The following is a 57671-nucleotide window of genomic DNA, read 5'->3' as shown; positions in this document are numbered from 1 at the left end:
AGACGTTGAGCGCAAGCTCGTCGGTGTGCAGTGGCATCCCGAGGTGCACCACACGGAATCCGGGCAGACGGTGCTCGAACACTTCCTCTTTGATGTTGCCGGATGCCGTCCTGACTGGAATGCCAGTTCGATCGTCGGCGACCAAATTGCGCAGATTCGTGGTCAAGTTGGTGACCGTCGCGTTATTTGTGGACTGTCGGGTGGCGTCGATTCCGCTGTCGCCGCGGCTTTAGTGCAGCGTGCTGTGGGTGACCAGCTCACTTGCGTTTTCGTTGATCACGGGCTGTTGCGTAAGGGTGAGGCTGAGCAGGTCAAGAATGACTTCGTCGCCGCCACGGGTGCTGACTTGGTGGTAGCTGATGAGTCCCAGCGCTTTCTAGAAGCCCTCGCCGGGGTCACCGACCCTGAGACTAAGCGCAAGATTATTGGACGCGAGTTCATTCGGACCTTTGAGGATGTTGCCAAGCGCCTCAACGCTGACCAGCCGATCGACTTCTTGGTACAGGGAACTTTGTATCCCGACGTCGTCGAGTCTGGTGGTGGCGAGGGCGCTGCCAATATCAAGAGTCACCACAACGTTGGTGGGCTTCCCGACGATCTCCAGTTTAGTCTCGTCGAGCCGCTGCGAACCTTGTTTAAGGATGAGGTGCGGGCCGTCGGCCTCGAACTTGGCCTTCCCGAGGACATCGTCTGGCGTCAACCTTTCCCTGGCCCAGGGCTGGCCATCCGCATCATTGGTGAAGTCACCGCAGAGCGTCTGGAGGTGTTACGCACCGCCGATGCCATCACACGCGAGGAGATGGGAGCCGCAGGCTTGGACCGCAAGGTGTGGCAGTGTCCGGTCGTTCTCCTCAGCGACGTCCACTCGGTGGGCGTGCAGGGTGATGGGCGTACTTATGGTTCGCCCATTGTGCTGCGCCCGGTCACTAGTGAGGACGCCATGACTGCGGATTGGGCGCGTATTCCATATGACACGCTGGAAAAGATCTCGACTCGCATTACGAATGCCTGCCCGCAGATCAACCGGGTGGTACTTGATATCACGTCGAAGCCGCCGGCCACCATTGAGTGGGAGTGAGTCTCGGCTCACTGTGAACATGGCATGGCCCGCACCTTTCTTGGTGCGGGCCATGCGTTGTCTAAGGCCAACGCGGGCTGTTGAGCCTTGTTGCTGTCAAGGGTGCGAGGTCGGGCTGAAGTTCGGTGGGATGCCCGTAGCTACCTTGCCCTATCCGCGCGGCTTCGCCGGCATTAACGCGTATCGGTGTTGACCGTCAGTCTTTGTAGGGGTCGAAGGGGGTGTTGGAGGTGGAACTTGGCGTGCCTTCAGTCTTGCGCGGAGACCGGGTCTGGTTGGCCAAGTCCGCCATCATGCTCGATCCGCTGTGCTCGTCGGGGATGATGGCCCATAGGACGAGGTAGATGAGCGGCCCGGAACCTGCCATAAGGATGAGGAGAGCCGCGACGACGCGGACGATGGTGGGGTCGAGACGGAGGGAATTGGCGATACCCTGGCAGACGCCGCCGATGATGCGGCCCTCCCGGGGGCGTGTGAGCTTGGACATGTTCATTCCTCTTGGAGGGGGTGCGTGATCGTGATCACGCCGATCTTGCAGATAGTGGGTTTTCACCGATGATGCCACGGCAAGGCTGTTCCCCAACCCTGAGATGCCGATCGTCGCTTATGTCCGGCATCCCGTGCAGTCCTCGACGATGGCACCTGCCGGGCGCTCTGCGCGATACACAGCGAGGCCCCGCCATTGTGACGCGGCCTCGCAGCGGGTTAGATCAATCGATCACTGGGTCTTCTTTTTGGTGATGATGCCCCAAATCCACAGGACGATAAGGGCACCAACGATCGAAATGAGCCAGGTCCAAGGGCTCCAGAAATGACCGAGAGGCTTGTTGAAGATAACGGAACCGAGCCAGCCGCCGAGGATCGCGCCGACGACGCCGAGAATCAGGGTGACGAGAAAGCCGCCGCCCTGCTTGCCCGGCATGATGGCCTTAGCGATGGCGCCTGCGATGAGGCCGAGGACAATCCATGCAATAAATCCCATGATTCTAGTATCCATTGTGGAGAGCAGTGCGTCCAGCAACGCCCCCTGAAACTGATGAAAAATTCGGTACAAATGGTCACGTGTGACTGTTGTCAACCGCACTCTGGCTAGGGTTTATGTATTTTCATTACGCTTCAGACGGAATTTCAGAAAAATGGCCGCCAAAGTGACAGTAGAGCTTCAGTGAGTTTTGCTACGTGAGAGCGTGACTGCCATTCGTCTAAGGTCAGTTCCACACAGTTGGCCATGTCGATCTCGAAAATCTCGGCCATTCGTTGGGCGACGGTGGAGTCAGTGATAGCGACGTTAACCTCGTAGTTGCCTTGGAGGGACAACCGATCGAGGTTCGCCGTGCCAATTGTCGACCAAATGCCGTCAATAGTGCAGGTCTTCGCGTGAACCATAGCCCCCTGATAAAGGAACAGGCGCACGCCTCGGTGGAGGAGACGGTCGTAGTAGCCCCGGCTTAGCCAGTCGGCGATGACATGGTTCGACTCAGCCGGAATGACGATCCTGACGTCAACCCCGCGAGATGCAGCTTGGTGGAGGGCTGCGACAACGTCGTCATCAGGGATGAGGTAGCCCTGGGTCATCCAGATCCGCTCACTCGCGCGATCGATAGCCTCCAGGTACATGTTTCGGATGGGATAGACCGCCATCCGAGGGGAGTTGCGGTGCACAGCGAAGGGGGTATCCCAATAGCGGACGCCGGGAGCGGGCAGTACGGGCTGGTTGCGCCGGGAGATCAGGGCCCCTTTGGGGCGCTGATTCCACATGTCGACAAAGACGCTTTCGAGCTCCCCGACGGCAGGCCCGGTAATACGAGCGTGAGTGTCGCGCCAGCGGTCGGCGTAGAGGGCGCCGATGTTGTACCCGCCGATGTAAGCAATCTTGGAATCGACGATGAGGAGCTTGCGGTGGTCTCGGCCTAAATTGCGCAGCGTCGGTATCCATGAGGGAGTCAGCAGAGGTTGGGCGCGGGCCTGCACACCCTCGAGCTGCCGGAAGAATCGCGGGCCCACGACGAGGTTGGCGAAAGTGTCCCACATTGCATAGACCGCGACTCCGCGGGCGGCGGCTTCGACGAGTGCTTGCCGGAAGCGCCGCCCGATCTCGTCGTTCTTCCAGATGAAGGTCTCAAGGTAGACGGTGTGCTGAGCTGACTCGATGTCAGCGATCATCGCTGCGTAAAGATCGCGTCCGAAGGTGAAAATCTCAACCTGATGATCGGACACTTTAAGGGGTTCCACCGGTGCAGTAGGGAAACGGTATGGGCGGCGTCCTCGTCGCTTGATGCCGTTGAACGTCACTAACCCTGCGATTGTGGCTATCTGAGCGGCAACCATCCCACCTGCCACCCAGTGCAGGGCGCGGCGAACAGTGAGATTCTGGCGAGGAGCCTGGGTCATACGCTCAGATTATCCCGTGCACTGGCTGCGAGGCAGTCGTTGTGGGGGCCAGAATTGATATGCGCTGTCAATAGTGACTCAAATTATTCGCTGAGTGCGGAACTTATCGCCACAATGCTCACCGCCGTAGCGCCCGGTGGGCTAACCAATTTCCTATGAACTGCGCCACCTGTACGACGATGATGATCGTCACCACTGCGACCGCTGTTACCGCCCAGTTGTAGCGCTGATAACCGTAAGTGATGGCGAATTGGCCAAGGCCGCCGCCACCTAAGGCGCCGGCAATAGCCGTCATATCGACAATCGCAATGAGGATGTAGGTGTAACCGAGAATCAGCGGCCCCAGCGCCTCACGGGCTACGACGTCAAAAAGGATTCGCCACGGCGCAGCCCCCATAGCGCGGGCAGCCTCAATGACTCCGGGATCGACGGTGATGAGATTTTGCTCAACGATCCGGGAAATAGCGAAAGTCGCTGCGATGCACAGCGGGAAGGTGGCCGCCCGCACACCGATAGTCGTGCCGACCACTTTGACGGTGAGGGGAGCGATCGCCGTCATGAAGATGATGAACGGAATCGGGCGGATGATGTTGACGATGACGTTAAGGGTGGTGTGAACGATCTTGTTGGCTAGCAGGCCACCACGACGGGTGGCATACAGCAAGATGCCTAGTACCAGGCCGCAGATTCCCCCAATGACGAGGGTGATGAGGGCCATGAAGAGGGTTTCCCAAATCGACTGAAGATAGATCGGGCGCAAGTAGTTGTTCATCGGTGGGCCTCCGGATCAGCTGCTGGGGTGATTGCGGTCACGGTTGGTGCTGCCGAGTTGGACACCTCGCTGAGGATTCGAGTCGCCTGCTCGACGGTTTCGGCAGGACCCGACAAGGCCACCGTGTAATTGCCTAGCGAGCCGCCGTGTACCTCAATGACGCCACCGTGAACGATCTGGAAAGTCGCCCCGATGTGGCCAATGCGGGTTAACGCGTCACCGAAAGCCGCGCTGGCTACTGAACTGACGTCGACGAGTCGAGCGTCGGGGTTCTCTGACTGCAGCCGCGCTTGTTCCTCCCCATTCGGGTGCTGTCCGATGATTGTCGATAGGAAGCGTTGGGTGGTCTCTGACTGCGGGTGAGCGAAGACCTGCCGGGCGCTGCCAGACTCGACGAGATGGCCTGCTTGTAGCACTGAGACCTGCTGGGCAATCGAGCGGACGACCTCCATCTCGTGGGTGATGACGACAACGGTCACCCCAAGCTCCGCATTGACCCGCTTGAGCAGGGACAAGACATCGGCCGTGGTTTCCGGATCGAGGGCCGAGGTGGACTCGTCAGCTAACAGGATCGACGGTCTGGTTGCTAGGGCCCGGGCGATACCGACCCGCTGCTTCTGCCCGCCCGAAAGCTGGTTCGGGTAATCCCAGGCTTTGCTCGTTAACCCGACGAAGCTCAGCAACTCGGTGATGCGTTGCTTCTCGTCCGCCTTTTTCCAGCGAGCTAGTTTGAGCGGATAGGCAACGTTGTCGTAGATGGTCCTTGAACCGAACAGATTGAACTGCTGGAAGATCATCCCGATGTCTGCGCGCAGCGGGCGCATCGCCTTGTCCGAGAGCTGGGAGAAGTCGGTGCCGTCTACCAGGACGCGGCCACTTGTGGGGGTCTCTAACCCGTTGATGAGGCGGACCAGGGTGGATTTACCAGCCCCGGAGTGTCCGATAACGGCCGAGATGGAACCTCTTTTGATAGTCAGGCTCACATCGTCAAGGGCTCGTACCGTGCCGGAGCGGGTACCGAACTCTTTAGTCACGTGCTCGAAGACGATGTGGTCGGGACACTGCGGCGCTGAAGAAGGTGCGATGTCTGTTGCCATGTGAAAGGCCTCACTGGAAATCGGATGCGGATCAGGAATTCGACTTTTTGATGTTGGTAGTTAGGTCGCTGAGGATGTTGTCCAAATCGGCCTTGGGGCGGTCGGAGGCAATCTTGGCGGTCCCGCCAGACTGCTTGACGATGGCCTTTTTGACGTCGGGGTCGGACCACAGCTTGGCGACCTTCTGATAGGTCGGGTTGTTCTTGTCAGCGTCCTTGACCGCGATGATGTTGAGGTACGGATCGGCCGACTTTCCGGTGGCGTCATCGTGGTAGAGAACCTTGCTGCGGTCCAGCCCGGCGTCCGTGGCGAAGTTGTTATTGACGACGGCACCGTCGACGCCCTCGAGGGAGGCGGCAGTTTGGGCTGCATCGATCGCCTTAACCTTCACCTTGGACTGGTTGGCGAGGACATCGGCGGGGGTGGATAGCGCCGAACCGCTTCCCCGTAATTTCACCAGGCCAGCCTCCTGCAACACCAGCAGGGCACGCCCCTGATTGGCGGCATCATTAGGGATGGCGATAGTGGCTCCGGTCGGCAGCTGGGAGAGCCGCTGGTACTTCTTTGAGTAGATATTCAGCGGGACGACGTAGGTTGCAGCTAGCGCGGTGATGTTGTCGTTATTTTTGGCGTCGTAATCAGCCAGGAAGAGCAGGTGCTGGAAGGCGTTGAGATCGATCTGTCCCTGGGACAGCGCCACGTTAGGCTGGGTGTAGTCGTTGAAGCTGACAACTTCGATGTTGATGCCCTCGGCTGCGGCCTTCTTCTTGATGACGTTCCAGTAATCGTTGGCTGCTTCAGTCGTGCCGATCTTGACGGTCGTCTTGCCATCGGCTGCGAAGTCATGCCCAGTGTTCTTGGCTATCGCGAAGACAATGCCCGCGATAATCGCAAGCGTAACGATGATCGCCCCGATGATGAGGCCGGTGTGGTGTCCTCCGGGCTTGTCGGGAAGTGCCTCGGGGGTGGGGGCTGAGGATACAGGTGTACTCATGGTAGGTCTCCTGTGAAATGTCGCAGACAGGTGTGGCGAACGATCATCGATCGTGGGTGGGATCGTTCGGAGGTATGCCGGTATGCGTAGCGACGCAGTTATCGGCATAGATCGACCACTGGCTTAAACCAGTGGGAGAAAAGGGCGGAAGTCCTGCCGGTGGAGATTAACCCGCCGTCAGCAGGTGCCGAGCATTCGCAGGTAGCACGAGCGGCACATCATCATCGAGGCCGCACGAGGGTCGGCGTCGATGGTGTGGCTGAAGGCCGCAGTCATGGTGGTGCTCCTGGATTCGATGACGACCGTAATCGGGTCGAATTGCCCTCGAATCTAGGGCCTTCAAGGATGGCTGTCAATACGGGAGCAGCTGTCTTGCTCTGTGAGCGTGGCATGGGTTGTGCCACCTGTGCGCCGCCGAGGACGGTGGTGGGCCGGTAGGCTGTGAGTCGCCATGACGACACCGGATCTATTTTCGTTTTTCGAATCGGCTCATGAGAGACGCAGCCCCGTTGAACCAGGGGTTTTGCCGACCTATGCCCCCACGACGGCCGGGGCAGCTTCTTGTGCTGACTTGTTGGCCGACCTCAACGGGCCCCAGCGTGAGGCTGTGCTGCACTCCGGCTCGCCGGTCCTCGTTGTCGCTGGTGCAGGTTCGGGAAAGACGAGAGTTCTAACGCGGCGTATCGCTCATTTAGTTGGGGAGCGAGGCGTTCATCCTGGATCGATTTTGGCTATTACCTTCACCAATAAGGCGGCGGCCGAGATGAAGGCCCGCGTCGTTGACTTGGTAGGAAATCGCGCTAAACCGATGTGGGTATCAACCTTTCATTCTGCTGCGGTGAGAATGTTACGCGCCGACATTGATCGTCTGGACATTTCGCGCAATTTTTCGATCTATGACGATGCTGATGCCAAAAGGCTCATTACTCTAGTTACCCGCGACAAAAATTTGGATCCTAAGAAATTTCAGCCGCGCGCTATCATGAACTGGATTTCAAATCAAAAAAACGAGCTCATTGCGCCAGATCAGGCGGTGGCGACTGCTCGTAGCGGAAATGATCGCACAAATGCCGAAGTCTATGGTGAGTATCAGCGTAGGCTTCGAGCTGCTAATGCGTTAGATTTCGATGACCTTATTATGTGTACCGTCACCATGTTAAGGCGGTTCCCTGAGGTTCGCGAGCAGTATCGACGCCGATTTCGGCACGTCCTCGTTGATGAGTATCAGGATACTAACACCGCCCAGTATCAGTTCATTCGTGAGCTGTGTGGAGATGATGCACCTGGAGCGACTGACGGCGCTCCGAGCGTCGATTCGCCAGAGCTTATGGTGGTTGGTGATTCAGATCAGTCGATCTACGCATTTCGGGGCGCGACAATCCGCAACATTATTGACTTTGAGAAGGATTTTCCGGGAGCTAGGACGATCCTGCTGGAGCAGAATTATCGCTCGACTCAGACGATTCTTACCGCCGCAAATAACCTCATTAAGGTGAACCCAAATCGTCTTGACAAGAACCTGTGGACCGACCAAGGTGATGGCGATAATATCGTCGGATATGTCGCCGATACCGACCATGATGAGGCTGCCTGGGTAGCCCGACGTATCGACGAGCTCGTCGATGAGGGGCGTACCAGCTACGGGCAGGTGGCCGTCTTTTATCGCACCAACGCCCAGTCGAGGGCCTTTGAGGATGTCTTCATTCGCACCGGCCTGCCCTACCGCGTCGTTGGCGGTGTGAAATTCTACGAGCGCAAAGAAGTTCGGGATGCCGTCAGTTACCTGCGCGCGATCGCTAACCCCTCTGATGACGTTTCCCTGCGACGTATCCTCAATACTCCCCGCCGTGGCATCGGGGCGCGGGCCGAGGCAGCTGTCGACATGTTTGCCACGGCGCGCCGGATTAGCTTCTGGGAAGCCCTGAAACGGATCGACGAGATTGATGGTCTAGCAACCAGATCGGTCAATCAGATTCGAGCGTTCGTCAGCCTCATGGACGACCACATCGCCATGGTGGAGCAGGGAAAACGAGCTGACGAGATCGCCAGTTCGATCCTCAAGGAATCCGGCTACATCGACGAACTGGAGAACTCCAAAGACCCGCAGGATGAGACGAGGCTAGAAAACCTCGTCGAGCTTGTTTCGGTGTCTCAGGAGTTTGTCGCTAGAGTCCATGCCGTCGATATTGACGAGGCCGAGCAAGGTGACGTCGAAGACCTCGAGTTGTCTGGTGACGACTCTTTATCGGCGTTCCTGGAACAGATCGCCTTGGTGGCCGATTCCGATCAGGTGCCAGCCGACTCCGATGGAGTTGTCACTCTCATGACCTTGCATACCGCAAAAGGTCTGGAGTTCGACACGGTCTTCATTACTGGGTTTGAGGATGGCGTCTTCCCTCACATGAGGTCCCTCGCTGACGCCACCGAACTGTCCGAGGAGAGGCGACTTGCCTATGTCGGTATCACTCGCGCTCGCAAACGGTTGTTTTTGTCGCGGGCTGCTGTGCGCACGATGTGGGGCCAACCTCAGTACAACCCGCCGAGCCGATTTATCGACGAGATCCCCAAGCGCCTTATTGACTGGGAGAGAATCGGTCAGGCCTCGGTGGGATGGTCAACTTCAGCCAGTGGCCGCTCGCAATCAGCACGCGGATCTCTTCGTGACGACACTGCGGCCTTCGGCTCTGGGCGAGGGCCATCAAGCGCGCCCAAAGGACGCACCCTCTCGCTGTCAGTAGGGGACAAAGTGCTTCACTCGACTTTCGGGTTGGGAACCGTTAAGGCCACGTCTGGCCAGGGCGACAACGCTAAGGCTGATGTCGACTTCGGTTCGGCAGGGCTCAAGCGGTTGGCGTTGAGGTTCGCCCCGCTGGAGAAGCTGTGACGGCTTTGTTAGACCCTGCTGGAGGCGAGATCGCTCGACGTCGTGAGATCGGGTGGGCATCGGAGCGTTGGGGTTGTTAGTCTGTTCTCGGTGGGCAAACGACCAGCTGCGTCCGCTTCGCTGTGAACGTTCTTGTGCTGTGAAGTCGGGACAGCTATCGTCGCCCAGTTTCTGGCCCGTTAACGGCCGGTTGACTCGCAGAGTGGAGAGATTGTGGACCTGTACGAATACCAAGCCCGCGACTTGTTCGAGAAGCACGGGGTACCTGTGCTTCGAGGCATCGTCGCGGAGACACCAGAGCAGGCGTCCGAGGCTGCAGCGAAGCTCGGTACCCCCGTGGTCGCCGTCAAGGCGCAGGTCAAGGTGGGTGGCCGTGGCAAGGCCGGCGGTGTGAAGATCGCCAAGTCCCCTCAGGAGGCGGCCGAGCACGCCAAGGCCATCCTGGGTATGGACATCAAGGGTCACACCGTTCGCAAGGTGATGATTGCTGAAGGTGCTGACATTGCCGAGGAGTACTACTTCTCGATCCTGCTCGACCGTGGGGAGCGTCGCTATCTGGCGATGTGCTCGCGCGAGGGCGGCATGGACATCGAGACCCTCGCTAAGGAGCGCCCTGAAGCCCTTGCCAAAGTGCCGGTTGATCCGATTGACGGTATCGACGACGCCAAGGCCCGCGAGATCCTCAGCGAGGCCGGGTTCCCCGAGTCTGAGCAGGAGGCCATCGTCGCGGCCGTTGTCAAGCTGTGGGAGACCTACCGTGATGAGGACGCCACCCTCGTTGAGGTCAACCCGATGATCAAGACCGGTGACGGACGCATCCTTGCAATCGACGGCAAAATGACCGTCGACAACAACGCGTCTTTCCGTCAGCCCGACCACGCCGCCTTGGTGGATCGCGCCACCACCGATCCGCTCGAGTTGCGTGCGGGTGAGCTCGGTCTCAACTACGTCAAGCTCGACGGTAACGTCGGCGTTATCGGAAACGGTGCCGGCCTGGTCATGAGCACCCTGGACTGCGTCGCCTACGCCGGTGAGGAATTTCCGGGATCTCCGGCTCCCGCCAACTTCCTCGACATCGGTGGCGGTGCCTCAGCAGAGATTATGGCCAATGGCCTTGATCTCATCATGAGTGACGAGCAGGTGCGTTCCGTGTTCGTCAACGTCTTCGGTGGTATCACTGCCTGTGACCAGGTGGCGCTTGGTATTAAGGGTGCTCTCGAGAAATTGGGCGAGAAAGCCACTAAGCCGCTCGTAGTCCGTCTGGACGGAAACTCTGTGGCCGAAGGCCGCAAGATTCTTGAGGAACTCAACCACCCGCTCGTGACCATGGTCTCGACCATGGACGAGGCCGCCAGCAAGGCCGCCGAGCTCGCATCCAAGGAGGCCTGAGACATGGCGATCATTCTCGACCAGAACTCCAAGATCATCGTCCAGGGCATGACCGGCTCGGAGGGCATGAAGCACACCCAGCGCATGCTCGACTCCGGTGCCGCAGTTGTCGGTGGCGTCAACCCGCGCAAGGCCGGTACGACCGTTGACTTTAATGGTGGCGCTACCGTCCCGGTCTACGGCAGCGTCAAGGAGGCCGTCGAGGCCACCGGCGCGAATGTGTCCGTCATTTTCGTGCCGGCGAAGTTCACCAAGTCGGCGGTTATGGAGGCCGTTGAGGCCGAGATGCCGTTGGTGGTCTGCATCACCGAGGGCGTACCGGTCAAGGACACTGCGGAGTTCTTTACCGCCGCCCAGCGTTCCGGCAAGACCCGCATCATCGGCCCGAACTGTCCGGGAATCATCAGCCCTGGAAAGTCCAACGCCGGCATCGTCCCGGCCGACATCACTGGTCCCGGTCACGTGGGCCTGGTATCGAAGTCGGGCACCCTGACCTACCAGCTCATGTACGAAGTGCGTGACCTAGGTATCTCGACGGCGATCGGCATCGGTGGTGACCCGATCATCGGTACCACCCACATCGATGCTCTGCAGGCCTTCCAGGACGACCCGGAGACCGACATCATCGTCATGATTGGTGAGATCGGTGGTGACGCTGAGGAGCGTGCCGCCAAGTACATCTCCGAGCACATCACTAAGCCAGTTGTTGCGTACGTAGCTGGATTCACTGCTCCTGAGGGCAAGACGATGGGCCATGCCGGTGCCATCGTGTCTGGGTCCTCGGGTACCGCGGCCGCCAAGAAAGAGGCCCTTGAGGCCGTTGGGGTTCGCGTCGGCAAGACCCCGACCGAGACCGCTCGGCTGGCGCACGAGGCAATGGACTCCCTCAAGAAGTGACGCCCTGATCGTCTGAATGCACGGAGCCCGGTCCCAGGTGGGGCCGGGTTCCTGCGTTGCGAGGCCGCTGCTGTGGTAGCCGAAATAGTTGTTGGTGGAAGGTAGGGTTCCCTATGACTTCCTTTCCCGAACCGAACAGGATCCCCACATGGTCAGATCAGGCTCGACATCGACCTCGGCTCGGTTCGTCATCGAGTCCTCTGAGGACGACGAGTCCCGAGAACCGCGTGTGCCCTGGCCGTGGCCAGTCGTCGTCCTAGTGGCTGCGGCAGCAGCAATCCTGGTGCAATGGCTCGGTTTTGCCGCAGTTATCGTTCCGGAATGGCTTGCCAGTAACGGACGCTCATTCCCCAGCATCTTGGCAGCAGCGTCGAGTCTGTGGCTGAGCGGGCATGGGGTGCCCGTTGACATCATTGGGGTGCACATTGGCCTCATACCGCTTGGTCTCACCTGCATGAGCCTGCTACTCGGTGAAGAAGCTTGTCGGTACGGTGTGAGCGTTCTATGGCACCGGCACGATAAAAGACCGGCACGTCGACATGTCGGTGAGGCGATAGCCCTCCACACCACAGTTGAACTGCTAGCGGCGGCCATGATGGCGGCTGACGCAGCGACCACCCATTGGCTGGCCGCGATGGTTGGGGCATTGCTCATGGGACTGTGTTCAGGGTTCGTCGGGGCGTGTCGTGGTGCTCGCATCAATCCGTTCAGCCGGTTACCACGCTGGGCCCGAGGATTGCCGAGCGCCATCGGGTCAACTGTCGCTATATGTCTGGCTGGCGGATCAGGGGCGCTTGCCGTGTCGCTGGTGGTACATGCAGATCGGGTTATTCATCTGCACCAGCAGTTGGGTGCCACCGGCTGGGGCGGGCTGTGCCTCATCCTCGTGCAGTTGGCATGGTTGCCGACCGTGGCGCTGTGGGGCACTGCCTGGACGATGGGCCCAGGCTTCGCTTTCGGCACCGGAACCTTCGTATCCCCGCTGGGAACCCACGTCGGTATTGTCCCGGCTCTTCCGGTGCTTGGTGCCTTACCGTCTAACGGTCCGGTGAGCCTGGCGGCCTGTACATGGTTTGCGGTACCGATCGTCGCTGCGATTGTTGGTGGGATCCTTGCTATGAGGTCCCTACCGGAAGCCGGATTCGAGATCGGGTGCGGGCTCGGCGCTTTGTCTGGCCTGCTATCGGGGCTAGTGCTCGGCGTCTTGGGATTACTGAGTAGCGGAAGTCTGGGAGACGGGCGGCTGAGTGAGGTTGGCACGATCATGCCGGCTACCGTCGGGTGTGCCGTCGGCATCTTGACTTTGGTGACAATGCTGTGTGGTTTCGTTATCGGCCTAACGCGACGTTTGAGGTCCGAAGAGTCACGTCAGGAACGTGCGGAGCGTCGTCAGAAGCGCAAGAAGAACCACGCCGTCAAGGCCGAGGAAAAGGCTCGCAACCGGGCTGCCAAGAAGCAAACTAAAGCTGAGCAGAAGGCTGACAAGAAGGCGACCGTCGGGCGGGAAAATGAAGTCCGTCGGGGTAAATCTGCTACCGGGAAGCTGGTCGACGATGAGGCTGGCGGTCACGATGTCTACGATGCCATTCAAGATGACCAGGATGTCTCTGACAACGAGGACACCATTCACCGACCTTGAGCCATATATGGCAGTAATGAATCCGCCCCCTGGGTTTAAAAGCAGATGAAACGGATCCCTGACGTGTCTGGGGTGCCGTAGAAAAGGCAGTGCTCAGAGTTGCGGGTGGAGCGATGCTGTACGTCATGGCGAACGGGTGCATACTTAGCTGCAAGCACACGTGCTCCGGGGTCGGTGAAAGTCCGAACCGGCGGTGATAGTCCGCGACCCGAGCCGTCCTCGTGGCGGTGAGGTTGAACCGGTGAAATTCCGGTACCGACGGTTAAAGTCCGGATGGGAGGTAGCACGGCAAGTGGTTGGCGTTGTCGTCAACCACTGTGTGTCGTCCTTGCGCACCCCCGGAGCCGCAACGGCCCGGGAGGATGTATGGATCAGCGGTGGGACGACGCTATGACGCTCGCCTTGGATATGGCGGCGAACTCACCATGCCCAGATCCGAACCCGCGTGTCGGCTGCGTCCTTCTTGCCGAGGGCCGGGTGATAGGCCAAGGATGGCACCGCGGAGCGGGAACCCCGCACGCTGAGGTGGAAGCCCTGCGCCAAGCTGGTGACGAAGCCAGGGGGGCCACCGCTGTGGTCACCCTGGAGCCGTGCAACCACATCGGTCGCACAGGTCCGTGTAGCCATGCCCTGCGAGACGCCGGGATCGCGCGAGTCGTCATCGCCCAATCGGATCCCAACCCGGTGGCATCCGGGGGAGAACAGTGGCTGCGTTCCCACGGTGTTGAGGTGGTTACCGGGGTTCGTTGCGAGGAAGCCACAGCCCTCAATGCCGACTGGACCTTCAGCCAGATCCATCGCCGTCCCCGGGTGTGCTGGAAGTACGCTGCGAGCCTCGACGGACGCAGCGCTGCCCCTGACGGAACCAGTCAGTGGATCACCGGGGAAGAGGCCCGCCACCAGGTACAACTCGGGCGGGCTCGGTGCGGGGCGATTGTTGTCGGCACCGGAACCGCTTTGGCAGACGACCCGCGACTCACTGTCCGCCTTCCGGGAGTGACCCGCCAGCCGCTACGAGTCGTCGTGGGGTTACGAGGTCTTCCTGCCGATTGTCATCTGAGCGACAATTCGGCCCCAACCCTGCACATTGCCAGCCATGATCCTGCCGAGGTGCTCGACCTGTTATGGCACCGCGGTGTTCACCGCGTCTGGCTGGAGGGCGGACCACGACTGGCCGGGGCCTTCCTCGCGGCCGACTTGGTCGACGAGGTCATCGCCCACATGGCACCAATGATGTTGGGGGGCGGCCGGGCAGCCGTCGTCGACCCCACCGTCACCACCTTGTCCCAGGCGCACCACTTCGTCATCGACGACGTGACCCAGGCGGGCCCTGACATCCAGATCCACGCACACCATGAGTGAGGAGACCATGTTCACCGGAATCATCGAGGAAATCGGCGAGGTTCTCGCCATCGAGAAGGGACGGGACTCCGCTCGACTCACCATCCGCGGACCGCTGGTCTGCTCGGACGCTCGGCGGGGGTCGTCCATCGCCGTCAACGGCACCTGCCTGACGATCACCGACCTTAACGAGGTCTCCTTCGGCTGTGACGTCATGGCCGAGACTCTTAACCGAACCGCACTGGGGCGTCTAGCTCCAGGCAGCAGGGTCAACTTGGAGCGCCCGGTGTCAGTAGGGGATCGACTCGGCGGGCACATCGTCCAGGGGCACGTCGACGGGCTCGCCAAACTCGTCTCCCGCACTCCCGGAGACCACTGGGAGACATACCGATTCAGCTCCCCAGCCGCCTTATCGCGCTATATCGCCGAGAAGGGATCGATTGCGATCAACGGCACATCATTGACGATTAGCGCGGTAACCCCGGAGTGGTTTGAGGTAAGCCTCATTCCGGCGACCCTCACCGGAACCGTGTTGGGAGCGCTGTCGCCCGCAGATGAAGTCAACGTCGAGGTCGACGTCATCGCAAAGTACCTAGCGGCCCTGACGAACAAGGAGAGGTCATGCTGAACACCATCGAGGAGGCCCTGGCCGAGCTGCGTGCCGGAAAACCGGTGCTCGTCACCGACGATGCCGACCGGGAGAACGAAGGGGACGCCATCCTGGCCGCAGAACTCGCTGATCCGCGCTGGGTCGGCTGGATGGTGCGCCACACCTCCGGCTACTTGTGTGCACCCATGACCGAGGAAAGGGCCGACCAGCTCGGTCTGCCTCTCATGTGGCCGACCAGCCAGGACCCACTGCGTACCCGTTACACCGTTGCCGTCGACGCGGCTTGCGGCATCACGACCGGCATTGATGCCGCCCAGCGTGCTCGCACCGCCCGGGTGCTTGCTGATGCCACCTCCACGCCGACTGACCTTGTTCGGCCTGGCCACGTGCTGCCTCTGCGGGCCCGGGCCGGGGGAGTGTTGGAGAGGCGTGGCCACACCGAGGCTGCCGTCGACCTGGCGCGGTTGGCGGGGCTAGAACCGGTCGGTCTCATCGGTGAGCTCGTCGGAGATGACGGCATGTGCCTGCGTGCTGACGCCATTGCTGATCTGGCTTGTGCTGAGGGGCTGGCGTTCATCACGATCGATCAACTCGCCCAGTGGCGGCGGGTCCATGACACGGTCCTGGCCGCCCCGCCCCGGCGAGTGATGGCGCTGGCCAGCGCCCAATTACCGACCCGTTACGGTCACTTTACGATAGCTGGCTACCGGGACAACCTCACCGGGGCCGAGCATGTGCTGCTGGTAGGCGAGAAGGGAATCGACGCTGACGACGGTGGCCCGGCCTGGGTGAGGGTGCACTCGGAATGCCTCACTGGGGATGCCCTGGGCTCATTGCGCTGCGACTGTGGCGATCAGTTGGCGGCCGCCCAACGTCACGTCTGCCGTCATGGTGGGGCAATCATCCTGCTGCGTGGCCATGAGGGACGCGCTACTGGCCTGCTCAACAAGATTGCGGCCTACAGCGTCCAGGATGGCGGTCTGGACACCGTCGACGCCCAAACCCACCTCGGTTTGCCCGTTGATGCCCGCGAGTACGGGGCAGCCGTCGCAATTCTGGCCGATGTCGGCGTCACTAACGTCCGGCTACTTACGAACAACCCGGCCAAAGCTGAGGCCCTACGCGACGGGGGACTTGAGGTGACGATGTCCCCTCTGGAGACGTCGACTCGCCCTGAGGACGAGCGATACCTTCGCACGAAACGCGATCGGATGGGGCATGTGCTGGCGCTTGGCACCGGCCCCTTCGAGGCACTTACGCAGCCTGTGGCAGGTACTCCCGCCACACCCGCCGTCAGCATCAAAGGAGACCGCCCATGAGTTCACGCACCACCCTCGGCTCCGCCGTACCCGACCTCAGCGGCCTCAATGGCAGCGGTCTCAGGGTTGGCGTCGTCGCATCCCAGTGGCACGACGCCGTCATGACCGGGCTACTCGACGGTGCCTTGCGCGGACTGCGTGATTCCGGAGTGAGCGACCCCGTCGTCGTCCGGGTGCCAGGATCATTCGAGCTGCCGGTGGCCTGCGCCTCCTTAGCCGATCACTTTGACGCTCTCGTCGCCCTCGGAGTGGTCATCCGGGGAGGAACCCCGCACTTCGACTATGTCTGTGACGCCGCCACCCGTGGCATCACAGACGTCGCGGTGCGCACCAAGACCCCGATCGGTTTCGGCCTCCTCACCTGTGACGATGATGCCCAAGCCCTCGACCGTGCCGGACTCGAGGGATCCCACGAGGATAAGGGCTATGAGGCTGCCCAAGCGGCTATCGCTACCTTCACTGCGGTGTCCACTGTCCTTGCGTCTGGCTCATCGTAGACCCAGAGGGCCTAGGGTGGGGTCGTGACTTTTCGTGTCGTCGTCCTCGTCTCAGGCACCGGAACCCTGCTGCAGTCCCTCATCGACAACCTGCCCGAGCAGGTGAGCATCGTTGCCGTCGGCTCGGACCAGCCCGACGCTGTAGCTCTACAGCGGGCCCAGGCGGTCGGCATCCCGACCTTCGCCGAGCCGCTACCGCGCAGCGATGCGCAGACCACTATGCGCGCGGCCTGGGATGCTCGTCTGGCTGACGACGTCGCCCGTTTTGCCCCTGACTTAGTCGTGTGCGCCGGGTTTATGAAGTTGCTTGGACAGACCTTCCTGGACCGGTTCGGCGGACGCACCATCAACTCTCATCCAGCCCTGCTGCCGTCTTTCCCTGGAATTCACGGTCCCCGCGATGCTTTGGAATACGGGGTCAAAATTACCGGGGCTACCGTTTTTATGGTTGACGCCGGGGTCGACACCGGCCGAATCCTCGCCCAGCGGGCTGTACCCGTCCTGACCGATGACACTGTCGAGTCCCTTCACGAACGTATCAAGGTGGAGGAACGCGAGATGCTCGTCACGGTTGTCACAGAACTTGCCGGGGCCCGTCCCGGCATGGAAGAACTCGGCACCCAATCGTCCCGGAAGGATCCCCAGTGAGCGAACGTCAACCCATCCGTCGCGCCCTCGTCTCTGTCTACGACAAGTCCGGTCTTGACCGGTTGGCCAAGGCCCTTATCGACGCTCAGGTCGAGGTGATCTCGACTGGGTCAACCGCCAAAGAGCTGGCCTCTCACGGGGTGACGGTGACCGAGGTTAGTGAGATTACGGGATTCCCGGAGTGCCTCGACGGACGCGTCAAGACTCTGCACCCGAAGGTGCACGCCGGGCTCCTCGCCGACCGTCGCCTGGAGTCCCATCGTGACCAGCTGGCTGCTTTAGAGGTGAAGCCCTTCGACCTCGTCGTGTGCAATCTGTACCCCTTCTCTGAGACCGTGGCACGTGGGGGAGATTTCGACGAATGCATCGAGAAGATCGATATCGGTGGCCCCTCGATGGTTCGAGCAGCTGCTAAGAACCACGCCAGCGTCGCTGTCCTGACGAACCCGGACCAGTACGATGATCTTGCCCGGGCGCTGTCCGAAGGTGGATACACCATTGAGGAGCGTCGCGTTCTGGCTGCTCGCGCTTTCGCTCACACAGCTGCCTATGACGTGGCGGTGGCCGCCTGGTTCGCTGACCGCGATGGTGTCTCCGTTGAGGGAGTGCCGAGCTTTGTCGGCATGACCGGTGAGCTCATCCACCCGCTGCGCTATGGCGAGAACTCCCACCAAGCCGCCGCCGTTTACCAGAGCCCCGGGGAGCCAGGTCTGGCCGGCGCGCGTCAGCTCCACGGCAAGGCCATGAGCTACAACAACTATGTCGATACCAACTCGGCCCGTCGCGCCGCTTTCGACTTTGCCGAGCCGTGCGTCGCGGTCATCAAGCACTCCAATCCGTGTGGCATCGCTACCGGCTCCGACATCGCCGAAGCCCATCGCAAGGCTCACGCCTGTGACTCTCTGAGCGCCTTCGGCGGTGTCATCGCCACCAACCGACCTGTCAGCGTCAAGATGGCCGAACAAGTCGCCGAGATTTTCACCGAGGTTGTTGTCGCTCCCGGTTACGAGGACGGGGCCGTCGAGATCTTGTCTGGCAAGAAGAACATCCGGCTGCTGGAGGCCCCGGCGCCGAAGGCTGCTCGCTGGGAGCTGCGCCAGATTGACGGTGGCTTGCTGGCCATGGAAGCCGATGTCTTTCAGGCCGAGGGCGATGACCCGACCTGCTGGACTCTGGCCGCCGGTGATCCGGTTGACGACGTCACCTTGGCCGATCTCCTCTTCGCGTGGAAGGCATGCCGTTCGGTGAAGTCCAACGCCATCCTGCTGGCCCACGACGGCGCCTCGGTTGGCGTCGGTATGGGCCAGGTCAATCGCGTCGATTCCTGCCGTCTTGCGGTGGAGCGGGCTGGGGACCGAGCTGCCGGGTCGGTAGCTGCTTCCGATGCCTTCTTCCCCTTCGCCGACGGCCCCCAGGTACTTCTTGACGCCAACGTCAAAGCGATCGTTGAGCCGGGCGGATCGATCCGCGATGACGAGACCATTGAGGCTTGCCGCAAGGCCGGGGTTGCCCTTTATCTCACCGGAACGAGGCACTTTTTCCACTGATTGCAAGTTTTCCCAGGGAAGATCCTCGTAACGCATCAGAGGGCCCGAACCATGAGGTTCGGGCCCTCTGATCGTTCTGTAAGAGGCGTCAGTCAAGCTCGGCGATGTAGTCCCACAAGGCGACGACATGCTTGCCGTCAGGTGCCCATCGAACCATGCCTTCGCCCGCAGAAGCGACGGTGTGGATCTTGAAGGTCACTTTCTGGTCTTTGCTGATCTTGGCCGGCATCGGGGATTCTTTGACTGGCTGAACCCAGTGGTATTTACCGGCCTCGTCCTGGACGTTGAACTGTCTGACTGACAGCGGGACCGTTCCGGTGGCGTCGCTGACGGTGACGGTCCAGGTGAGATCGGCAGCCTCGGCACCCACCTTCGTCCCCGCAGGGGTGGTCGGGCCGTGAACAATCATCGTCACGCTATTGCCCCGGTCGAGATCGACCCGCACTGCAACACCTTGGTACGACAAGGCGGGACGCTGAACGCTTGCGGTGGCTTTGCTCCCGGTGGTCGGACTGGGGACCCACGACGGCAGTGGCTGGGATGCCAGCTGCTGGGCCGGGGGACGGGAATCGGACGGTGCCGGGGTCATGTGGTCGGAGGAGGAACAGCCTGCGAGCAGGCCTGTTGCAGTACACAATCCGAGCACGGCAACCTGGCGACTGACCTCACGGATGCTGGTGCGGTGCCCTCGTCGGGGCGTGGTGCGACGACTCATGTTCTTCCCGTTCAGTGGTGGCGGTGCCAGGCCCGTGTGTCCAGGGCGGCACCGATGACTGTCAGGCCGGTTTCCCTCGAGGCATGGCTGTCGGATGTCGGGTCAGCTGTGCCCTCGGTCCCGGTGTGGGGCAGATTGGGCTTGCCCGACCGTGAGGGGTGTGTGGCCGGGCCGTGGGATGGGGCGAAGGATGGGTGGCTACTCGGGGCACCCTCGGTGGTGCTGGCACTCGGGTGGGGTTCGTCGTCTGTAGACAGGTTGGTGAAGACGTCCTTCCCGAAGGTTCCCAGTCCGGCCTGGGCGGCGAAGCCGAGGTGGCCGGCCCCATCGAGACCGGTGGATACGGTGCCAGCTTCAAGCTGACGAGTGTCCTTGCCCTTGGAAACAGAGAAGATGTCTTCCATCGTCCGCAGCCAGGAAAAGTGGTTGTAGTGGGTGGAGCTGACGGTTCCGGGCTTGATGTAGGGGGAGATGAGGATCGATCCAGTGATGCCGCCTCCGGGGGTGGCGTCGTGTGCGTCGAAAGTCGACGTCGGAGTTTCCCCTTCAGCCAGGTGACCTGGGACGCCGGTGGCCGAGAGTTTGACCGACGACACCACACCGGTTGTGGTCAAGGGGGTGTCATTCTTATCGACCAGGGTGAACATGCCCTTCGTGACGGGGTCCGAGGCTGATGCGACCATGTTCGGTCCGAGGTTAGTCACGTTACCGACGTGGGCCCCCTCGGGAATACCGTTGCCGGTGACCCGGCGTCCGATATCGGCGACGGTGACGGCAGCTTGGATCGTCGAGCTGCCGGCGGTGGCGGAGGCTTTGAGGGTTGACTCCTGTGAATACCCCGAGTTTGCCCCGGTGTTCTTCGCACCATGGACACAGTTGGACTTGTCGGCGTTGACGAGCTTGGTGTCCTGCTCACACGATGGGGGCCGGGTGATAAAACCGTTTCCTCCCGGTCCGGGGAAGAGCTGGTTGCCATGCTCGTCGGTGGCCAGGGTGGAGTTCGGGCCGGTGGGTTCCCAGTCGACGTTCCTGCCACTGATGTTCTGCCCGGCGAGGTCGGCCTTGAGGTAGTTCCTGGCCGTCGTTGTGGTGCCGGGGAAGGTGCCGGGGGCGTACTTCTGGTAGCCGGGGGCGAGGTCCTTCACCGTTTGGGGAGAGTAGTTGTACAGCTCGTGTCTGCGGGCAGCCTTGGCGACGTCGGTATTGTCGGTCGCGTTATTGAACGACATGTCGGAGAACGGTGGGTTGGCCTCGTCGAAGGTGACGTCGATGAGACCGCCGTCCTTGAAGGCGGCTGATTTCTCGATGAGCGGGATGTAGTAGCGCAGCCACAGGTCGGCGGCGTAGAGGCCACCAGTGTGGTTCTTCGGTGGGGTTGTCAGGGGCTTGGAGTAGTCGGGGTTACCGTTAGCGTCAAACACGCCTGACAAGTTGTTGCCCTTACACGTGGCGTCGTGGGCGTCGGAGCAGTTGTTCGGGGTGATCCAGTTGAAGGCTGGCACCTGGTCGGCGGGCTTGGATAGGTCGCTGATCAGACCGCGGGAGTGATCGTCAAGATTGACGATGTGCTTGCTGTCGGAGGGGGTACCGCCGTCAATCGGATGGGTCAGTGCGTCCTTGCCGGTGCCGTCATTGCCGATGATGGAGTGAAACCATACGAAGGGGAAGTGCTTGGCGACGTATTGGTCGTCAGCTTGGGCGCCGGTGTACGAGGTGATCCCTCTGGCCTCGTCCTGCGCGCTGGTCTTCATGACTTTGGGGTTCTTGTCGGGGGTGTTGGCGAGGGTGCCTGGCGACCCGGCGAGACCATCCTCACGGCCCGGGTGGTTGTGCAGGTCCTGGGCGTATCCCTTCCACGTCACCCCTGCGGCATCGAACTGGTTGAACAGGGTGGGAATGTTCTTGGGATAGGTGCAGCCATTTTTTCCGGCTGGAGCATTCGGCCCGGCGAGGGACATCGCCTGACCATAATTGTCATTGCGCCCGAATTCCTTGCCGGTGTGAGTACGGATAATTGAGGAATTGGATCCGAAGTTCGAATTGACGTCCCCGCAGTCCTCTTGCAAGTCCATCTGCGGTGCCTGGCCCGAAACGAGGGTGATGTAGTTGTCCTGGGAATAATGGCCGGTGCCGTAGTAGTGATTAAGGAGAGCACCCTGACGGGGGAGTTCCTTCCACAGGTAGGAATTTTGGTTGAGCCCGGTGAAGCTCTCGTCGTAGGACTTGTTCTCCAAGATGATAAGCCACACGTGCTTGATTTTGCCGGTGGCAGGATTCGTTGTTGTGATGGCGGTGTGAGCGGGAGCGTTCCCGGCCCTCACCGGAACTCCCTCGGCGGGCAGGGCAAGCCCTGGGGCAGGGGTTGACAACCCAAATGCAAGGAGGCCGGCGGCGACGGTGCTTCCGATAGCCTTCGTGAATCGTCTGTGGATGCGCATGACGACAGGTCTATACCCGGCAAAGAGAGATTTGTGGGGTTTTGATGAAATGGTGTTAACCGGGACTGATGTCGAGACGCCGGTCGAGGTGTCCACCGTACTGGTGAGGTGTCGACGTGTTGCAGGCATGACACCGGTCTACCGGCGGTAGTCGGAGGCTCGGAGAGTAGCTGGTTAACCGCACGAGAATTGCTGGTGAACGTGTGACGATGATGACGATGATGGCGCTCGGGAGGCAGGCCCTTGCCGTGACCGCCAGATGGCTTCGTGATGGGGGCTGTAACGGTCAAGGAGATCGGTCGAGCAGCCTAGTGGTGCCCTGGTTTTCCTGCCAGACGATGATCACCCCATGGCAGTTAGAGGGATACCGGGTGCACAGACTGCCGGTCGACCACCAGTTCCAACTCGACGCGGACGCTCTTGGCGACGCCTTGGCGGCCTGCCGGCGTCACGGTGAACACCCAGCGGTGTTGACCTGCGAGACATTCGGAATCCAGCCGAGCTTGAAGCTCATTGAGGTGTTAAAGCAGGCCCGTCATGACGGCGTGCCGGTCGTCGTTGATCGCACCCATTCTTTTCTCGGACCGTCCCTCACCCCTGCTGACATCGAGGTGGTCAGTACTCGCAAGCTACTTCCCGTGACCGAGGTGGCATGGGTGCAAGCCGACGCGGACCTTTCCCAGCTCGTTGGGAGGCGAGACGCTAAGGATGAGCTTCTTACGACGGCCCGCCGTCGATTTTTGAAGCACCGGAGTCTCGACACCTTCGAACAAACTGAAGACCTGGCCGACGACTGCTGGGCTCCAGTTGTTCCTGACGACGATGCTCGTGCTGACATTGAAAGGTTCAACTTCGCTGAGTTCGCTTGCCAGGTGGAGCAGACCCGCGATGCCGTGCTGAGCGGATTAGAGGCGATCACGGTCGTCAACCCGGCAGCCTCCAGTGCGATGGTGCTTCGACACCCGGCTGCCGATGAGCTGGCAGATCGGCTGCGTAAGATCGGCGTAGTTGGGCCATTGCACTGGGATCGGCCGCAGCATATAGACGTCGATTGGCCCGAGGACCTCGTCAGTCTGCCTCCGGTGATGGATGAGACGACGATTGATCGGGTTATTGATGTCGTCACGACGGTGGTCGAGGCAACGCGCGTCTCGTGGAAAGATGGGGACCTGTCGAGGCCGTGACACAAGGAGGATCCATGACCGCCCAGAAACTCGATGGCAAGGCTACTGCCGCCGCGATCAAGTCCGAGCTGGCCGAACGCGTAGCAGTCCTGTGCGATAAGGGTGTTGTACCGGGACTCGGTACGGTGCTCGTCGGGGACGACCCGGCTTCGCACCAGTACGTCGCTGGCAAACATCGCGACTGCGCGCAAGTGGGTATCGAGTCCATTCGTGTTGACTTGCCTGCCGACGTCACCGAAGAGGACCTCGCCCGGGAGATCCGGGGCCTCAACGCCAACCCGCACTGCACCGGTTACATCGTCCAGCTACCGCTGCCACACCATATCGACACTAACTGGGCGCTTAATCTGATCGACCCTGATAAAGACGCCGACGGCTTGACGCCGGCATCACTGGGGCGTCTTGTCCTTAACGAGCCGGCCCCGCTGCCGTGCACCCCGCGTGGCATCGTCGAGTTGCTGACCCGCCATGGCATCAAGCTGCCGGGTGCCAACGTTTGCGTCGTCGGACGCGGTACCACGGTAGGGCGTCCGCTCGGGCTACTGCTGACTCGCCGTTCCGAGAACTGCACCGTCACCCTGTGTCACACCGGTACCCGTAACCTTGCCGAGCACACCCGTCAGGCCGACATCATCATCGGCGCTGCTGGGTCACCGGGACTCATTGATGCCAGCATGATCCGTTCAGGGGCGGTCCTTGTCGACGTCGGTGTGTCACGGTCTGCCGAGGGGAAGATCCAGGGCGACTTTGCTGCTGACGTGTGGGAGAAGGCCGCGTGGGTCTCGCCGAATCCTGGTGGCGTCGGCCCGATGACTCGCGCCATGCTGCTATCTAACGTCGTAGACCGGGCTGAACGCCTCGCTGCGGATCCTTCATGAGGCAACCGAGTCACGCCGCTGACGCGCCCGCCGGCACTTCCACCCGACATGCCCGACGCAGCGAGCGCTGCGCTGAATCTAGGGAGCATCTGGAATCTTGGTGGGCGCTGACGGTCTGCCTGCTTGGGGTTATCGCCTCGGCAATCGTCATGGGCACTGGGCACTGGCGTCGCGGCGCGATGGTGTTCGCGGCATCGGTGCTCATGGCAGGGATTTTGCGGGTAGTGCTGCCCGATCAATTCGCCGGACTGTTAGCGGTCCGGTCCCGGTGGATTGATTCGGTGCTCCTGCTAGGGCTGGGGCTGGTGATGGTTGTCGTCATCCTCACGAGGTGACGACAACCATCACCAGCTAGGGCTTAATGTGCGTCCAAGACGCAACGCCGCCGACGAGCAAAGCTGCGGGCCGATGTCAGCCCCTCACCGGTTGGCCCCGCGATAGTAAAGGTGGCGAATCCCTCTCCGTTGATCCCGATGCCGGCGAAAGACGGCCCGTTCTTGACGAAGATCGTCGTCTGGATGCGTCGGGCCATGAGGTCCAACCGTGAAACATCCTGGGAGTGCATGATCGCGGTGTGGCGGTTACCGTGTTCCAGCTCGACGGCCAAGTCGATGGCAGTGAGGTAATCGGTGACGGGGACCACCGGTACCACTGGCATGAGCATCTCGACCTGCACGAATGGATCCGACGGGTCAGTAACCATCGTCACCAAGCGGGTGTTCTGGTTAGGCTTAATCCCTGCAGCTCGCAGGATTTTCTGGGCGTCCTGACCAACCCATGCGGTATTCGGCCGAGTGCCAGACGGGTCCAGCAGTAAGGCACGCAGTTTAGTGAGCTCCTCGGGATCACTGACAACCTGTGCGCCATTGGCCGTCATGGCTGTCATGAGCTGGGGCAGCACTTCGGCGACGACGATAACTTCCTTCTCAGCGGTGCACGGCAGGTTGTTATCGAAGCTAGCCCCCTGGACGATGTCGCTGGCGGCCTTGGCCACATCGGCGGTCTCATCGACGACCGCAGGCGGGTTGCCCGACCCGGCTCCAATCGCCTTCTTGCCGCTCGACAACACCATGCTGACGATCTGCGGACCGCCGGTCGCCACAAGCATCGTGATGTCGGGGTGATTGATGAGAGCCTTGGTGGTGGCCGGAGTCGGCTCGGTGATGACAGTGATGAGGTTATCGGGAGCTCCCGCCTCGATCATTGCGTGATTGAGAACGTCAACGAGCCAGGCGCTAAGACGACGAGCTCGCGGATGAGGGCTGAAGACGACGGTATTACCGGCGGCCAGCATTCCGATGGTGTTGCAGATGATCGTCTCAGTGGGATTCGTCGTCGGCGTGATGGCGCCAATGACTCCATAAGGGGAGTACTCGAGGGTGGTCAGGCCATCGTCACCTTGACGTGCCTCCATGACGAGGTCCTCAACACCGGGAGTGTGGGTTGCCGCATAGAAGTTCTTGAGAACTTTGTGGTGGGCATTGCCCATCCCGGTCTCCTCGACGGCAGCCGTGGCCATATATTCCAGACGCTCTTGCTGGCTGGCTGCTTCGCGCGCGGCGTTGACGAAGGTACGACGCTGTGCCAAGGAGCAGTCAGAGAAGGCGAGGAAGGCCTCCCGAGCGGCGGCTACTGCGGCGTCGACGTCAGAGAACACTCCGCAGAGGTGGGTACTGCTGGGAGGGGCTGCTGTGGTGGTCATGGCTGCTGGCTCCTTCGGGTGTGCAGTCCTGGGAGATCCGCCCCCTTGCGGTGGACATCAGGACATCTGATGCATTTGACGATAGGAATGGCGACAGTTGCTCGTCTAGAGCACAAGCCAGAACGGGCCCGAGGTGCAGGTGAGGCATGCCTGAGTGTGCACTAATGCGCATTTCTACGAGTGCCTTAATTGTGGGTTTTGCCACTGCTCGTCAAGAGCTCGAGTGGGGTTTTAAACCGCTTTATAGCAGGGTCAGAGCAATGTCGCCGGTGGGGGTAGGAGTCACGATGTGCTGCACATTCGTGCACATGTGTGGGGCATCTCTCTCGACGCTCGACTACCGACTAAAACCACCGAAGTTACGCGCCATGACGCGCAAAACGGGCCCGGAAACTGAAGTCCGGGCCCGTTCGTCAGGTTGATCAGATGAGGCCAAGTTCCTTGACGGCATCACGCTCGTCGGCGAGTTCCTTGGCGGAGGCGTCGATCTTGGCGCGCGAGAAATCGTCGATCTCGAGGCCCTGGACGATCTCGACCTTGCCATTGGTGATGGTTACCGGGAAGGAAGAGATGATGCCCTCGGGCACGCCGTAGGAGCCGTCGGACGGGATCGCCATGGACACCCAGTCGCCCTCGGGAGTGGAGCCCATCCAGTCGCGCATGCACTCGACGGTGGCGTTGGCAGCCGAAGCAGCCGAAGAGGCACCGCGGGCGTCGATGATGGCAGCACCGCGCTTGGCAACAGTCGGGATGAACTCGTTTTCGATCCAAGCCTTGTCTACCAGGCTGGTGGCCTTCTGGCCGGCGACCTCGGCGTGGAAGACATCGGGGTACTGGGTGGAGGAGTGGTTGCCCCAAATGGTCATGTGGCGGACGTCGTTGACAGTCTTGCCGATCTTGCGGGCAAGCTGCGTCTTGGCGCGATTGTGATCCAGGCGGGTCAGGGCGGCGAAGTGATCGTTCGGGATGTCGACCGCGTTAGTAGCGGCGATGAGGGCGTTGGTGTTGGCGGGGTTACCGGTGACAAGAACGCGGACATCGTCGGCGGCGACGTCGTTGAGGGCCTTGCCCTGAGCGGTGAAGATAGCACCGTTCTTGGTGAGCAGGTCGGAACGCTCCATGCCAGCCTTGCGGGGCATAGCCCCGACGAGGAAGGCGGCGTTAACTCCGTCGAAGACCTTCTTGGGATCGTCGCCGATCTCGATGTTCACGAGATTACCGAACGCGCAGTCGTCAAGCTCCATGACGACGCCCTCAAGGGCCTTGAGGGCTGGGGTGATCTCGAGAAGACGGAGCTCGATAGGAGTGTCTCCGAGTAGCGAACCGGAAGCAATACGGAACAACAGGCTGTAGCAAATCTGGCCAGCAGCTCCGGTGACGGCAATCTTGATTGGGGTCTGGGTCATGGATCTCTCCTTGAAAGTCCTCGATGACACGTGGCTATTTCGAACCCTACTCGCGGTGGCGGCGCGAAGTTGGCCGGGGGACTCATTCGCATCAAGAGCTATTTAGCCTGTTGGGATCGGGCAACAGCCCCGATCAGGGGCGTCAGGAGGTTCCGCTACCGCAAGATGACAGTGCGCATTCCGTCCAGGAAGGTGCGGTGTTCAGCGAACAGACGGACGGCCTCGTTGAGGGTTGTCGACTCGGTGTCTTGGCCAACGGCGGTGAGTTGAGCCACCGTTTGAGAATGGTCGACCCGTTGCACTCGCTGTTCGATGATGGGGCCCTCATCAAGGTCGACGGTAACGAAGTGAGCCGTTGCACCAATGAGCTTGACCCCGCGCGAATGGGCCTGGCGGTACGGGTTGGCCCCCTTGAAGCCGGGCAGGAAGGAATGGTGGATGTTGATGCACCGGCCTGACAATTGCCCGCACAGTTCAGGGGAAAGGATCTGCATGTAGCGGGCCAATACGACGAGCTCGACGTCAAGGTCCTCGACGGTGCGCAATACCTCCTGCTCGAAAGTTGCCTTGGACTGCCGGTCGACCTTCTGCCACCGGAACGGGACGTTATGGAAGGCAGTCAAGTCGGCGAGGTCAGGATGATTCGCCATTACCTGGACGACGTCGATTGGCAGCCGGCCGGCGTCCCGGTTAAACAGCAAATGAGACAGACAATGGGGCGCTTTGGAAGCCAAGATGAGAGTACGGACGGGACGTCCCAATTCATCGACGTGAAAGGTTGCGTCGTATCGCTCGGCGAGCTCGCTGACGGCAGATTCGAGGTCGGCTCGGCTGCTCACTGACTCGACCTGCAAACGGATGAAGAAGTTTCCGGTGTCGATGCTGGTGAATTGCTGGCACTCCGTAAGGTTTCCGCCGACCTGGGCGCATGCCCCGGTGACGGCGTGGACGAGTCCGGGGCGATCCGGGCTAGTCCAGGTGACGACGAACTCGTGGGGTTGCGACATGATCGGTACGGTAGTCGGCGTCGCCGTACTGGGCGTGGTATCTCGCGAACTGGATTATTCAGTGTTTGTGATGTTCTTTTTCGGTGCCTCAGAAGTGTCCACCATCTCCACTATTCTGAAGACGAAGTGCCGCTAGCGGCCCTGCCGGGTTGTACCGCGGCGTTCCCCTCGACCACAGGAGTTCGTGCATGCCTACCATCGTCTGGACCAAGATCGACGAGGCCCCCGCCCTCGCGTCATATTCCTTCCTGCCCATCGTGGAGGGATTTCTCGACGAGTCGGGTATTGGTATCACGACTTCGGATATTTCGTTGGCGGGGCGCATCCTGGCTCAGTTTCCGGATCGTCTGAGTGAGGATCAGAAAGTTGCTGACCATCTGGCGGAGCTAGGTGAGCTCACCGCCTCCCCGGACGCCAACATCATCAAGCTGCCCAATATTTCGGCATCGATCCCGCAGCTCAAGGCCGCTATTGCCGAGCTACAGGCCCAGGGCTACGACCTTCCAGACTTCCCGGACAAGCCTTCTACCGATGAGGACAAGGAGACCGCCGCCCGCTACGCCACCGTGCTGGGTTCGGCGGTGAACCCAGTGCTGCGTCAGGGTAACTCTGATCGTCGCGCCCCCGCCGCGGTTAAGGCTTACGCCAAGGCCCACCCACACCGGATGGGTCAGTGGACTGGCCAGGTCAAGGCCCGAGTTACCCATATGGACCACGGCGACTTCTTCGATCACGAGGAGTCCTTTATCTCCCGGGGGCAGGATCTCGACGTTGTGCTCATCGGGTCCGATGGTTCCGAGACGGTTTTGGCTAGCGGCATCAAAACTGCCGACGGTGAGATCGTTGATGCCACCTTCATGTCCGTTGATGCCCTTGACGAGTTCTACGCTTCATCCCTAGCTCAAGCCAAGGAGGAGGACCTACTGTGGTCGGTCCACCTCAAGGCCACGATGATGAAGGTTTCCGATCCGGTCCTCTTCGGCCACGCAGTGCGTACCTTCCTGGCCGACGTTTTCGATAAGTACGGTGACGACCTCAACTCGGTGGGAGTTAACCCTGATCTCGGGTTGGGCGACCTGTACGCCCGTCTCGAGAAGCTCCCGGCTGAACGCGCAACTGCAATTAAGGCGGCCATCGATTCTGCCTTCGCGGCTCGCCCGGCTCTGGCCATGGTCGACTCTGACAACGGCATCACCAACCTGCACGCCGGCAACCTCGTCATCATCGACGCGTCCATGCCAACTGTCGTCCGTGATTCCGGATGCATGTGGAACGCCGACGGTAAGCGTCAGGAAACTCTGGCCTGCATCCCGGATCGCAGCTACGCCACCATGTACGCCGCGATCATGGACGACTGTCGCGAACATGGTGCCCTCGACCCGGCCACCATGGGCGACGTTCCGAACGTCGGCCTGATGGCTCAGAAGGCAGAGGAATACGGCTCTCACCCGACCACCTTCATCATTGCCCATGACGGCTGTGTCGAGGTGCGTTGCGGCGACGAGGTGCTGACGAGCCAGCAGGTCGAGGCCGGCGACATTTGGCGCATGAGCCGCGTACGCGACGTCCCGGTGCGCGATTGGGTGCGCCTTGCCGTTGAGCGCGCACGCATTACCAATACCCCGGCGGTCTTCTGGCTCGACGCGAACCGGGCCCATGACGCCCGCGTCATTGAGAAGGTCAAAGCCTATCTGCGCGAGCACGACACCGAGGGGTTGGATATCCGCATTCTGGCCCCTGCCGACGCTATGAAGTTCACCTTGGCACGCATCCGCCGCGGGGAGGACACCATCTCGGTGACCGGCAATGTGCTGCGCGACTACCTCACTGACCTTTTCCCGATTCTGGAGATCGGAACCAGTGCCAAGATGCTCTCGGTTGTCCCACTGCTGGCCGGTGGTGGTCTATTCGAGACCGGTGCCGGAGGCTCGGCCCCCAAGCACGTTAGCCAGTTTGTAGCCGAGGACTATCTGCGGTGGGATTCCTTAGGGGAGTTCTGTGCTCTGGGTGCTTGCCTCGAGCACATCGACCAGACCAGCGAGGGCACCAGAGCGGGAGTACTTGCAGCGACCCTTGACAAAGCCATCCGCGCCTTCTTGGAGAACGACCGCTCCCCGGCTCGCAAACTCGGTCAGATCGACAACCGGGGATCCCATTACTGGCTGGCTCGCTACTGGGCCACCGAATTGGCTGCTCAGCGTGATGATGCCGAACTTGCTGACAGGTTCTCCGACGTCGCGACCGAATTGGCTGCTCGCGAGGACCAGATCCTTGAGGAACTCAACGGGGTTCAGGGCCACCCGGTCGATATGGGCGGGTACTACCACCCCGACGAGGAGCTTGTCGCGGAGGCCATGCGTCCCAGCACCACCCTCAACGCCATCATCGAAGCCCTGTGAGTGCAGCCCGGACCTCGGCCAACTATGAGGATGTAGACCGACGCCGATGGTTCATCACTATCGGCGTCGGTCTCGCCGTGTGGGTGGCGCAACGCCTCGCCCTCGTGGTGGCTATGGCTTGCGACGGACCGATCATCCCGAGACTGACTCGATGGGACGGGAAGTGGTATTCCGCCATTGCGGCCGGCGGATATCACTGGCCCAGCCTCATGTTCGGTCACACTGATCCATGGATATCCGATCTGGCTTTCCTGCCGGGACTGCCAGCTCTTGGCAGGGTGATCATCCTTATAACCGGTATGCCGCCGCGTTTAGCGATCCTCATCGCCGGGCAGGTGGGGTTCCTTGCAGCCGCTGCAGTCATCACAGCGGTTGGGCTTAGAGTGGCGGGACCAACTGCAGCCGTGCTGTTGGTGGCCTGCTGGGGCGCCGCACCTCGTGCCGTCGTTGAATCGATGGGGTACACCGAGGGCTGGTTCATTGCCCTAGTCGGGCTCGGGCTGCTCGCCGTCGTGTCGGGGCGGTGGATCCTTGCCGGGGTATTCGTTGGCGTTGCCGGTCTTTTCCGGGCATCCGTCGCTCCGGTGTGCATCGTCTTCGGCATCGCGTGGCTGACGAGCCTGTTCACGAAGGCTGAGCCGGGGCAGCGCTGGCGTCGTTTCGTCGGTATGGTGCTGAGCCCGCTGGGATTGCTGACCTGGTTCGTCGTTGTCGCTCGTCGCACGGGCAGATGGAATGGTTACCTGCTTGTCCAGAAGGCGTGGGGGAGCGAGATGGGTACCCTGCTTGACACGTGGGAAGACTTTCTCTCGCGGACGGATCACGTTCCGTTTGATTGGCGGTACACCGGCTTCATTGCCCTGGTCTGGTGCGGGTATCTAGCCCTTGGCATCGTCATGGCAGTTCGACGCGAACAGGTGTGGTTGACGGCATATGTGCTCGTGACCGTGATCTTCGTCGGTCACATGCAGGGGTACTTTAACTCTAAGGCCCGATTCCTGCTGCCTGCTTTTCCAGCATTTCTGCCGGTGGCGAGACTACTTGACCGGAGTCCGAGGTGGCTTCAGGCGATGTTCGTCCTCGTCATCTCGGCAATCTCGACATGGTGGAGCCTCGACATTTTAGGGCACAACCTCTCACCCTGAGGCGTCCTGCCATGGAGTTCTGCCGGGCTGAGCCCCTATTCTTAGTCTTATGCACAACGATGACCGGGAGGGCGATAGTCCCGCCACCTTCGTTATTGTCTCTGTGAGGAGAGGAATGGTGAAGGGTCGTGGCTGAGGTCTTTGAGGACGCTGCCCTCATTCTCCTATTCATCCTCGTAGGCGGAGTGTTTTCGGCTGCCGAGATGGCGCTGGTGAGCCTCCGCGATTCCCAAGTCACGCAATTGGCGGCGACCCGCGGATCTCGCGGTCGTTCCATTCAAAAGCTGCAATCAAACCCCAACCGCTTCCTGTCTGCGGTGCAAATCGGCGTTACCTTGTCAGGCTTCCTCGCTTCGGCGTTTGGTGGTGCGACGCTGGCTAGCCAGCTTGCGCCAATATTCGCGTCCTGGGGAATGTCGGTGCCAGTAGCTGCAACGGTTGCTCTGGTAACTATCACGATCATTATTTCTTACTTTTCCATCGTGTTAGGTGAGCTTGTAGCTAAGCGTTTGGCCATGCAGCGTGCCGAGGGATTTTCCCTGGCGCTTGGCCCGATGGTGAACGGCGTCGCTACCCTGTTCCGGCCCATCATTTGGTTTCTGGGGGTTTCGACGGACCTTGTCGTTAAAGTTCTTGGCGGCGATCCCGCCGCGGCTCGTGAAGAGGTGACCGACGAGGAGATCCGTTCCATGGTCGTCTCCTCAGCGACCCTGGGGGACGAGGAGCGCACTATCCTTGATGAGGTCTTCGCCGTGGGAGAAAAATCTTTACGTGAGGTGATGGTTCCGCGCACCGAGGTCGACTTCCTGCAAGGATCAATGAAGGCTGTTCAAGCTGCTCAGGTGGTTCGCGATGGGTCCCATTCTCGGTATCCGGTGATCGACGGATCGGCAGATCGGGTGCTTGGATTCGTTCACGTTCGAGATTTGCTCGAACTCGACCCTCAGATTCGTGCCAGTCGGGTATCTCAACTGGTACGTACCGTCGTTTCACTACCCGACACCGTCAAGGTACTCAAGGCGCTGACCGAGATGCGTCGCGCTAACGCCCACTTGGCGATCGTGCTTGACGAGTATGGCGGTACGGCTGGCATCGCTACCTTGGAAGATCTCGTCGAGGAGATCGTTGGCGACATTACCGATGAGTACGACACCATTGAGCCCTCTGACCTAGCTCACGTCAGACAGCGCGACATTGATGGCCTAACCACGCTCGAGGAATTTTCCGACAAGGTTGGCCTAGTACTGCCCGAAGGGCCTTACGACACTGTCGCGGGGTATTTCATGGCTCAGACCGGTGAAGTGCCGACTAAGGGTGCTCAGGTCGACGTTCACCTTGATCCGGTCGGATACGTGGCTGACGAGGACGACAAGGATGTTGAGCCTGATCCCAATATTGAGCTGACGGTTACTGAGGTTGATGGTCTGCGTGCAGCCTGGCTGAGGATTCGTCGCTTGGATGCGCCTGGCGCACCAATGGTACCGGCGGGGGCATCGGCAGCCCCGCGCCCCGAGCGGGAGGCGGCAAGCGCGTGAGGCGACCCGCGTGGCTCGGCGGTCCTGGAAAAGATGCCGACGGGGCGGTCTTGCTTACCGGCCCGGGAGCCGGTGAGTTGTTGAAAACAGCCGTCGAGCACGCTGGTGGAGATCTCATCGACTGGCACCTCGATCACGTTGACACGAACCCTGGTCAATCCACGACGGCGACCTATCAGGCTTGGGTGCAGTGGCCTGCGGGAAAGCGACAGGAGCTGTTCGGCATGAGCGCCCGAGCGAGTGGCCCAGTAGTGACTGATTCACGCGCTGACATTTACGTTGACGGATCCCGAGAGGTTGCCGTCTGGCGTTATCCCGACGACCCCGATTTGCCGGGACTCTCGCGCGCGGCATACCCAGAACACATGGCGGCCATCATCTCTGACCTGGATCTGGTCGGTGCTCGGGTGAGCGCCCAGCAGATCAATCTGCGCATGATCGGATACCGGCCGCGACGTCGCGCGGTGCTGTGCGTCGAGGTCAGCAATCGGCGCTTTTATGTCAAGGTGTTGCGTGATGGTATCTTCCAGGCGACGCTGGCACGCCACGACTTGCTGACTCGCGCGTCGGTGCCGAGCCCCACGGTGGCCGGCGTCACCGAGGACAACCTACTTTTTCTTACCGAATTGCCGGGATGCCCACTTAGCAAGGCCCTATTTGAGCTAGGAACCCCGTGCACCGCTGAGAGCCTTGTTGACCTGCTCGACCAGTTACCCCCGCAGGTGTGTGATCTCCCGCGCCGGTCACCGTGGAGTGAATCGGTCGACCACTACTGCCGTATGGTCGCAGCTGCCCTGCCTGACCAGAGCGAGCGATTAGAAAGGATGGCCCAGACCATCGCCCAAGGACTGGCGGATGTGCCGGCGGGGAACGAACCCACCCATGGTGATTTTCACGAGGGTCAGATCCACGTATGGAATGGCCAAGTGTGCGGAATCCTTGACGTCGACACCATCGGGCCGGGGCGCCGGGCCGATGATCTCGCTTGTCTCGTCGCCCATTTGTCTACGGTGCAGCGGATGAATGCGTTTCAGGCCGATCGCATGCGGCAGATTTTGACGGCGTGGGTTCCGGTCTTCGACTCGCGGGTAGATCCGATTGAGTTGAGGCTGCGCTCTGCGGCGGTCGCGATTTCGTTGGCTACCGGGCCCTATCGCAGCCAAGAGGACAATTGGCAGGCTGAAACCTTATCGACCGTTGATGCGGCTGAGGCTCTGATCGATCAGGTGGTCTGACACCCAGGTCGCCCCCCTGAATTGCCGGTGCCACCGAAGCAAGGTGGCATGTTCCCCTAGGGCCAGCTTGACCGTTAAAATGTCGATTCCACCACGAAGGGGTTACAGTTTTATGGCCCGACCGGCGAAAGCTGCCACACGGGCTTCCCCATCGTTGGATCGTCGTCTGCTCCAGGAGGCAGTCCGTGAAGAACCTACACCTCGCTATCCCCGCCGTTTTTGCCGTCGCAGCCTTGTCACTGTCGGCCTGTGCGCAGCCTCCGAGCGCGTCCACGGGCTCGGAGGCGAGCTCCACCACCTCTGCTGGGGGGAAGGGCAACTCGAATTCCGGTGAGTTCAAGGCCTGTATGGTCTCTGACTCCGCTGGCTTCAACGACAAATCCTTCAACGAGACTTCTCTCCAGGGTCTCAATAGGGCTGCTAACGACCTTGGTGTGAAGACCGCCAAAGTCGAGTCGAAGGACGATAAGGACTACGCCACCAATTTGCAGTCCATGGTGGATGCCAAGTGCTCGATCATCGTCTCCGTTGGGGTCTTGCTCGACAAGCCCACCGTCGCCGCTGCGAAAGCAAACCCGAACGTCCGGTTCGCCATCGTTGACGACAATCCGGCGAATCCTCCTGAAAACCTCAAGCCGATGGTCTTCAACACTGCTCAGTCTTCTTTTGAGGCCGGCTATCTTGCGGCCGCCCTGACCAAGACCGGCAAGGTTGCCACCTTCGGGGGCATGAAGATCCCAACCGTCACCATCTTCATGGATGGTTTCGCCCAGGGAGTTGACTACTACAACAAGCAGAAGAATAAGTCGGTTCAGGTCATCGGCTGGGATGCCAAAAAGCAGGACGGCCAGTTCGTCCCGCAGCCCAACCCGTTCCAGAACGTCTCCGGTGGTAAGGCAACTGCTCAAGCACTGCTTAACCAGGGTGCCGACATCATCTTGCCGGTGGCGGGCAATGCCGGAAACGGTGCGTTGCAGGTTGTGAAGTCTTCGGGTGGAAAGGCTAACGCTATCTGGGTTGACGGTGATGGCTGCAAGACCCAGCCCGCCTATTGCCCCAACATCATTACTTCGGTGTTTAAGGGCATGGATGTTGCCGTCTTCGATGCGGTTAAAGCCGCCAAGGATGGCAAGTTCGACAGCAAGCCATACGTCGGCTCCCTAGAGGACGATGGCACCGGTCTGTCCCCGTTCCACGAGTTCGACTCCAAGGTTCCCGCCGACGTCAAGAACGAGCTGAAGACGATTACTGACGACATCAGTTCCGGCAAGATCAAGATCACCTCAAAGGCCCAGCCGAAGTGAGTCTGAGCGCGAATTCGGTTCGCCCAGCCGCTGTGCGGCCAACCACGTGAGCCGACGACGCGCCGATCTCCGGTGTGGAGGTCGGCGCGTCGTCGGCGCACACGACATCAGGGACCAGACGTGGAAGGATCTGCCCCGTGACCACCAACACCACCGTTGCCCCACCCGGTGACAATGCACCCCTCAAAGATGGGCTGAGCCTGCGCGGCGTCACGAAGAGATTCGGGACTCTGACGGCCAACGACCACATCGACCTCGACATCGTTCCCGGCCGAATTCACTGCTTGCTTGGCGAAAACGGTGCCGGCAAGTCGACCCTCATGAACATTCTGTACGGCTTGCTGCCTTCTGACGAAGGGCAGGTCTACATCGACGGAGTGGAGCAACACTTCGAGAATTCCAAGCAGGCCATGATGGCCGGCATTGGAATGGTTCACCAGCACTTCATGCTCGTCAACGTTTTCACGGTAGCTGAAAACATTGCGTTGGGGCGAGAAGAATCGACCGCAGGTGTGCTGTCGATGCGACGAGCCCGCGCAAAAGTGTGCGAACTGTCTGATCGGTACCGTCTCGACGTCAACCCAGATTCGGTCATAGAGAATCTGCCGGTCGGCGTCCAGCAGCGTGTCGAGATCTTGAAGTCCCTGGCTAACGACGCTCGATATCTCATCTTTGACGAGCCCACTGCTGTGCTCACCCCGCAGGAAATCGACGAGCTCATGGCTGTCATGAAAACCCTGCGTGACGAGGGTCGAGCCATCGTTTTCATTACCCACAAGTTGCGTGAGGTTCGCGCGATCGCTGATGACATCACTGTGATCCGACGCGGCCGTATCGTAGGTCAAGCTAGCGCCGACCAGTCTGAGGCCGAACTCGCTGAGATGATGGTGGGGCGAGCCGTCAAGCTTATCGTCGACAAAGACGAGGCTAAGCCGGCTGGCCCTCGCCTGGAAGTCAACGACCTCACCGTGGCTGATGAGCGCGGATCAGTCGTCGTCGATGGCGTGACACTATCCGTCGCAGGTGGTGAGATTCTCGGCCTCGCCGGAGTGCAAGGTAATGGTCAAACAGAGCTCGCCTCCTCCTTGCTTGGGCTCATCAAACCGACGTCGGGAACGATCCGTATTGATGGTAAGGACACTACTGGTGCGGCCCCCGTCAAGGTTATTGAAGCCGGACTCGGATTCGTGCCTGAGGACCGTCAGCGGGACGGTTTTGTTGGCGAGTTCTCCATTGCTGAAAATCTCGTGCTGAATCAGGTTGGTTCCTATTCCAAGCACGGTTACTTGCAGCTCAAGCGGATCGCTGACAATGCGCGTGATCGTGTCGAGGAGTTCGATATTCGTACTCCGTCGGCCTCGCTGCCGGTGTCGTCGCTGTCGGGTGGTAATCAGCAGAAGGTTGTGCTGGCGCGAGAACTCGCACGTCCGTTGAGCGTCCTGGTGGCCTCTCAGCCCACCCGCGGTGTCGACGTCGGTGCTATCGAGTTCCTGCACAAACGGGTGGTTAAGGAACGCGACAACGGCACAGCGGTGCTCATCGTCTCAACTGAACTTGACGAAATTGAGGCGCTATCAGACCGTATTGCGGTGATGTACCGCGGTCGCATCGTGGGCATCGCACCGGCGGGAACTCCCCGCGATGTTCTCGGTCTCATGATGGCCGGATTCAGCTATGACGAGGCGTGTGACAGCGTCGCCAAGGGACACAAGGAGGTCTCGGAATGAGTACCGAATCCCCGAAACCCAGCCCGTCGAACGAGGCCACCTCGTCGACGGCGGCTACCGCGTCCCGGCCCGAGGCTACGTCGCACCGTTCCTTTCCTTGGAATGATCTATGGGTGACAATCGCTGCATTTGTGCTGGCTTTCATCGTCTCGGCGATTGTTATGGTTGCCGCCGATCCTAAGATCAGTAAGGAATGGAGCTACCTCTTCTCTCGTCCCGACGCTTTGAGTGACTCATGGGCTCAGATTTCCTCTGCTTACGCGGCCCTGTGTCAGGGGGCTTTCGGATCCTGGCAGGCTTTCACGGCGACGACAGCCCAGTCGGCCCCCCTTATCTGTGGCGGTCTTGCCATTGGTTTGGGCTTCAAAGCGGGTCTGTTCAACATTGGCGGTCAGGGCCAGGCGATTGCCGGAGCAACATTGGCCGCTTGGGTCGGATTTAATTTCCACGCCTTGCCGTTGCCGGTTCACCTGCTCTTTGCAGTGATTGCCGGATTCATTGGCGGAGCGATCTGGGGTGGCATAGCTGGCGTCCTCAAAGCCCGTGCTGGTGCTAACGAGGTCATCGTGACGATCATGCTCAACTACATTGCTGGTGGTCTGTTGGCCTGGTTGTTGACAACCACGGCCTTCCAAATGCCCGGCCGTACCGATCCGATAGCACCGATCGTCGACTGGAACGCCACCTTCCCGCGGATGGCCGGATCTCAGCTACACCTCGGATTCTTCCTGGCCCTGCTGCTTGCCGTGGCCACCTGGTGGTTGCTTGACCGAACTCCGTTGGGCTTCCAGATTCGTGCGGTCGGCTCCAACCCGAATGCCTCGGCTACCGCTGGTATGAATACCAATTCCATTATTGCTTGGACGATGATTATCTCGGGTGGCTTGGCCGGTATGGCCGGCGTTGAGGTGGCCCTTGGTCCGATCTCCGGTGCCACTCCGACTCAGCTGTCCATCGGCCTGGTTGGGACCATCGGCTTCGATGCGATCACGGTCGCTTTGCTGGGTCGCTCTAGGCCTCTCGGTATTGTTCTTGCTGGCCTATTTTGGGGTGCTATGAACCAGGGCGGTTTGCGTATGCAAGCCATGACTCAAACCTCCCTAGATCTGGTTCGGGTCATTCAGGCGGTGATCGTCATGTTTGTGGCCGCTCCGATGCTGGTTAAGACGATCCTGCCGTTCCTTAAGACGCGCAGGGAAAAGCGCACTAAGAAACGTGACCGTGGGCCGGTCCCGGCTGACACCACTACGAAGGGAGCCCTGGTATGAGCCCGGCATCGCGCTTTCCTCGTCCCACCACCTCAGATATCACCAAGGTCGGTATCGAACTCCCTGCTGAAGCCAGTGAGGCGCTCGACAAGGAATTGGAGTTTGAGCAGGTGGAGTCCCGTGAGGCTCGTACCCATCGACTGTCCACGGGTGTACTCATCGCCATCATGGCAGTGGTGCTGTTTTTCCTGCTGACCAAAACGTCAGGTGAGGCCCACTTTGCTTTTACTGATGCCCTCGCCGGTAAGGAATTGGGCACCTTGAGTGTGTCCGGATTCCCGGTTGTGCTCGTGAGTGCTGTCGCGTGTTTGTTGGCGGCTGGAGCTTTCTTTATGGGGCGCAGCCGTCACACTCTTACGATCACTGCCGGTGTCGTCGCAGGGATCGCTATCATCATCGGCTTCCTGAGCTGGGCTGCTGCCGGACGTGGTTTGCCATTCCAGGTTGCCGGCCAGCTTCAGGGCACCTTGTCGGTGGCAACCCCGCTAGTTCTCGGTGCGCTGTGCGGCGTCATGTGTGAGCGTGCTGGTGTCGTCAACGTCGCTATCGAGGGGCAGATGCTTACCGCAGCTTTTGCAGCAGCCCTCGTCGGATCCATCACAAAGTCGATTTTCGCCGCCATCGTGGTGGCGATAGTCGCTTCCGTGCTGACTGCCGCATTGCTGGCTGTCTTTACCATCAAATATTTCGTCGATCAGGTCGTGATGGGCGTGGTCGTCAACCTTTTCGCATCTGGTTTAACGGGTTTCTTCTACACCCAGTTGCTTTCTCCGGATGCTGAGGAGTACAACACGGCGCCAATCATGGAAGCTGTCGCTATCCCAGGGCTGTCGAAGATTCCGTTTTTCGGTCCGATATTCTTCGATCAGACTGTGCTGGTGTACATCGGATTCCTTTGCATTCCGCTGGTGTGGTTCCTGCTGTGGCGCACTAAGTGGGGGCTGCGGGTCCGGTCTGTTGGTGAGCATCCTGAGGCCGCTGACACTGTGGGTATCTCGGTTGCTGGCGTGCGGTGGTCCGCCGTGCTCGTCGGTGGCATCTTTGCTGGCCTGGGGGGCGCCTACTTTACGATCGGTACCGTCGGGTCGTTTTCGAAGGACATCACGGTGGGTAACGGCTTCATTGCTCTTGCCGCTCTCATTATGGGCCGGTGGCGTCCTGGCTTGGCAGCCGTCATGGCGCTGTTCTTCAGCTTCGTAACCCAGCTGTCCACCGAGCTGTCGACGATTAGCGCGCCGATGCCGTCGCAGTTCTTGCTCATCTTGCCGTACATCGCGACGATCGTCGCCGTGGCCGGCCTGGTTGGCAAGGTGAGGCCGCCAGCAGCCGATGGCACCCCGTATATCAAGGAGTGACGTGGACGTCGACTGGGGCGCGTTGCGCTGTCGAGCTCGCGAACTGACGAAACGGGCATACGTGCCGTACTCCCACTTCCCAGTGGGAGCAGCCGGGCTTGCAGAAGATGGTCGCATCGTCGTCGGATGCAACGTGGAAAACGCTGGTTATGGTGTCACCTTGTGCGCAGAGTGCGGGCTTATCAGTGACCTCGTGGCTGGGGGCGGGGGACACCTCCTCGCCTTCTGCTGCGTGGACGCTATGGGTGAGACGATCATGCCGTGTGGGCGGTGTCGCCAGCTGCTGTGGGAACATGGTGGCCCGACGATGCTCATCGACACCCCAGCGGGGGTGCAAACGATGACCGAGGTGCTACCGCAGGCCTTCGGCGTCGACAACCTTGATCGTGTCGCTAACCAGCAGGAGAAGTCATGATAGTGGCCGCAGCTGACGGGTCCTCCCTCGACAATCCGGGCCCAGCCGGTTGGGCCTGGTATATCGACGACGACACCTGGGCCGCCGGCGGCTGGCCCCGGGGCACGAACAACATGGGGGAGCTCAAGGCCGTTCTTGACGTGTTGCGTGCTACTCGTGACGCCGACGAACCACTGACGATCTTGTGTGATTCTCAGTACGCCATTAACTGCTGCACTAAGTGGATCCCGGGATGGAAGCGTAAAGGATGGCGCAAGCGTGACGGCAAGCCGGTACTGAACCGGGACCTTCTTGAGTCCATTGATGAGGAACTTGACGGCCGTGACGTCACCTTTGAGTGGGTGAAAGGGCACGCTGGCCATGCTATGAACGAGGCCGCTGACCAGCGTGCTCGTGCTGCTGCCACGGCCTTCCGTGACGGCACTCCTGTCGATTATGGGCCGGGGTTTGGCGGGACGGTTCGCGAACTGGAACCGGAGGATGTGCCGAGACCTGATAACAAGGTCGGGCAAGAGCGGTTGTTTGATCTACCTGAGCGTCCTGCCACCCCTGACCAGGAGCTTATCGGCATCCTCACTGATAAGGAGCGCCGCTTCCTGGAGACTGACAAGCTCGCCCACCGCAGCGCTCTGGACGAGCTTCTCGCCCCCGACTTCATCGAGCATGACGGGAACGGCAGATTGTGGACGCGGGGCAGGGCCTTAGCTGACATGCCAGCCCCGGAGGTGAGGGCCAGCATTGAAATTCTCGGGATGGTGAGAATCGGCCCACAGGATGTCCTACTGCGGTGGCGGGCACGGGCAGGATCCCGGGTAAGCCTGCGGGTTTCGCTATGGCACCACGACCCGGATAGGGGTTGGCAGTTGCGATTCCATCAAGTCACCCCGGTTCGTTGAAGGGCTGAGTCTTTGTACCCGGGTCATGAACCGCGATGCCCTCGATTGGCATCGGCTTCACCTGTTTCAACCACTGACATCCTCGATGCCGGCTACCGATAGAGTTAACTTCATGTGTGCCAACGTTCTTGCCGCCGTCGCGTGGCCCTACGCCAATGGGCCTCGACACATCGGCCATGTTTCCGGATTCGGTGTCCCCTCTGACGTCTTTGCCCGGTACATGCGAATGTCGGGTCACCGGGTCCTCATGGTTTCCGGCTCGGACTGTCATGGCACCGCTATTTCAGTCAAGGCTGATCAGGAACGCATGACGGCTCAGGAGTGCGCCGAAAAGTATCACCGCATTATCGCGGCGGACTTGCAGGGGCTTGGGCTGTCCTACGATCTGTACACGTCGACGATGACTGACAACCACGCTCACGTCACTCAGGAGATCTTCACTCGTCTTCACGAAAACGGCTATGTCGTCAAGAAGTCTGAGATGGGGGCCTTCGAACCATCGACTGGACGCACCCTTCCTGACCGCTACATCGAGGGCACCTGTCCGGTGTGTGGATACGATGACGCCCGCGGTGACCAGTGCGACAACTGTGGTCGTCAGCTCGACCCGGCCGACCTTATCGAGCCTAGGTCGAAGACCACGGGGGCCGCTCCCGAGTTCCGCGAGACCGAGCACTTCTTCCTCGACCTTCCTGCCCTGGCCGAGTCGCTGGCGTCGTGGATTGATACTCGCACCGATTGGCGTCCCAATGTCTTGAAGTTTTCGCACAACCTGCTTGAGGAGTTGCGTCCGCGCGCTATTACCCGCGATCTCGACTGGGGCATTCGTGTGCCGGTAGAAGGCTGGCAGGAGAACCCGATGAAGTCGATCTACGTGTGGTTCGACGCTGTCATCGGATACCTGTCTGCCTCGATTGAGTGGGCGCGCCGTATTGGTAAGCCTGATGCTTGGCGTGAGTTCTGGAATGACGAGGATGCCCGCTCGTACTACTTCATGGGCAAGGACAACATTGTGTTCCATTCGGTCATTTGGCCCGGCATCTTGCTGGGTGCAAATGGACGTGGTGATAAGGGCGGTGAGCCCTCCGGAGAACTCGGGATCCTTGATCTTCCTACTGAGATTGTTTCCAGCGAGTTCTTGACGATGAGCGGTTCGAAGGTGTCGAATTCTCGTGGCGCCACTATTTTTGTGGGGGACTTTCTGCATGAGTTCGGTCCCGACGCCTTGCGCTACTTCATCGCGGTTGCCGGTCCGGAGAACCAGGACACTGACTTCACCTGGGAAGAGTTTGTCCGCCGGGTGAACTTTGAGCTGGCCAACGAGTGGGGAAACCTCGTTAACAGGTCGATCTCGATGGCGTTCAAGAATTGTCACGAGATTCCGGCCGTTGGTGAGCTGACGGATGCTGACCGCGAGTTGTTGGATGCCTCCGCCGCTGGATTCGACATCGTCGGTGGGTTGCTTGCCCGCGCAAAATTCAAGGCGGCTATTACTGAAGCAATGAGGATCGTTGGGCTGGCTAATGCCTACATCTCTGCCGAGGAGCCCTGGAAACTCAAGGACAACCCTGAACGCCGTGACACTGTGCTGCATGTGGCTTTGCAGGTCGTCAGTGACGTCAACACCATGCTGACCCCGTTTATGCCTCATTCGGCCCAGAAGATTTATGAGGCCCTTGGTGGCGAGGGGGTGTGGGCGGCCCAGCCTGAGCTCATCGAGACCGACGGGGCACCAATCCTCATGGGGGATTACGCCACCGAGCAGGCGTCATGGGGTCGTCACGACATCGCGGTAGGCACCCCGCTGTCCAAACCTTCGCCGATCTTCCGAAAGCTCGACGCTAAGCTCGCCCAGACCGGTCCGCAATGGGCGCCGGTCAACCCGCAGTAAGTCAGCTCGCCTGCGCCCGTCTCTGTAACGCGCAGACGATGAGGGCGCAGGCTTCGGCGTCGGAGTCGGCTCGGTGGTGATTGAGCTGGTAATCCGGGGCGCAAGCGTGAAGCACGGTGGGGAGTTTGTAGTTGGGTAGTCCTGGGATGAGGCGCTGCGCGGTTCGGTAAGAGCAGAAGAACGGTGAGGGCAGGGTGGTGGTGCCAAAATACTCGTCAAGCTGTCGCCACACCCGGGAGTCGAAGGCGGCGTTGTGGGCGTATACGGTCGCCCCACCGACAAAGTGGGAGACGGCGTCGGCAATGTTGCTCCAGTCGGGGGCGTCTGCGACGTCGGCTGCCGAGATGCCGTGCAGATATGTGAACTCAAAGGAGTCCCACCCCTTGGGTGGACGGATTAAGGTGTTCAACCTGTCGATGATCTGTCCGTCAAGCACCTTAACCATGGCTAGCTGGCATGCCGACACCCCGCCCATGCGGTTGGCTGTCTCGAAGTCCACCGCGACGAAACCCCGCTCGGCGATCTGCGAGGGCGAGGGGACAAAGAAGGACCGACGCGCAGTCCCCCGGGTTGGCATGAAGCCTGCCGGCGTGGCGTTGCTCGCGCCTCGGCCGGGCCGTTTCTGCAACGTCATTTGTACCTCCGCGTTAACCTTCGTGCTTCCCTGCTGTCGAAAAGCGACTGGCGTCAGGATAGTTCTCACCTGCGACACCGGCGATTGCCTGCACCGGTGTCGGTAAGGTTTCGTCGAAGTGAGGTCGGGCAGTGCAGCTGCCTTTCTCCGGTTGGGGCACGGGCATCGTGGTGATGCCTTGGCATGCCCGTAGCGCGTGCCCGCCAGGACGATGCCCGCTAGCTGACCTGCTTGCGCGCCTGGTGTCTCACCATGATTGCCCCGAGCAGGCCGATTATCAGGAATAGCGACGACAACCCGATCGACCATGCTGCTGCGTGAGCGAAACCGGTCTCGAGGCCACCGATGACGGCGTCGCGGGATTCACCGAGCGGACGAATGAAGGGGCTAGTAGGCGGCGCATTGCGAAGTCCCGGAATGACCGATCCAGCCGAGCTCTGGGTGGCGCGAACGAGCGTGTCTAGGGCCCTGGCCGGTACCCGGCTAGCGGAGGTTACCGCGTCGGGAATGGTGTGGTTCATAGCCGATCCCAGCGCTGACCCGGCGATGGCGGCGCCGAGGGCTGAGCCCAGCTGACGCACCGTTGACTGGGTGGCCGATCCTGCCCCCGACTGGTCGGCGGGAATGTCGTGCAACACCGTTGAGGTCAGCTGGGCCGAGGCCAGGCCGAGCCCGATGCCGTAGACAACGAGGGTGAGAACAGTCAGCCAGGTGGACCCCTGCGCACCAACAACCCAGGCCAGCAGCCCGACGCCGATGACTTCGAGGCTCAGACCTAACACCACAACTCCAGTTGCCCCCATCCGGGCGGCCAGATGGCGGGCTGAAGCGCCGGACAAAAAGGAGCCTAAAGCCATCGCGGCGAGCACAACGCCAGTACGTACCGTCGAGAGACCAAGCGAGTTCACTAGGAACAGCGGCAGGACGAACGTCAGCGAAAACTCGCCGATGGCCACCGTGGCGGCGGTAAGATTACCCCAGGAGAATGTCCCCACCCGAAACAGAGTCAGGTCGAGCAGAGCGTCGCGACCGACCTTGGCGCGGTGATGCTCCCAGACGACGAATAGCCCGATGAAAACCAGGCCGATAGCGATCGCCCACGGCACCGGGGACATCGTCCAATTGACCGGCCATTCCCATCCGAAAACTTTGAAGGTTTGTTTCTTATCCCACCACCCCAAGGTGGTGGCCTCGATGAGCCCAAAGACGAGTAAGCCAAACCCGATGGCTGAGGTGAGCACTCCGCCGACGTCGACGCCCTTTTCAGCAGGTTTACCGCGAGTCTGCGGCACCCATGCGGCAATTCCAACCAGCACCAGCAGGCCCAACGGAAGGTTGACCCAGAAGATCCAGCGCCATGACGCGTACTCGGTCAAGACTCCGCCCAGCAGCGGGCCGAGGGCCGCCATACCACTCATGACGGCGCCCCAGATGCCGAAAGCGGCGGCGCGATCCTTGCCCTGGAAGAGCGAGTTCACTGACGATAGGGTGCACGGCAACACTAGCGCGCCCCCAACACCCTGGACGGCACGCGACGCGATGAGGGAGCCAGGGCCTGACGCCGTCGCAGCCAGTAGGGACCCTGCCACGAAGAGGACCACGCCAGCCGCAAAAGTGGTGCGACGCCCGACCCGGTCGCCCAGGCGCCCGGCCCCGAGCAGAAGTGCAGCAAAGATGACGTTGTAGATGGCGTTGACCCACTGAGCGTCGGTGAGGTTCAGATTGAGGGCCGAGATCATCGTCGGTAGGGCAACACCGACGATTGTGCCATCCAAGATGATGAGGGAGAGCCCTGCGGCGAGGACGGCGAGGGCTTTCCAGCGTCCAGGGAAGGGCTGGGCCGCAGTGGCGGCAGAGGTGGCTTCGGACACGGCATTCCTTTCGACCCTGTCGACATTATGAAACTGATGGTCCATCGACATCGGCCAAAAGGTTGAAAATCCTCTCGCGTTCAGCCCGTCAGGGATGCGACAGCGGCACGTGCCCGCCTCATACTCATGGGCTGAAAGCCCATAACGATGGCTCGTGACCGCAGCGCCGGCTCAGCCCGACATAAGGCGAGACCGCGGCGAACTAGCACAGGTGGGGACTTGCGATGCTGCTGCAGATCCCGGACGAGACGCCGAGCGAAGTTAAACCAGCGAGGTCTGTCCAACCAGATTGGCAGCACGTTGAGGCCTGACCGCAAACATGGCTCCAGCAAGTCGAGGGCGAAAATCCCTTCCGCAACGACAGCCGCTGCATCCCCAACCTCGACGATGTGGGTGCCGTCGGCCCGGGATTGTGAGATGTCGTAGTGGGGGGCGACGGTGTGCCCTGCGGTGGCGAGTTCCTTGAGGGCCTCGACGGCGAGCGGAAGATTCCACGAGGCGACGTCGTCCCAATCGACCATATCGCGCACCACGGGGAGCCCAGCTTCATTGTGATCACGGTAGAAATCGTCGAGTCGTAGCTCAGGTAAATCCGCCATATGGGTCAAATGGGACTTCCCCGAGCCGGAGGGGCCAGCCAACAGGATGATCGTGCACGCCACGACTGTCGAGTCTATCGGGAAGGCAGCAGAAAACGCGCCACCATGGCGAGTGGGTTGCGTCGCGCGGCTCAGCGTATGTTGTCCGCCACCACGCTGAGAAGCAGACCGTAACCGGCGTACCGTGGGGAATACGTCTGATGTTGACTGAGAGGTTTTTCCATGGGTTTTGATCCACAGCCGCTGCGCGCATACGTTGAACACGATTTCACTTACGTGGCAGGGCTGGAGCGCAACGTGCACCGATTCAGCGACTCGCTTGCCATGATCGACCCGGCAACTGATCGCACTTGGACTTATCGTGAGCTGGCCGCCGACGTGGAGCGCTTCGCAGTTGTGCTCGCCGAGCATGGGGTTGGGCCGGGGGACACGTTCGCTTTCGAGCTGTTCAATACTGCGCAGTTCGCTATCTGCTACCTGGCTGCCCACCGTCTGGGGGCGGTGGGAACTGTTCTCAACTGTCGGCTCGCCCCTGGCGAGTTGGCCTGCGCCCTGCGCGACGCCCGCCCGAAGGTACTCATTTACGACGCCGAGGTGACGTCACGGGTGATACCTGCCATCAAGGAAGTCGATCGCGAGGCCGAGACCCCGACGCCCTTTCTTATTCAGGTGGCTCCGGCCGGCACCTCACCGGATTTGCCCGACGGCGCCGTCGACTTTGATACCGCCTTGTCTGAGGCCGGTGGAAGGGCCCCGGAGCGTCCGTCGAATTTCAGCACATACGACGAGGTCATCCGTCTCTACACTTCCGGGACCACCGGCATGCCAAAAGGCGTTCCGCTGCCCTCCTTCGTGGAACTCATGAGCGCACACGACGTCATCATGCACTTCCCGCTCACTCCTCGAGACCGCACTCTCAATATGACTCCGTGGTTTCACCGTGGTGGACTGCATTCCGGGGGACCGAATCCGACGTTCTACGTCGGGGGATCTGTCATTCCGATGCGTGAGTTCGACCCGGATACGGTGCTCGACTGGGTGGGTGAGTACCAGATCACCTTCCTTATTGGCGCTCCAACCGCGCTGGAGAGGCTGGCCCGTGCCCAGCAGACGAATCCACGGGACTTATCGAACCTGCATGGCATCGTCACGATGGGTGCCCCATTGGATGCTCGCTCGGCTGAACGTTACATGGCTGTCCTCACCCCGAACATCTCCAATGGTTACGGTACGACAGAGACCTTCTGGAACACCTTCCTGCGTCCGTTCGACCTTCCCGGAATGGCTGGAACGGCGGGACGTGCTAACACTGATGACGATGTCCGGGTCGTGAAGGTTTTCGATGACCGGGTCGCCGAGCCTGACGAGATAGCTGCGAAGGACGGGACTGAGATCGGTGAGGTTGCTATGCGCAGCCCCAAATGCGGGATGTCGTATTCGGGCGAGGGTGGGGCGCAGGATCCGAAGTTCCACAGTGGATGGTTCTACCCGGGTGATCTCGCCACCTGGGATGAGCACGAGTTCGTCACCATTGTCGGGCGCAAGGACGAGATGATTATTAGCGGTGGAGAGAATGTCTTCCCCACTCAGGTGGAGTCGGTGCTGGAGTCCCATCCTGGCGTCGCGGCGTCCCTCGTCGTCGGAGTGACGGATCAGGAATGGGGTCAGCAGGTTGTCGCGTACGTGGTTCCCGAGGCCGGCGTGGAACTCACTGCTGACGACCTTGACGCTCACTGCCTGGCCAGTGACGACCTGGCCCGGTTCAAGCGGCCGCGTGCTTATTGCTTTGTCGATCAGCTACCGATGACTCCGACGGGCAAGAAGAAGCATGTTCAAGCCACCGGCCAGGCGAACCATGAGACACAGAAGTTCGTGCGTCCCCGCCATCACTGACGAGGACACACCTTCTGCGACGAGCAGATCAACCCCCTAGGCCGGCAAGCTCAGATTCCGAGGGCCTGAGACATCTCCTCACGCAGGGTCGCCATGTCTGCGTCAAGGCGGGCCTTCGTGGCCGCCAGATCTGCCGACGACTCCGCAGGGGTAGCCCGTACCTCGAGGTAACACTTGAGTTTCGGCTCGGTGCCCGAGGGGCGGGTGACGACGTGGATGCGTGGTCCAGTCAATTCGATGGCGTTCTGCTGGGGTAGCCCAGACCCATTGCTGGGATCGTTGAGGTCGCAAACGTCGACGCGATCACCTAGCAGGGTTGTGGGGGGCTGGTTGCGCAGGCGCTCCATGGCCTCGGAGATAATCGACATGTCGGTGACACGCACCGCAAGTTGGGAGGTGCGGTGCAGACCATGGGTGGCCCAGATCTCGTCGAGACGCTCGGCGATGGTGGTGCCGGAGGCCTTGAGCTCACCAACCAGACGCAGGATCGTCGCCAGGGCGGTGATGCCGTCCTTGTCGGGTACGTGGGAGGGATCGCAGCAGTAGCCGATGGCTTCCTCGTAACCGAAGACGAGTCCAGGCACACGGCCGATCCACTTGAACCCGGTCAGGGTCACCTGGTGCTCACGCTTGGCCGCCCTGGCCATTCGTCCCAGACAGGTTGATGAGACTACCGAGTTGGCGTAAACCCCGTCGAGACCGCGACGCAGGGCATCGTCACCAAGAAGAGTCCCTAACTCGTCGCCGGTGAGCATGCGCCAGTCCCCGTCGATGACAGCCGCTACGGCGCAGCGGTCGGCGTCGGGGTCAGAGGCGATGACGACATCGGCGTTATGTGTGCGGGCCTGAGCAACGGCCAGATCGATGGCACCGGGCTCCTCAGGGTTCGGGAACGCCACGGTCGGGAAATCCGGGTCCGGATCGAGCTGCTCAGTCACCCCGATAAATTCGGGCAAGCCAGCCTTCTCAACGAGACGACGTACGACCCGTGTCCCGACCCCGTGCATGGCGGTATAAACCCAGGTGACGTCAGGGCTGGCCGTAGTCAGCTCGGCGGCCCGACAGACGTAGGCGTCGATAAGCTCCTCGCCGATGAACTCGATGTCCTCACCGCGAGCAATCGCACCCACGGGCTCCTTAGACACGACCTCGATTTCGTGGGCGATCTCGGTGTCGGTGGGCGGGACGATCTGGGAACCGTCTCCCAGATAAACCTTGTACCCGTTATCGGCGGGCGGGTTATGGGAGGCCGTCACCATGACGCCGGCGAGCGCCCCATAGTGCTTGATAGCGAAAGCCGTGACGGGGGTCGGGATGGGGGAGTCGGCCAGCAGGGCGTGGAAACCAGCCCCGGCCATGATCTCGGCGGTATCGCGGGCGAAGACCTCGGAGTTGTGCCGGGCATCAAAACCGATGACAACCGACCCGCCGGTGTGGCCATGGGCGCGCAACCAGGCAGCGAAGCCGGCAGCTGCACGCTGAACAACGATGCGGTTCATACGGGAGGGGCCGGGGCCCAGTGCGGCGCGCAGACCAGCGGTGCCGAAGGTCAATGGCCCGGCGAAGGCCGACTCCACCGCTGCGATGGCTTCAGCTTCACCAGACTGGGCGCGGGTGAGCAGATCGGACAGTTCGGTGCGTGTGGCCTCGTCGGGATCTTGGTCGAGCCAGGACTGAACTTCTGCGACGAGTTCGGGGCTAGGCCTTTGGGGGCGGGTGGTGGTCATGGTTCCTCGATGGGGTGTGGAGTGGATCAGATGGCAGCCGTGATATCGGCGAGAAGGCTCGCTAGCCGAGGAGCGGCTTCCTTGCCGGCAGCGATGACCTCGGCGTGGTCAAGCGGGGCATCAGTGACCCCAGCCGCAGGGTTGGTGACCAGGGACAGCCCAAGCAGGTTAAGACCGGCTTCGCGGGCGGCAATGGCCTCAAGCGCAGTCGACATGCCGACGAGATCGGCGCCGATGGCACGAGCCATGCGAACCTCAGCGGGGGTCTCGTACTGGGGGCCACGGAATTGAGCGTAAACGCCGGTCGGGGTGCCAGGAGTGACCCTCTCGACGACCTCCAGCAGACTCGGAGTCCACGCCGTCGACATATCGATGAAAGTAGCGCCGCGCAGTGGCGTGGCCCCAGTGAGGTTGATGTGGTCACGAATGGCGACGACGGTTCCAGGGCCCCACGACGGGTCTAACCCGCCGCACCCGTTCGTGAGGATCATCGTGGTGGCACCCAGCGCGGCGACAGTGCGCACTCCGTGGACTACCGGTTCGACCCCACGGTCCTCGTAAAAATGAGTGCGGCCAGTGAGCACAACGGCAGTTTTCCCGGTGGGCAGGGACACGGCCACGAGGTCGCCGCCGTGTCCGGCAACAACAGGTGCGCAGAATCCGGGCAGCTCACTGAGCGGGATCCTCCCAATAGTCTCGCCCAAGCGATCAACTCCAGCAGACCATCCCGAACCAAGGACGAGGCCCATGTCGACGTTGGTGAGGGGTAGGCGGGAACGAATGGCATCGGCAGCATCGCGGGCGATGGCCTGGGGGTTGGTGAACTCCGGTGACGTCATGGGGTTAACCCTAGAGGTTTTCCCCGTTTGTGGGGGCACGGCCCCCTGGCATGTGCTGCGATTTTCGTCGGCTGGGATAGCCGGCTGGCATTTCAGTGTCGACACGTGTGACGGCTCGGGAGTTTTCTTCACGCGGGAAATTTCTCTCGATGTCGACAGATGAGCCGTCGCGACTGAAAGAATGCCGCCATGACGTCCATGGTGATCATTGGGGCAGGGCCCGGAGGATACGAGGCCGCCAGCGTTGCGGCAGCTGGCGGTGTTGATGTCACTGTCGTTGAGGAAACCGGCATTGGAGGAGCCGCCGTCCTCACCGACTGTGTCCCGTCGAAAACCCTCATCGCTACTGCGGAGGTCACCTCGACGTTGCGCCGCGCAGCTGAACTCGGTCTGCGTCATACCGAGACGTTCGAGGTCGACCTCGACGCCGTCAACTCTCGGGTGCGTCGCCTTGCTCAAGCCCAATCTGACGACATTGGTCGCGGGCTAGAGCGTAGTGGGGTGCGGTTGATCAGCGGGCGGGCGCGACTGGCGACGGGTGCTCCTGGTCACCTGCATCGTGTTGTCATCAATGACGACGAGACGATCGACACCGACATCGTGCTGCTGGCTACCGGGACTACCCCGCGCGAGCTGCCCGCGGCTCGCTGTGATGGGGAGCGCATCCTCACTTGGAAACAGGTGTACTCGATGCGGGAGGTTCCCGAGCACCTCATCGTGGTGGGGTCTGGTGTCACCGGCGCTGAGTTCGCTTCGGCCTACGATTCGTTGGGGTGCCGAGTGACGCTGGTGTCTTCACGTGATCAAGTTCTCCCTGGTGAGGACCCCGACGCGGCCCAGGTCCTGCAACAAGTCTTCGAGTCTCGCGGCATGGAGATCTTGTCGCGTTCCCGTGCAGTGTCCGCGATTCGCGACGGGCACGGAGTCGTCGTCGGGCTGGAGGACGGCCGGAACGTACGTGGGTCCCACGTCCTTATGGCCGTCGGATCGACCCCCAACAGTGCCGATCTCGGTTTGGAAGAGGTCGGCGTGGCTGTCGGTCCGCGGGGCCACATCATCGTCGATAAGGTCTCGCGCACCAACATCCCGGGTATCTATGCTGCCGGAGACTGCACCGGTGTCTTCGCCTTGGCGTCGGTCGCAGCGATGCAGGGACGCATCGCGGTGTGGCACGCCTTAGGCCAGGCGCTCCAACCGCTGGACCTGTCCTTGGTGTGTTCCAACGTCTTTACCTCTCCCGAGATTGCCACAGTTGGTGTGACGCAAACTGACGTCGATTCCGGAAAGGTCCAGGCAAGGTCCACCCGACTAGACTTGGCGACTAATCCGCGCGCCAAAATGCAGGGGCTTCATGACGGTTTTGTCAAGCTTTTCTGTCGTCCAGCGACCGGAAACATCATCGGCGGTGTGGTCGTCGCGCCGCGGGCTAGCGAGCTCGTCCATCCTATTTCGGTAGCGGTAGCCGAACGCATACCCGTCGACGCCTTCCAGCACGACTTCACCGTCTACCCGTCCCTATCGGGGTCGGTTTCGGAGGCAGCGCGCCGGTTGCAGACCTTCGTCGCGTGAATTTACCCACAGACTCGAGGAGTCGCGAGCATCCGCGTGGATCAGAAATCGTCGAAGAGGGCAGAGAATAAGCCCAGCCCGACTAGGCCGAGGCCGCCAGCAGCTAGCCCGCTGATGACGGGGTCAGACTCGTAACGGCGGTAGTATCCCTGTACCCACGGGGCATAGTCGGGGCCCGCCTGCCAGTACGGCAGCTGGGCGCCATTGACGTTGACGGTACGGATCCACGGGGAACGACCCTGTTGAATGCGCTGGGCGTCGGCGGCGCATGCGGGAACTTTGCGTGCCACCCCGCCGTCGGGTGAGTACATGACGTCAGTTGTCGACGGGCCGTGAGCCGGATCAAAGAAACACGGTGGACGTACCTCAGGAATTGGCTCGCCGTTAGCGCGAGCTTGCACGCAGGCGATGGCGTGACGACCCTCCTCGAGGGTTTCTGTCACGAGCGGGATCGAGCCGGTGCCCTTGTCTTGGGCCATCAGTGCCTTGGCGCGATCGTAGCAATCAAGGGCCATGTTCCAGTCTTTGCGACCGTCAGCCGATATGTCCTTGCCAATCATGTCCATGTCGAGGTCTCGTAAGGCCTCGCCGAAGGTGGTGACGTCTTCTTCGGTTTCCTGCCGCATCTGGGAGACCTTGGCCTCAATGGCCTTCGCGCGCTGAGCCTCTAACTCGCGGGACTGACGCTGGGCACGCATAAGTGATGTTGTCGTCGCTACGAGCCCCACAAGGAAGAGGAGGAATAGCAGGAGGTCACCGGACATGATGACCAGAATGCCGCCTCGAAGCGACACTCACAAGCAAAACCATGTTCTGCCCCTCACTCATCAACAATTTCACAGATGACCTCACCCGACGAGACCGTCGAGCCGACTGTGGCGTTGAGATTGCGAACAACGCCACTCCGATGGGCTGCGATGGGCTGCTCCATCTTCATGGCCTCCATGACGACGATCTGGTCGCCTTCGTTGATCGCCTCTCCCTCCACAACGTTGACCTTGACGATTGTTCCTTGCATCGGGCAAGCCACCGAATTGCCGGTCGCCGCGGCGCGACGGCCGGCGCGACTGCGACGAGTGGGGCGGCGAGACTTGGTGCTAGGGACCTGACGAGCGCCGTGTAAGGAGGCGGGGATACGCACCTCAACTCGTTTACCGTTGACTTCGACGACGACCTCGCGAGGGGGTTCGGAATCGTCAGCCTCGCCCAGGGAGCCGGTGTATGGCGCGATCTTGTTGTCGAACTCAGTCTCGATCCAGTCGGTAAAGACGCCGAAGTGGCCGTCGGCGGCAGTGAATGCCGGGTTGTGAACCACCGCTTGGTGGAAGGGAATGACTGTCGGCATGCCGTCGATGACGATTTCGTCAAGGGCGCGGGCGGCTCGGGCCAGGGCTTGCTCACGGCTATCACCAGTGACGATGAGTTTGCCGATGAGGGAGTCGAAGGCGCCTGGCACCGTCATGCCTGAGTGGTAGCCCTCATCCATGCGGACGCCAGGGCCGTGCGGCGGCTGCCAGGCGGTAAGGGTTCCGGGGGCTGGCATGAAGCCCATCCCGGGGTCCTCAGCATTGATACGGAACTCAAAGGAATGACCGCGCAGTTGCGGGTCCTTGGGCTCCAAGTGACCGCCTTGGGCGACATGGAACATCATCTGCACCAGGTCGACCCCAGCCACTTCTTCGGAAACAGGGTGCTCTACCTGCAGCCGGGTATTGACCTCCAAGAAGCTGATCGTTCCGTCCAGGCCGACGAGGAACTCGCAGGTCGCGGCGCCGACATACCCAGCATCCTTGAGAATGGCGCGGGAGGACTCGTAGAGACGAGTCAGTTGCTCATCACTTAGGAAAGGTGCCGGAGCTTCCTCGACGAGCTTCTGGTGACGACGTTGCAGGGAACAGTCGCGGGTGGAGATGATCTGTACGGTGCCGTACTGGTCGGCCATGCACTGGGTTTCGACGTGACGCGGCTTGTCCAGGTAGCGCTCAACGAAGCATTCCCCACGCCCGAACGCGGTGACGGCTTCACGGACGGCTGACTCATACAGGTGGGCTACGTCATCCATCGAGTAGGCGACTTTGAGACCGCGTCCACCGCCGCCGAAGGCCGCCTTAATGGCAAGGGGCAAGCCATGTGCCTGCGCGAACTCTATGACTTCTTCGGGGCCCTCGACCGGATCAGCGGTGCCCGGAACGAGTGGCGCGCCAACTTTCTGGGCAATATGACGGGCCTGCACCTTGTCGCCTAGGACACGGATGGCATGTGGGGGTGGGCCGATCCACAGGATTCCAGCGTCAATGACGGCCTGGGCGAAGTCGGCGTTTTCGGAGAGGAACCCGTAACCAGGATGGATGGCGTCAACCTCAGCGCGGCGGGCAACGTCGAGGATCTTGTCGACGTCGAGGTATGTCTGGGCAGGGGTGACGCCGTTGAGAGCGTAGGCCTCATCGGCGAGTTTGACGAACAACCCCTCAGAGTCAGAGTCCGCGTAGACGGCCACGCTCGTGATGCCGATGTCTTTGGCGGCACGGATGACGCGCACTGCGATCTCGCCACGGTTTGCGACGAGTACCCGCTTGATGGTCCTATCCACGGTTCCTCCGATCGGCTTGTGGGAACGAGACGCCCTCATGGTGAGTCTAGGGGGTCGGCGGATGCCGCACGGTCAGTGTCCACCTCTTCGCGTCTTCGCCAACTTGTAGCTAGGTCGATGTGGGCGTCCTGAGAGGTTCCCGTGGTTGTAGGGGTGCCGAAGTTTTGCTGGTCAACTGTGCGATCTGGCTTCGCGGAGCGGCCGTGGTGGATTATCGAGGGCGACACGCGAGGCCGCTAGCCTGGCCGTCATGGCGACACCACAGTTTATCTTGGACTTGAGACGCCACATTGGTCATGCGCCGCTGTGGTTGGCTGGCAGTAGTGCTGTCGTGGTGCGTGACGGTCCTCGGGGGCCTCAGGTGCTGTTGGTGCAGCGGGCCGATGACGGGGAATGGACTCCAGTCTGCGGAATCATAGAGCCGGGGGAGAGGCCTGATGAGGCAATCCTTCGGGAAATTCACGAAGAGACCGGGATAGTGGCAGAGGTTGTGCAACTAGTTAGGGTCAACGTCACTGCCCCCGTCACGTATCCCAATGGGGATCGCTGCCAGTTCCTCGACCACGACTTCTTGTGTCGATGGGTGAGCGGGGAGCCCATCGTTGGTGACGATGAGTCCAGCCACACCGGGTTCTTCGGCATCGACCAGTTGCCCCCGATGGCACCGCGTCACCGTCGGTGTATCGAGATCGCGCTCAATCCTGCCGACACCGTCATCATGAGTTCGGACATAGCGACCCCAGCCCTCCAGGAGACCCGATGAGCCTTTCTCAACTTTCCTCCCGCGTGTGGCAATGCGGCAAGGTCGTCGCAGAGTCGGTGCCCCTGGAAACCCTGAACGGGGAACTCTCCGACGCTAAGACGCTTAGCTGGTATGACCTCACCGCCCCTGACCGCGAGGACATCGACATTCTGGCCGATGAACTCAACCTGGACTTCCACACTGTTGAGGACGCTGAGGCCCCCGGTGAACGCCCCAAGGTCACCCGTTACCCTGACCATCTCTTCCTCACGATCTACGCCGCGACCATTGGCCAGACCAATGACCCCAACAGCCGCTTGATTATCTCGCGGGTCTCGGTGTGGGTGTTCGAGCACGGCGTCGTCAGCGTCCACCACGATGACCTCCCAGAGATCAAGGAGGTTTTCAACCGCCTTGACTCCAATACTGACTTGGTGTCGCAAGGCCCGATGGGCATCGTCCACGCCATCCTCGACGTCCTGGTCGACGGCCACTTCAGCACCGTCCAGCACTTCGACGACGTTGTCGAGCAGGTGGAGGACCAGTTGTTTGACGACACGATCGACCTTCAGCAGGTGCAGACCCGGGTGTATCGGTTGCGTAAGGAGCTGGTGCAGTTCCGTCGGGTGGTGCTGCCGATGCGTGAGATAGCCTCAACGATCAGCCGCCCGAGTCGGGAAGCAGTAGCAGTGCCCCGGGTGTTGGAGCCCTATTTCAACGACCTCTACGATCATTCCATGAGGGTGGCCGAGTGGTCCGACTCCTTGCGCGACCTTGTTGCGACAATCTTCGAGACGAGCTTGTCTATCCAGGACGCCAAGCTCAACACCGTCATGAAGAAGCTGGCCGGCTGGGCAGCAATCATTGCTGTGCCAACCCTTATTACCGGCTGGTTTGGTCAGAACGTGCCTTTTCTGGGGGATGGACGACCGTTGGGGCTGTGGATCTCTACGGTGCTGGTCGTCACGTCGAGTGTTCTCCTGTATTTGGTGTTCCGTAGAGAGGACTGGATATAAGCAGCGGGGGCGTCCACCTGTGATGGTGGGCGCCCCCGCCGTGTTTACGGATTGATGGCCATCATGGGGCCATCACCGTGGGATCACATACCCGTGCGAGGCATGTGCCTTGGGTGGGTCGGGCCGACCGGGACCACTGGTGCGGTGACCATGGTGGTTTCGGCGTGTTCGCCGCACTTGCCCTGGGCGAGCACCTTGCCGTTGTTGTCGGTAAGGGTTTCTACCCAGTAGTAAGTGCCGGCCTCCTCAACGGTCACCTTCGCAGAGGCGATGTCGATGGGCTGGGTGTAGTTGCCGGCCGGAACCGCGACGGGCTTGGTTGTGACGACCATGTCACCACACGTGTTCGGTAGTAGTCCTTTGTGAGACAGCTTGAACGTGATGTGGGCGCCTTTGGGGACCGTGCCGGTGATGTGAGCGGTGTCGCCGAAGGGCTTGCCCACCTCAGCGGTCCGGTCGGCGGTGGTGGTCACTTTCACATGATCCAACGGTGTTGGGGTCGGTGTTGGAGTGGGTGTTGGGGTCGGTGTTGGGGTCGGTGTTGGGGTCGGTGTTGGAGTGGGTGTTGGGGTCGGTGTTGGAGTGGGT

The 57671-nt window shown here is 60.9% G+C and carries 47 protein-coding genes, 2 pseudogenes and 1 riboswitch (1 of these 50 running past the window's edge); of the genes and pseudogenes, 29 read left to right on the top strand and 20 right to left on the bottom strand.

What is annotated here, in order from left to right; translation table 11 throughout:
• Positions 1–1078: the 3' portion of a glutamine-hydrolyzing GMP synthase gene (guaA, locus tag A5483_RS08415; protein ID WP_063811554.1), read on the top strand. The gene continues 476 nt to the left of window position 1, outside the view; 1078 of the gene's 1554 nt are visible here — the last part of the coding sequence; its start codon lies off the left edge, out of view; the stop codon is at positions 1076–1078.
• 196 nt (positions 1079–1274) lie between these two features.
• Here the strand turns inward: guaA and A5483_RS08410 are convergent, their stop codons facing one another.
• From A5483_RS08410 to A5483_RS08385, 6 genes are all read right to left on the bottom strand, one after another.
• Positions 1275–1565, bottom strand: coding sequence for a PspC domain-containing protein (locus A5483_RS08410; RefSeq protein WP_063811553.1), 291 nt, complete (start codon positions 1563–1565; stop codon positions 1275–1277).
• Between the two features lie 231 nt (positions 1566–1796).
• Positions 1797–2075: a GlsB/YeaQ/YmgE family stress response membrane protein gene (locus A5483_RS08405; protein WP_082864037.1), complete on the bottom strand. Its 279-nt coding sequence runs from the start codon at positions 2073–2075 to the stop codon at positions 1797–1799.
• Positions 2076–2206: 131 nt separating this feature from the next.
• Positions 2207–3469 carry a phospholipase D-like domain-containing protein gene (locus A5483_RS08400; RefSeq protein WP_063811552.1) on the bottom strand — a complete coding sequence of 421 codons (1263 nt, stop codon included), beginning with the start codon at positions 3467–3469 and terminating at the stop codon, positions 2207–2209.
• A 118-nt stretch (positions 3470–3587) separates the two neighbouring features.
• Complete coding sequence (locus A5483_RS08395; RefSeq protein WP_063811550.1) at positions 3588–4241, bottom strand: methionine ABC transporter permease; 654 nt, start codon at positions 4239–4241, stop codon at positions 3588–3590.
• Positions 4238–5338 carry a methionine ABC transporter ATP-binding protein gene (locus A5483_RS08390; RefSeq protein ID WP_063811548.1) on the bottom strand — a complete coding sequence of 367 codons (1101 nt, stop codon included), beginning with the start codon at positions 5336–5338 and terminating at the stop codon, positions 4238–4240. Before A5483_RS08390 ends, A5483_RS08395 begins: the two co-directional genes overlap by 4 nt.
• A gap of 31 nt (positions 5339–5369) precedes the next feature.
• On the bottom strand, positions 5370–6332 hold the full coding sequence (locus A5483_RS08385) for a MetQ/NlpA family ABC transporter substrate-binding protein (RefSeq protein ID WP_063811546.1): 963 nt from the start codon (positions 6330–6332) through the stop codon (positions 5370–5372).
• A gap of 451 nt (positions 6333–6783) precedes the next feature.
• On the opposite strand from A5483_RS08385, the gene pcrA reads away from it, so the two are divergent.
• On the top strand, positions 6784–9216 hold the full coding sequence (gene pcrA / locus A5483_RS08380; protein ID WP_063811545.1) for a DNA helicase PcrA: 2433 nt from the start codon (positions 6784–6786) through the stop codon (positions 9214–9216).
• Here the strand turns inward: pcrA and A5483_RS11490 are convergent.
• Positions 9173–9450, bottom strand: a pseudogene (locus tag A5483_RS11490) (hypothetical protein). The gene pcrA and the pseudogene A5483_RS11490 sit on opposite strands and share 44 nt — an antisense overlap.
• Here A5483_RS11490 and sucC point away from each other — a divergent pair.
• The 9 genes from sucC (at position 9430) to purH (ending at position 19103) form a co-directional block, all read left to right on the top strand.
• Positions 9430–10605: an ADP-forming succinate--CoA ligase subunit beta gene (sucC, locus tag A5483_RS08375; protein ID WP_002549868.1), complete on the top strand. Its 1176-nt coding sequence runs from the start codon at positions 9430–9432 to the stop codon at positions 10603–10605. The pseudogene A5483_RS11490 and the gene sucC sit on opposite strands and share 21 nt — an antisense overlap.
• A 3-nt stretch (positions 10606–10608) precedes the next feature.
• A complete protein-coding gene (gene sucD, locus A5483_RS08370) occupies positions 10609–11502 on the top strand; it encodes a succinate--CoA ligase subunit alpha (RefSeq protein WP_003866512.1) in 894 nt (297 codons plus the stop codon).
• Between the two features lie 148 nt (positions 11503–11650).
• Positions 11651–13141, top strand: coding sequence for a cell division protein PerM (locus tag A5483_RS08365; RefSeq protein WP_063811543.1), 1491 nt, complete (start codon positions 11651–11653; stop codon positions 13139–13141).
• Positions 13142–13299: 158 nt separating this feature from the next.
• Positions 13300–13430, top strand: a riboswitch (FMN riboswitch).
• Positions 13431–13507: 77 nt separating this feature from the next.
• Complete coding sequence (gene ribD, locus A5483_RS08360; protein ID WP_063811541.1) at positions 13508–14503, top strand: bifunctional diaminohydroxyphosphoribosylaminopyrimidine deaminase/5-amino-6-(5-phosphoribosylamino)uracil reductase RibD; 996 nt, start codon at positions 13508–13510, stop codon at positions 14501–14503.
• Positions 14496–15110 carry a riboflavin synthase gene (locus A5483_RS08355; protein ID WP_063811539.1) on the top strand — a complete coding sequence of 205 codons (615 nt, stop codon included), beginning with the start codon at positions 14496–14498 and terminating at the stop codon, positions 15108–15110. The genes ribD and A5483_RS08355 overlap by 8 nt, the downstream gene beginning before the upstream one ends.
• Positions 15104–16411: a 3,4-dihydroxy-2-butanone-4-phosphate synthase gene (gene ribB / locus A5483_RS08350; protein WP_063811537.1), complete on the top strand. Its 1308-nt coding sequence runs from the start codon at positions 15104–15106 to the stop codon at positions 16409–16411. The genes A5483_RS08355 and ribB overlap by 7 nt, the downstream gene beginning before the upstream one ends.
• The gene (gene ribH / locus A5483_RS08345) at positions 16408–16908 is read left to right on the top strand and encodes a 6,7-dimethyl-8-ribityllumazine synthase (RefSeq protein WP_002549935.1); all 501 of its coding nucleotides are present in this window, start codon (positions 16408–16410) and stop codon (positions 16906–16908) included. Before ribB ends, ribH begins: the two co-directional genes overlap by 4 nt.
• A gap of 24 nt (positions 16909–16932) precedes the next feature.
• Positions 16933–17556 carry a phosphoribosylglycinamide formyltransferase gene (gene purN, locus A5483_RS08340; RefSeq protein ID WP_002549876.1) on the top strand — a complete coding sequence of 208 codons (624 nt, stop codon included), beginning with the start codon at positions 16933–16935 and terminating at the stop codon, positions 17554–17556.
• Positions 17553–19103 (top strand): bifunctional phosphoribosylaminoimidazolecarboxamide formyltransferase/IMP cyclohydrolase, encoded by a 1551-nt coding sequence (gene purH / locus A5483_RS08335; RefSeq protein ID WP_063811535.1) that lies wholly within the window; start codon positions 17553–17555, stop codon positions 19101–19103. Before purN ends, purH begins: the two co-directional genes overlap by 4 nt.
• Positions 19104–19191: 88 nt before the next feature.
• Here purH and A5483_RS11485 read toward each other — a convergent pair whose 3' ends face one another.
• Positions 19192–19512, bottom strand: coding sequence for a hypothetical protein (locus A5483_RS11485; RefSeq protein WP_082864036.1), 321 nt, complete (start codon positions 19510–19512; stop codon positions 19192–19194).
• A gap of 317 nt (positions 19513–19829) precedes the next feature.
• Positions 19830–22256 (bottom strand): alkaline phosphatase family protein, encoded by a 2427-nt coding sequence (locus A5483_RS08325; protein WP_063811531.1) that lies wholly within the window; start codon positions 22254–22256, stop codon positions 19830–19832.
• A 218-nt stretch (positions 22257–22474) separates the two neighbouring features.
• Here A5483_RS08325 and A5483_RS08320 point away from each other — a divergent pair, with 218 nt between their 5' ends.
• The 3 genes from A5483_RS08320 to A5483_RS12555 are packed head-to-tail and all read left to right on the top strand — an operon-like array spanning position 22475 to position 24653.
• On the top strand, positions 22475–23440 hold the full coding sequence (locus A5483_RS08320) for a hypothetical protein (RefSeq protein ID WP_176607907.1): 966 nt from the start codon (positions 22475–22477) through the stop codon (positions 23438–23440).
• Positions 23441–23454: 14 nt separating this feature from the next.
• Positions 23455–24318: a bifunctional methylenetetrahydrofolate dehydrogenase/methenyltetrahydrofolate cyclohydrolase gene (locus A5483_RS08315; protein ID WP_063811529.1), complete on the top strand. Its 864-nt coding sequence runs from the start codon at positions 23455–23457 to the stop codon at positions 24316–24318.
• Positions 24315–24653: a DUF3017 domain-containing protein gene (locus tag A5483_RS12555; RefSeq protein WP_003866449.1), complete on the top strand. Its 339-nt coding sequence runs from the start codon at positions 24315–24317 to the stop codon at positions 24651–24653. The genes A5483_RS08315 and A5483_RS12555 overlap by 4 nt, the downstream gene beginning before the upstream one ends.
• Positions 24654–24676: 23 nt before the next feature.
• Here the strand turns inward: A5483_RS12555 and A5483_RS08305 are convergent, their stop codons facing one another.
• From A5483_RS08305 to A5483_RS08295, 3 genes are all read right to left on the bottom strand, one after another.
• Complete coding sequence (locus tag A5483_RS08305; RefSeq protein ID WP_003866511.1) at positions 24677–26020, bottom strand: aldehyde dehydrogenase family protein; 1344 nt, start codon at positions 26018–26020, stop codon at positions 24677–24679.
• A gap of 422 nt (positions 26021–26442) precedes the next feature.
• Positions 26443–27426, bottom strand: coding sequence for a malate dehydrogenase (locus tag A5483_RS08300; protein WP_063811527.1), 984 nt, complete (start codon positions 27424–27426; stop codon positions 26443–26445).
• A gap of 155 nt (positions 27427–27581) precedes the next feature.
• Positions 27582–28433 (bottom strand): formyltetrahydrofolate deformylase, encoded by an 852-nt coding sequence (locus A5483_RS08295; RefSeq protein WP_063811525.1) that lies wholly within the window; start codon positions 28431–28433, stop codon positions 27582–27584.
• Between the two features lie 188 nt (positions 28434–28621).
• Between A5483_RS08295 and A5483_RS08290 the strand changes: the two genes are divergently transcribed.
• The 11 genes from A5483_RS08290 (at position 28622) to metG (ending at position 43603) form a co-directional block, all read left to right on the top strand.
• Positions 28622–30832: an NADP-dependent isocitrate dehydrogenase gene (locus tag A5483_RS08290; RefSeq protein WP_063811522.1), complete on the top strand. Its 2211-nt coding sequence runs from the start codon at positions 28622–28624 to the stop codon at positions 30830–30832.
• The gene (locus A5483_RS08285; protein ID WP_002549867.1) at positions 30829–31977 is read left to right on the top strand and encodes a hypothetical protein; all 1149 of its coding nucleotides are present in this window, start codon (positions 30829–30831) and stop codon (positions 31975–31977) included. The genes A5483_RS08290 and A5483_RS08285 overlap by 4 nt, the downstream gene beginning before the upstream one ends.
• A gap of 128 nt (positions 31978–32105) precedes the next feature.
• Positions 32106–33512, top strand: coding sequence for a hemolysin family protein (locus A5483_RS08280; protein ID WP_063811520.1), 1407 nt, complete (start codon positions 32106–32108; stop codon positions 33510–33512).
• Positions 33509–34747, top strand: a complete 1239-nt coding sequence (locus A5483_RS08275; RefSeq protein WP_003866481.1) for an aminoglycoside phosphotransferase family protein — start codon at positions 33509–33511, stop codon at positions 34745–34747. The genes A5483_RS08280 and A5483_RS08275 overlap by 4 nt, the downstream gene beginning before the upstream one ends.
• Before the next feature lie 185 nt (positions 34748–34932).
• Entirely contained in the window at positions 34933–36051 is a 1119-nt protein-coding gene (locus A5483_RS08270; protein ID WP_002549927.1) for a BMP family lipoprotein, read from the top strand.
• 137 nt (positions 36052–36188) lie between these two features.
• A complete protein-coding gene (locus A5483_RS08265) occupies positions 36189–37778 on the top strand; it encodes an ABC transporter ATP-binding protein (RefSeq protein ID WP_003866502.1) in 1590 nt (529 codons plus the stop codon).
• Positions 37775–39046: an ABC transporter permease gene (locus A5483_RS08260; RefSeq protein ID WP_002549905.1), complete on the top strand. Its 1272-nt coding sequence runs from the start codon at positions 37775–37777 to the stop codon at positions 39044–39046. Before A5483_RS08265 ends, A5483_RS08260 begins: the two co-directional genes overlap by 4 nt.
• Positions 39043–40401 carry an ABC transporter permease gene (locus tag A5483_RS08255; protein WP_002549866.1) on the top strand — a complete coding sequence of 453 codons (1359 nt, stop codon included), beginning with the start codon at positions 39043–39045 and terminating at the stop codon, positions 40399–40401. The genes A5483_RS08260 and A5483_RS08255 overlap by 4 nt, the downstream gene beginning before the upstream one ends.
• Before the next feature lies 1 nt (position 40402).
• Positions 40403–40816 (top strand): cytidine deaminase, encoded by a 414-nt coding sequence (locus A5483_RS08250; protein ID WP_002549942.1) that lies wholly within the window; start codon positions 40403–40405, stop codon positions 40814–40816.
• A complete protein-coding gene (locus A5483_RS08245; protein WP_063811519.1) occupies positions 40813–41712 on the top strand; it encodes an RNase H family protein in 900 nt (299 codons plus the stop codon). Before A5483_RS08250 ends, A5483_RS08245 begins: the two co-directional genes overlap by 4 nt.
• An 85-nt stretch (positions 41713–41797) precedes the next feature.
• Positions 41798–43603, top strand: coding sequence for a methionine--tRNA ligase (gene metG, locus A5483_RS08240; RefSeq protein WP_193790466.1), 1806 nt, complete (start codon positions 41798–41800; stop codon positions 43601–43603).
• Between the two features lies 1 nt (position 43604).
• On the opposite strand, the gene A5483_RS08235 is transcribed toward metG, so the two are convergent.
• From A5483_RS08235 to A5483_RS08225, 3 genes are all read right to left on the bottom strand, one after another.
• Positions 43605–44237 carry a 3'-5' exonuclease gene (locus A5483_RS08235; protein ID WP_002549870.1) on the bottom strand — a complete coding sequence of 211 codons (633 nt, stop codon included), beginning with the start codon at positions 44235–44237 and terminating at the stop codon, positions 43605–43607.
• A gap of 218 nt (positions 44238–44455) precedes the next feature.
• Entirely contained in the window at positions 44456–46108 is a 1653-nt protein-coding gene (locus A5483_RS08230; protein ID WP_002549936.1) for an MFS transporter, read from the bottom strand.
• Positions 46109–46188: 80 nt separating this feature from the next.
• Positions 46189–46770: a uridine kinase family protein gene (locus A5483_RS08225; RefSeq protein WP_002549896.1), complete on the bottom strand. Its 582-nt coding sequence runs from the start codon at positions 46768–46770 to the stop codon at positions 46189–46191.
• Between the two features lie 159 nt (positions 46771–46929).
• On the opposite strand from A5483_RS08225, the gene A5483_RS08220 reads away from it, so the two are divergent.
• A complete protein-coding gene (locus tag A5483_RS08220; protein ID WP_063811518.1) occupies positions 46930–48600 on the top strand; it encodes a class I adenylate-forming enzyme family protein in 1671 nt (556 codons plus the stop codon).
• Positions 48601–48650: 50 nt separating this feature from the next.
• Here the strand turns inward: A5483_RS08220 and A5483_RS08215 are convergent, their stop codons facing one another.
• Positions 48651–50327, bottom strand: a complete 1677-nt coding sequence (locus tag A5483_RS08215; RefSeq protein ID WP_063811517.1) for a phospho-sugar mutase — start codon at positions 50325–50327, stop codon at positions 48651–48653.
• Between the two features lie 26 nt (positions 50328–50353).
• The gene (locus A5483_RS08210) at positions 50354–51166 is read right to left on the bottom strand and encodes a purine-nucleoside phosphorylase (protein ID WP_063811516.1); all 813 of its coding nucleotides are present in this window, start codon (positions 51164–51166) and stop codon (positions 50354–50356) included.
• Between the two features lie 189 nt (positions 51167–51355).
• On the opposite strand from A5483_RS08210, the gene A5483_RS08205 reads away from it, so the two are divergent.
• Positions 51356–52735 (top strand): NAD(P)H-quinone dehydrogenase, encoded by a 1380-nt coding sequence (locus tag A5483_RS08205; RefSeq protein WP_063811515.1) that lies wholly within the window; start codon positions 51356–51358, stop codon positions 52733–52735.
• A gap of 41 nt (positions 52736–52776) precedes the next feature.
• On the opposite strand, the gene A5483_RS08200 is transcribed toward A5483_RS08205, so the two are convergent.
• Positions 52777–53499 carry a hypothetical protein gene (locus tag A5483_RS08200; RefSeq protein WP_193790465.1) on the bottom strand — a complete coding sequence of 241 codons (723 nt, stop codon included), beginning with the start codon at positions 53497–53499 and terminating at the stop codon, positions 52777–52779.
• Positions 53500–53555: 56 nt separating this feature from the next.
• Positions 53556–55325 carry an acetyl/propionyl/methylcrotonyl-CoA carboxylase subunit alpha gene (locus A5483_RS08195; RefSeq protein WP_003866443.1) on the bottom strand — a complete coding sequence of 590 codons (1770 nt, stop codon included), beginning with the start codon at positions 55323–55325 and terminating at the stop codon, positions 53556–53558.
• 271 nt (positions 55326–55596) lie between these two features.
• Here A5483_RS08195 and A5483_RS08190 point away from each other — a divergent pair, with 271 nt between their 5' ends.
• Entirely contained in the window at positions 55597–56088 is a 492-nt protein-coding gene (locus A5483_RS08190) for an NUDIX hydrolase (RefSeq protein WP_411675048.1), read from the top strand.
• Entirely contained in the window at positions 56085–57083 is a 999-nt protein-coding gene (locus tag A5483_RS08185) for a magnesium transporter CorA family protein (RefSeq protein WP_063811512.1), read from the top strand. The genes A5483_RS08190 and A5483_RS08185 overlap by 4 nt, the downstream gene beginning before the upstream one ends.
• Before the next feature lie 83 nt (positions 57084–57166).
• Here A5483_RS08185 and A5483_RS08180 read toward each other — a convergent pair.
• A pseudogene (locus A5483_RS08180) lies at positions 57167–57671 on the bottom strand (thioester domain-containing protein); the annotation flags it as partial.

This window comes from Cutibacterium namnetense, assembly GCF_001642025.1.
GTDB classification, from domain to species: domain Bacteria; phylum Actinomycetota; class Actinomycetes; order Propionibacteriales; family Propionibacteriaceae; genus Cutibacterium; species Cutibacterium namnetense.
Note: the sequence above shows the minus strand (reverse complement) of the source record. Positions and strands in the feature narration are given on the sequence as shown.

Bases quoted from the DNA above. Each gene is read 5' to 3' on its own strand.
- A5483_RS08410 (WP_063811553.1), bottom strand. From the start codon at position 1,565: ATGTCCAAGCTCACACGCCCCCGGGAGGGCCGCATCATCGGCGGCGTC.
- A5483_RS08405 (WP_082864037.1), bottom strand. From the start codon at position 2,075: ATGGATACTAGAATCATGGGATTTATTGCATGGATTGTCCTCGGCCTC.
- A5483_RS08400 (WP_063811552.1), bottom strand. From the start codon at position 3,469: ATGACCCAGGCTCCTCGCCAGAATCTCACTGTTCGCCGCGCCCTGCAC.
- A5483_RS08395 (WP_063811550.1), bottom strand. From the start codon at position 4,241: ATGAACAACTACTTGCGCCCGATCTATCTTCAGTCGATTTGGGAAACC.
- A5483_RS08390 (WP_063811548.1), bottom strand. From the start codon at position 5,338: ATGGCAACAGACATCGCACCTTCTTCAGCGCCGCAGTGTCCCGACCAC.
- A5483_RS08385 (WP_063811546.1), bottom strand. From the start codon at position 6,332: ATGAGTACACCTGTATCCTCAGCCCCCACCCCCGAGGCACTTCCCGAC.
- pcrA (WP_063811545.1), top strand. From the start codon at position 6,784: ATGACGACACCGGATCTATTTTCGTTTTTCGAATCGGCTCATGAGAGA.
- sucD (WP_003866512.1), top strand. From the start codon at position 10,609: ATGGCGATCATTCTCGACCAGAACTCCAAGATCATCGTCCAGGGCATG.
- A5483_RS08365 (WP_063811543.1), top strand. From the start codon at position 11,651: ATGGTCAGATCAGGCTCGACATCGACCTCGGCTCGGTTCGTCATCGAG.
- ribD (WP_063811541.1), top strand. From the start codon at position 13,508: ATGGATCAGCGGTGGGACGACGCTATGACGCTCGCCTTGGATATGGCG.
- A5483_RS08355 (WP_063811539.1), top strand. From the start codon at position 14,496: ATGAGTGAGGAGACCATGTTCACCGGAATCATCGAGGAAATCGGCGAG.
- ribB (WP_063811537.1), top strand. From the start codon at position 15,104: ATGCTGAACACCATCGAGGAGGCCCTGGCCGAGCTGCGTGCCGGAAAA.
- ribH (WP_002549935.1), top strand. From the start codon at position 16,408: ATGAGTTCACGCACCACCCTCGGCTCCGCCGTACCCGACCTCAGCGGC.
- A5483_RS11485 (WP_082864036.1), bottom strand. From the start codon at position 19,512: ATGATTGTTCACGGCCCGACCACCCCTGCGGGGACGAAGGTGGGTGCC.
- A5483_RS08325 (WP_063811531.1), bottom strand. From the start codon at position 22,256: ATGCGCATCCACAGACGATTCACGAAGGCTATCGGAAGCACCGTCGCC.
- A5483_RS08320 (WP_176607907.1), top strand. From the start codon at position 22,475: ATGATGGCGCTCGGGAGGCAGGCCCTTGCCGTGACCGCCAGATGGCTT.
- A5483_RS08315 (WP_063811529.1), top strand. From the start codon at position 23,455: ATGACCGCCCAGAAACTCGATGGCAAGGCTACTGCCGCCGCGATCAAG.
- A5483_RS12555 (WP_003866449.1), top strand. From the start codon at position 24,315: ATGAGGCAACCGAGTCACGCCGCTGACGCGCCCGCCGGCACTTCCACC.
- A5483_RS08305 (WP_003866511.1), bottom strand. From the start codon at position 26,020: ATGACCACCACAGCAGCCCCTCCCAGCAGTACCCACCTCTGCGGAGTG.
- A5483_RS08300 (WP_063811527.1), bottom strand. From the start codon at position 27,426: ATGACCCAGACCCCAATCAAGATTGCCGTCACCGGAGCTGCTGGCCAG.
- A5483_RS08295 (WP_063811525.1), bottom strand. From the start codon at position 28,433: ATGTCGCAACCCCACGAGTTCGTCGTCACCTGGACTAGCCCGGATCGC.
- A5483_RS08290 (WP_063811522.1), top strand. From the start codon at position 28,622: ATGCCTACCATCGTCTGGACCAAGATCGACGAGGCCCCCGCCCTCGCG.
- A5483_RS08260 (WP_002549905.1), top strand. From the start codon at position 37,775: ATGAGTACCGAATCCCCGAAACCCAGCCCGTCGAACGAGGCCACCTCG.
- A5483_RS08255 (WP_002549866.1), top strand. From the start codon at position 39,043: ATGAGCCCGGCATCGCGCTTTCCTCGTCCCACCACCTCAGATATCACC.
- A5483_RS08245 (WP_063811519.1), top strand. From the start codon at position 40,813: ATGATAGTGGCCGCAGCTGACGGGTCCTCCCTCGACAATCCGGGCCCA.
- metG (WP_193790466.1), top strand. From the start codon at position 41,798: ATGCCGGCTACCGATAGAGTTAACTTCATGTGTGCCAACGTTCTTGCC.
- A5483_RS08235 (WP_002549870.1), bottom strand. From the start codon at position 44,237: ATGACGTTGCAGAAACGGCCCGGCCGAGGCGCGAGCAACGCCACGCCG.
- A5483_RS08220 (WP_063811518.1), top strand. From the start codon at position 46,930: ATGGGTTTTGATCCACAGCCGCTGCGCGCATACGTTGAACACGATTTC.
- A5483_RS08215 (WP_063811517.1), bottom strand. From the start codon at position 50,327: ATGACCACCACCCGCCCCCAAAGGCCTAGCCCCGAACTCGTCGCAGAA.
- A5483_RS08210 (WP_063811516.1), bottom strand. From the start codon at position 51,166: ATGACGTCACCGGAGTTCACCAACCCCCAGGCCATCGCCCGCGATGCT.
- A5483_RS08205 (WP_063811515.1), top strand. From the start codon at position 51,356: ATGACGTCCATGGTGATCATTGGGGCAGGGCCCGGAGGATACGAGGCC.
- A5483_RS08200 (WP_193790465.1), bottom strand. From the start codon at position 53,499: ATGTCCGGTGACCTCCTGCTATTCCTCCTCTTCCTTGTGGGGCTCGTA.
- A5483_RS08185 (WP_063811512.1), top strand. From the start codon at position 56,085: ATGAGCCTTTCTCAACTTTCCTCCCGCGTGTGGCAATGCGGCAAGGTC.